54 protein-coding genes, 1 tRNA gene and 1 riboswitch (1 of these 56 running past the window's edge) are annotated in these 56,930 nt (G+C 49.4%); of the genes, 28 read left to right on the forward strand and 27 right to left on the reverse strand.

The window, feature by feature from the left end; genetic code table 11:
- The first annotated feature begins 283 nt into the window (after window positions 1–283).
- A riboswitch (TPP riboswitch) is annotated at window positions 284–376 on the forward strand.
- A 7-nt stretch (window positions 377–383) separates the two neighbouring features.
- Window positions 384–1,757 carry a phosphomethylpyrimidine synthase ThiC gene (thiC, locus tag ACKFKH_RS19715; RefSeq protein WP_446860046.1) on the forward strand — a complete coding sequence of 458 codons (1,374 nt, stop codon included), beginning with the start codon at window positions 384–386 and terminating at the stop codon, window positions 1,755–1,757.
- Between the two features lie 282 nt (window positions 1,758–2,039).
- Here the strand turns inward: thiC and ACKFKH_RS19720 are convergent, their stop codons facing one another.
- A complete protein-coding gene (locus tag ACKFKH_RS19720; RefSeq protein ID WP_446860047.1) occupies window positions 2,040–2,588 on the reverse strand; it encodes a hypothetical protein in 549 nt (182 codons plus the stop codon).
- A gap of 187 nt (window positions 2,589–2,775) precedes the next feature.
- Here ACKFKH_RS19720 and ACKFKH_RS19725 point away from each other — a divergent pair, with 187 nt between their 5' ends.
- On the forward strand, window positions 2,776–3,108 hold the full coding sequence (locus tag ACKFKH_RS19725; protein WP_446860048.1) for a DUF565 domain-containing protein: 333 nt from the start codon (window positions 2,776–2,778) through the stop codon (window positions 3,106–3,108).
- A 73-nt stretch (window positions 3,109–3,181) separates the two neighbouring features.
- Here the strand turns inward: ACKFKH_RS19725 and ACKFKH_RS19730 are convergent, their stop codons facing one another.
- The gene (locus ACKFKH_RS19730) at window positions 3,182–3,808 is read right to left on the reverse strand and encodes a chromophore lyase CpcT/CpeT (protein WP_446860049.1); all 627 of its coding nucleotides are present in this window, start codon (window positions 3,806–3,808) and stop codon (window positions 3,182–3,184) included.
- A 216-nt stretch (window positions 3,809–4,024) separates the two neighbouring features.
- Here ACKFKH_RS19730 and ACKFKH_RS19735 point away from each other — a divergent pair, with 216 nt between their 5' ends.
- A complete protein-coding gene (locus tag ACKFKH_RS19735) occupies window positions 4,025–4,216 on the forward strand; it encodes a hypothetical protein (protein ID WP_446860050.1) in 192 nt (63 codons plus the stop codon).
- A gap of 6 nt (window positions 4,217–4,222) precedes the next feature.
- Here the strand turns inward: ACKFKH_RS19735 and ACKFKH_RS19740 are convergent, their stop codons facing one another.
- The 3 genes from ACKFKH_RS19740 to pyrE all read right to left on the reverse strand — a co-directional run bounded on the left by ACKFKH_RS19740 (window position 4,223) and on the right by pyrE (window position 8,600).
- Window positions 4,223–5,206, reverse strand: a complete 984-nt coding sequence (locus ACKFKH_RS19740) for a DnaJ C-terminal domain-containing protein (RefSeq protein WP_446860051.1) — start codon at window positions 5,204–5,206, stop codon at window positions 4,223–4,225.
- A 112-nt stretch (window positions 5,207–5,318) separates the two neighbouring features.
- Window positions 5,319–7,775, reverse strand: coding sequence for a molecular chaperone DnaK (dnaK, locus tag ACKFKH_RS19745; RefSeq protein ID WP_446860052.1), 2,457 nt, complete (start codon window positions 7,773–7,775; stop codon window positions 5,319–5,321).
- A 219-nt stretch (window positions 7,776–7,994) separates the two neighbouring features.
- Window positions 7,995–8,600, reverse strand: coding sequence for an orotate phosphoribosyltransferase (pyrE, locus tag ACKFKH_RS19750; protein ID WP_446860053.1), 606 nt, complete (start codon window positions 8,598–8,600; stop codon window positions 7,995–7,997).
- Window positions 8,601–8,801: 201 nt separating this feature from the next.
- Between pyrE and ACKFKH_RS19755 the strand changes: the two genes are divergently transcribed.
- Entirely contained in the window at window positions 8,802–9,218 is a 417-nt protein-coding gene (locus ACKFKH_RS19755) for a hypothetical protein (RefSeq protein WP_446860054.1), read from the forward strand.
- A 204-nt stretch (window positions 9,219–9,422) separates the two neighbouring features.
- Here the strand turns inward: ACKFKH_RS19755 and ACKFKH_RS19760 are convergent.
- Window positions 9,423–9,495, reverse strand: a tRNA-Ile gene (locus ACKFKH_RS19760).
- On the opposite strand from ACKFKH_RS19760, the gene ACKFKH_RS19765 reads away from it, so the two are divergent.
- The 4 genes from ACKFKH_RS19765 (at window position 9,461) to ACKFKH_RS19780 (ending at window position 13,520) form a co-directional block, all read left to right on the forward strand.
- Entirely contained in the window at window positions 9,461–9,598 is a 138-nt protein-coding gene (locus ACKFKH_RS19765; protein WP_446860055.1) for a hypothetical protein, read from the forward strand. The two genes, ACKFKH_RS19760 and ACKFKH_RS19765, sit on opposite strands and share 35 nt — an antisense overlap.
- A gap of 76 nt (window positions 9,599–9,674) precedes the next feature.
- Complete coding sequence (locus ACKFKH_RS19770; RefSeq protein WP_446860056.1) at window positions 9,675–10,334, forward strand: hypothetical protein; 660 nt, start codon at window positions 9,675–9,677, stop codon at window positions 10,332–10,334.
- A gap of 447 nt (window positions 10,335–10,781) precedes the next feature.
- Window positions 10,782–12,218: a hemolysin family protein gene (locus ACKFKH_RS19775; RefSeq protein ID WP_446860057.1), complete on the forward strand. Its 1,437-nt coding sequence runs from the start codon at window positions 10,782–10,784 to the stop codon at window positions 12,216–12,218.
- Between the two features lie 222 nt (window positions 12,219–12,440).
- Window positions 12,441–13,520, forward strand: coding sequence for a Gfo/Idh/MocA family oxidoreductase (locus tag ACKFKH_RS19780; protein WP_446860058.1), 1,080 nt, complete (start codon window positions 12,441–12,443; stop codon window positions 13,518–13,520).
- 173 nt (window positions 13,521–13,693) lie between these two features.
- On the opposite strand, the gene ACKFKH_RS19785 is transcribed toward ACKFKH_RS19780, so the two are convergent.
- Window positions 13,694–14,674: a histone deacetylase family protein gene (locus ACKFKH_RS19785; RefSeq protein ID WP_446860059.1), complete on the reverse strand. Its 981-nt coding sequence runs from the start codon at window positions 14,672–14,674 to the stop codon at window positions 13,694–13,696.
- A 72-nt stretch (window positions 14,675–14,746) separates the two neighbouring features.
- Here ACKFKH_RS19785 and ACKFKH_RS19790 point away from each other — a divergent pair, with 72 nt between their 5' ends.
- Window positions 14,747–14,983, forward strand: a complete 237-nt coding sequence (locus ACKFKH_RS19790) for a CDGSH iron-sulfur domain-containing protein (RefSeq protein ID WP_446860119.1) — start codon at window positions 14,747–14,749, stop codon at window positions 14,981–14,983.
- 32 nt (window positions 14,984–15,015) lie between these two features.
- A complete protein-coding gene (locus tag ACKFKH_RS19795; protein WP_446860060.1) occupies window positions 15,016–15,372 on the forward strand; it encodes a hypothetical protein in 357 nt (118 codons plus the stop codon).
- Between the two features lie 94 nt (window positions 15,373–15,466).
- Here ACKFKH_RS19795 and ACKFKH_RS19800 read toward each other — a convergent pair whose 3' ends face one another.
- Window positions 15,467–16,954, reverse strand: a complete 1,488-nt coding sequence (locus tag ACKFKH_RS19800) for an alpha-amylase (protein WP_446860061.1) — start codon at window positions 16,952–16,954, stop codon at window positions 15,467–15,469.
- 512 nt (window positions 16,955–17,466) lie between these two features.
- On the opposite strand from ACKFKH_RS19800, the gene ACKFKH_RS19805 reads away from it, so the two are divergent.
- The 3 genes from ACKFKH_RS19805 (at window position 17,467) to ACKFKH_RS19815 (ending at window position 20,592) form a co-directional block, all read left to right on the forward strand.
- Complete coding sequence (locus tag ACKFKH_RS19805) at window positions 17,467–18,828, forward strand: amidohydrolase family protein (protein ID WP_446860062.1); 1,362 nt, start codon at window positions 17,467–17,469, stop codon at window positions 18,826–18,828.
- Window positions 18,829–18,984: 156 nt separating this feature from the next.
- Window positions 18,985–19,722, forward strand: a complete 738-nt coding sequence (locus tag ACKFKH_RS19810; RefSeq protein ID WP_446860063.1) for a MotA/TolQ/ExbB proton channel family protein — start codon at window positions 18,985–18,987, stop codon at window positions 19,720–19,722.
- A gap of 99 nt (window positions 19,723–19,821) precedes the next feature.
- Entirely contained in the window at window positions 19,822–20,592 is a 771-nt protein-coding gene (locus ACKFKH_RS19815; protein WP_446860064.1) for a hypothetical protein, read from the forward strand.
- Window positions 20,593–20,702: 110 nt separating this feature from the next.
- Here ACKFKH_RS19815 and ACKFKH_RS19820 read toward each other — a convergent pair whose 3' ends face one another.
- Both ACKFKH_RS19820 and ACKFKH_RS19825 read right to left on the reverse strand, forming a co-directional pair.
- The gene (locus tag ACKFKH_RS19820) at window positions 20,703–21,404 is read right to left on the reverse strand and encodes a potassium channel family protein (RefSeq protein WP_446860065.1); all 702 of its coding nucleotides are present in this window, start codon (window positions 21,402–21,404) and stop codon (window positions 20,703–20,705) included.
- A 55-nt stretch (window positions 21,405–21,459) separates the two neighbouring features.
- Entirely contained in the window at window positions 21,460–22,794 is a 1,335-nt protein-coding gene (locus tag ACKFKH_RS19825; RefSeq protein WP_446860066.1) for a TrkH family potassium uptake protein, read from the reverse strand.
- A 229-nt stretch (window positions 22,795–23,023) separates the two neighbouring features.
- Between ACKFKH_RS19825 and ACKFKH_RS19830 the strand changes: the two genes are divergently transcribed.
- Window positions 23,024–23,665, forward strand: coding sequence for a Uma2 family endonuclease (locus ACKFKH_RS19830; protein WP_446860067.1), 642 nt, complete (start codon window positions 23,024–23,026; stop codon window positions 23,663–23,665).
- Between the two features lie 78 nt (window positions 23,666–23,743).
- A complete protein-coding gene (locus ACKFKH_RS19835; RefSeq protein ID WP_446860068.1) occupies window positions 23,744–24,235 on the forward strand; it encodes a hypothetical protein in 492 nt (163 codons plus the stop codon).
- A 516-nt stretch (window positions 24,236–24,751) separates the two neighbouring features.
- Here ACKFKH_RS19835 and ACKFKH_RS19840 read toward each other — a convergent pair.
- From ACKFKH_RS19840 to ACKFKH_RS19850, 3 genes are all read right to left on the reverse strand, one after another.
- The gene (locus tag ACKFKH_RS19840) at window positions 24,752–25,372 is read right to left on the reverse strand and encodes a TenA family protein (RefSeq protein ID WP_446860069.1); all 621 of its coding nucleotides are present in this window, start codon (window positions 25,370–25,372) and stop codon (window positions 24,752–24,754) included.
- Between the two features lie 385 nt (window positions 25,373–25,757).
- On the reverse strand, window positions 25,758–26,243 hold the full coding sequence (locus tag ACKFKH_RS19845) for a hypothetical protein (protein WP_446860070.1): 486 nt from the start codon (window positions 26,241–26,243) through the stop codon (window positions 25,758–25,760).
- Between the two features lie 5 nt (window positions 26,244–26,248).
- Entirely contained in the window at window positions 26,249–27,232 is a 984-nt protein-coding gene (locus tag ACKFKH_RS19850) for a hypothetical protein (RefSeq protein ID WP_446860071.1), read from the reverse strand.
- Between the two features lie 317 nt (window positions 27,233–27,549).
- Between ACKFKH_RS19850 and ACKFKH_RS19855 the strand changes: the two genes are divergently transcribed.
- The 4 genes from ACKFKH_RS19855 to ACKFKH_RS19870 all read left to right on the forward strand — a co-directional run bounded on the left by ACKFKH_RS19855 (window position 27,550) and on the right by ACKFKH_RS19870 (window position 31,764).
- Entirely contained in the window at window positions 27,550–28,713 is a 1,164-nt protein-coding gene (locus tag ACKFKH_RS19855; RefSeq protein ID WP_446860072.1) for an MFS transporter, read from the forward strand.
- A gap of 200 nt (window positions 28,714–28,913) precedes the next feature.
- Complete coding sequence (locus tag ACKFKH_RS19860; RefSeq protein WP_446860073.1) at window positions 28,914–30,575, forward strand: M48 family metalloprotease; 1,662 nt, start codon at window positions 28,914–28,916, stop codon at window positions 30,573–30,575.
- 248 nt (window positions 30,576–30,823) lie between these two features.
- Window positions 30,824–30,973, forward strand: a complete 150-nt coding sequence (locus ACKFKH_RS19865) for a hypothetical protein (RefSeq protein WP_446860074.1) — start codon at window positions 30,824–30,826, stop codon at window positions 30,971–30,973.
- Window positions 30,974–31,491: 518 nt separating this feature from the next.
- Complete coding sequence (locus ACKFKH_RS19870) at window positions 31,492–31,764, forward strand: DUF4351 domain-containing protein (protein WP_446860075.1); 273 nt, start codon at window positions 31,492–31,494, stop codon at window positions 31,762–31,764.
- 20 nt (window positions 31,765–31,784) lie between these two features.
- On the opposite strand, the gene ACKFKH_RS19875 is transcribed toward ACKFKH_RS19870, so the two are convergent.
- Entirely contained in the window at window positions 31,785–33,608 is a 1,824-nt protein-coding gene (locus tag ACKFKH_RS19875) for an aspartate kinase (protein ID WP_446860076.1), read from the reverse strand.
- Between the two features lie 220 nt (window positions 33,609–33,828).
- On the opposite strand from ACKFKH_RS19875, the gene ACKFKH_RS19880 reads away from it, so the two are divergent.
- Window positions 33,829–34,317: a plastocyanin/azurin family copper-binding protein gene (locus tag ACKFKH_RS19880; RefSeq protein ID WP_446860077.1), complete on the forward strand. Its 489-nt coding sequence runs from the start codon at window positions 33,829–33,831 to the stop codon at window positions 34,315–34,317.
- Window positions 34,318–34,431: 114 nt separating this feature from the next.
- On the opposite strand, the gene ACKFKH_RS19885 is transcribed toward ACKFKH_RS19880, so the two are convergent.
- From ACKFKH_RS19885 to ACKFKH_RS19900, 4 genes are all read right to left on the reverse strand, one after another.
- Window positions 34,432–36,021 carry a B12-binding domain-containing radical SAM protein gene (locus tag ACKFKH_RS19885; RefSeq protein ID WP_446860078.1) on the reverse strand — a complete coding sequence of 530 codons (1,590 nt, stop codon included), beginning with the start codon at window positions 36,019–36,021 and terminating at the stop codon, window positions 34,432–34,434.
- Window positions 36,022–36,398: 377 nt separating this feature from the next.
- Entirely contained in the window at window positions 36,399–36,971 is a 573-nt protein-coding gene (locus ACKFKH_RS19890) for a DUF3172 domain-containing protein (protein WP_446860079.1), read from the reverse strand.
- Between the two features lie 72 nt (window positions 36,972–37,043).
- Window positions 37,044–37,685 (reverse strand): zinc-ribbon domain-containing protein, encoded by a 642-nt coding sequence (locus tag ACKFKH_RS19895; protein ID WP_446860080.1) that lies wholly within the window; start codon window positions 37,683–37,685, stop codon window positions 37,044–37,046.
- 163 nt (window positions 37,686–37,848) lie between these two features.
- The gene (locus tag ACKFKH_RS19900) at window positions 37,849–38,334 is read right to left on the reverse strand and encodes a hypothetical protein (RefSeq protein ID WP_446860081.1); all 486 of its coding nucleotides are present in this window, start codon (window positions 38,332–38,334) and stop codon (window positions 37,849–37,851) included.
- A gap of 350 nt (window positions 38,335–38,684) precedes the next feature.
- Between ACKFKH_RS19900 and mgtE the strand changes: the two genes are divergently transcribed.
- On the forward strand, window positions 38,685–40,040 hold the full coding sequence (gene mgtE, locus ACKFKH_RS19905) for a magnesium transporter (protein WP_446860082.1): 1,356 nt from the start codon (window positions 38,685–38,687) through the stop codon (window positions 40,038–40,040).
- A gap of 53 nt (window positions 40,041–40,093) precedes the next feature.
- Here the strand turns inward: mgtE and ACKFKH_RS19910 are convergent, their stop codons facing one another.
- The 4 genes from ACKFKH_RS19910 to ACKFKH_RS19925 form a co-directional block, all read right to left on the reverse strand.
- Window positions 40,094–40,633: an HNH endonuclease gene (locus tag ACKFKH_RS19910; RefSeq protein ID WP_446860083.1), complete on the reverse strand. Its 540-nt coding sequence runs from the start codon at window positions 40,631–40,633 to the stop codon at window positions 40,094–40,096.
- The gene (locus ACKFKH_RS19915) at window positions 40,630–40,941 is read right to left on the reverse strand and encodes a hypothetical protein (protein ID WP_446860084.1); all 312 of its coding nucleotides are present in this window, start codon (window positions 40,939–40,941) and stop codon (window positions 40,630–40,632) included. The genes ACKFKH_RS19910 and ACKFKH_RS19915 overlap by 4 nt, the downstream gene beginning before the upstream one ends.
- Window positions 40,942–41,075: 134 nt before the next feature.
- On the reverse strand, window positions 41,076–42,893 hold the full coding sequence (locus tag ACKFKH_RS19920; RefSeq protein ID WP_446860085.1) for an ABC transporter ATP-binding protein: 1,818 nt from the start codon (window positions 42,891–42,893) through the stop codon (window positions 41,076–41,078).
- A gap of 235 nt (window positions 42,894–43,128) precedes the next feature.
- Window positions 43,129–44,598: an amidase gene (locus ACKFKH_RS19925; RefSeq protein WP_446860086.1), complete on the reverse strand. Its 1,470-nt coding sequence runs from the start codon at window positions 44,596–44,598 to the stop codon at window positions 43,129–43,131.
- 338 nt (window positions 44,599–44,936) lie between these two features.
- Between ACKFKH_RS19925 and ACKFKH_RS19930 the strand changes: the two genes are divergently transcribed.
- Window positions 44,937–45,989, forward strand: a complete 1,053-nt coding sequence (locus tag ACKFKH_RS19930; protein WP_446860087.1) for a diguanylate cyclase domain-containing protein — start codon at window positions 44,937–44,939, stop codon at window positions 45,987–45,989.
- 345 nt (window positions 45,990–46,334) lie between these two features.
- Here the strand turns inward: ACKFKH_RS19930 and ACKFKH_RS19935 are convergent, their stop codons facing one another.
- Window positions 46,335–46,739 (reverse strand): hypothetical protein, encoded by a 405-nt coding sequence (locus ACKFKH_RS19935; protein WP_446860088.1) that lies wholly within the window; start codon window positions 46,737–46,739, stop codon window positions 46,335–46,337.
- A 219-nt stretch (window positions 46,740–46,958) separates the two neighbouring features.
- Window positions 46,959–47,828, reverse strand: coding sequence for a hypothetical protein (locus ACKFKH_RS19940; RefSeq protein WP_446860089.1), 870 nt, complete (start codon window positions 47,826–47,828; stop codon window positions 46,959–46,961).
- Window positions 47,829–48,266: 438 nt separating this feature from the next.
- Here ACKFKH_RS19940 and hpsJ-B point away from each other — a divergent pair, with 438 nt between their 5' ends.
- The 5 genes from hpsJ-B to ftsY all read left to right on the forward strand — a co-directional run bounded on the left by hpsJ-B (window position 48,267) and on the right by ftsY (window position 53,747).
- The gene (gene hpsJ-B / locus ACKFKH_RS19945; protein WP_446860090.1) at window positions 48,267–49,064 is read left to right on the forward strand and encodes a hormogonium polysaccharide biosynthesis protein HpsJ; all 798 of its coding nucleotides are present in this window, start codon (window positions 48,267–48,269) and stop codon (window positions 49,062–49,064) included.
- Window positions 49,065–49,297: 233 nt separating this feature from the next.
- Window positions 49,298–50,206, forward strand: coding sequence for a glycosyltransferase family 2 protein (locus ACKFKH_RS19950; protein ID WP_446860091.1), 909 nt, complete (start codon window positions 49,298–49,300; stop codon window positions 50,204–50,206).
- Between the two features lie 390 nt (window positions 50,207–50,596).
- Entirely contained in the window at window positions 50,597–51,319 is a 723-nt protein-coding gene (locus ACKFKH_RS19955; RefSeq protein WP_446860092.1) for a DUF502 domain-containing protein, read from the forward strand.
- A gap of 190 nt (window positions 51,320–51,509) precedes the next feature.
- On the forward strand, window positions 51,510–52,136 hold the full coding sequence (gene nusB / locus ACKFKH_RS19960; RefSeq protein ID WP_446860093.1) for a transcription antitermination factor NusB: 627 nt from the start codon (window positions 51,510–51,512) through the stop codon (window positions 52,134–52,136).
- Between the two features lie 93 nt (window positions 52,137–52,229).
- Entirely contained in the window at window positions 52,230–53,747 is a 1,518-nt protein-coding gene (ftsY, locus tag ACKFKH_RS19965) for a signal recognition particle-docking protein FtsY (protein ID WP_446860094.1), read from the forward strand.
- Window positions 53,748–53,912: 165 nt separating this feature from the next.
- Here the strand turns inward: ftsY and ACKFKH_RS19970 are convergent, their stop codons facing one another.
- Entirely contained in the window at window positions 53,913–54,236 is a 324-nt protein-coding gene (locus tag ACKFKH_RS19970; RefSeq protein ID WP_446860095.1) for a winged helix-turn-helix transcriptional regulator, read from the reverse strand.
- 146 nt (window positions 54,237–54,382) lie between these two features.
- Here ACKFKH_RS19970 and ACKFKH_RS19975 point away from each other — a divergent pair, with 146 nt between their 5' ends.
- Window positions 54,383–55,159 (forward strand): SDR family NAD(P)-dependent oxidoreductase, encoded by a 777-nt coding sequence (locus ACKFKH_RS19975; RefSeq protein ID WP_446860096.1) that lies wholly within the window; start codon window positions 54,383–54,385, stop codon window positions 55,157–55,159.
- A 60-nt stretch (window positions 55,160–55,219) separates the two neighbouring features.
- On the opposite strand, the gene ACKFKH_RS19980 is transcribed toward ACKFKH_RS19975, so the two are convergent.
- Window positions 55,220–55,909: a Crp/Fnr family transcriptional regulator gene (locus ACKFKH_RS19980; RefSeq protein ID WP_446860097.1), complete on the reverse strand. Its 690-nt coding sequence runs from the start codon at window positions 55,907–55,909 to the stop codon at window positions 55,220–55,222.
- Between the two features lie 191 nt (window positions 55,910–56,100).
- Window positions 56,101–56,930 carry the 3' portion of a 3'(2'),5'-bisphosphate nucleotidase CysQ family protein gene (locus tag ACKFKH_RS19985; RefSeq protein WP_446860098.1) on the reverse strand. It continues 31 nt past the right edge of the window, so only the last 830 of its 861 coding nucleotides appear in the window; its start codon lies off the right edge, out of view — the gene reads right to left on this strand; it ends in the stop codon at window positions 56,101–56,103.

Here is a 56,930-nt window from a genome sequence, read left to right on the forward strand (position 1 = left end):
GCTCAGAAAAAATGGCTGTTCATACTCCGTCCGCTTGCGGCGGAGCCTTTGATTCTCAAAGTCCCCCATTCTGGGGGATTTAGGGGGCGAAGTAACTTGGCAATAAGCGATCTTATTTAATTCACGTAATTCACGATCCTAAGCGGATGATTGAAGAGTAAGGGAGATCTCCGAGACTCTATTCTTGCAGCCAAAGACTTTTCAAACATCCGATAAGAACCACAACAAACCATCAACTTTTTGCAACGTTCTATCACCAATTTGCGATGAGTGGTACGATTAGCTCTCAAGCTAGGGGTGCCCATTTGGGCTGAGAACAAACCCTTAGAACCTGAGACTGGGTAATGCCAGCGAAGGGAAGCTGTTTATCTGAGGAATCGAATATGCGGACAGATTGGATCGCCAAACGCAGCGGACATAGCAACGTGTCTCAGATGTACTATGCCCGCCAAGGGGTTGTGACCGAAGAAATGCAGTACGTGGCCACGCGGGAAAATTTACCCGTCGAGCTAATTCGCGCAGAAGTGGCCCGGGGACGAATGATCATTCCTGCCAACATCAACCACCCTAATTTAGAACCGATGGCGATCGGGATTGCTTCTAGATGCAAAGTCAACGCCAACATCGGCGCATCGCCCAACTCTTCTAACATGCAAGAAGAAGTCGATAAGCTGCATCTCGCGGTGAAATATGGGGCGGATACCGTCATGGATCTGTCTACGGGCGGCGGCAATCTAGATGAGATTCGGACGACGATCATCCAGGCTTCGACCGTTCCGATCGGGACAGTTCCCATTTATCAGGCGTTAGAAAGTGTCCACGGCAACATTGAGAATCTGACAGCTGACGACTTTTTGCACATCATCGAAAAGCACGCCCAGCAAGGAGTGGACTATCAAACGATTCACGCTGGAATTTTGATCGAACATTTGCCCCTGGTGCGCGATCGTTTGACTGGAATCGTCTCTCGTGGCGGCGGCATTCTGGCTCGTTGGATGCTGCATCACCACAAACAAAATCCGCTCTACACTCATTTCAGCGACATTATTGAGATCTTCAAAAAGTATGACGTGTCGTTTAGTTTGGGCGATTCCCTGCGTCCCGGCTGTCAACATGATGCTTCGGATGCCGCACAGTTGGCAGAATTGAAGACCCTCGGACAACTGACTCGCCGCGCCTGGGAAGATGACATTCAGGTGATGGTCGAAGGCCCCGGACATGTGCCAATGGATCAAATCGAATTCAACGTTCGCAAACAGATGGAAGAGTGTTCTGAAGCGCCGTTCTATGTGTTGGGGCCGTTGGTGACGGATATTGCACCGGGATATGACCACATTACATCGGCGATCGGGGCTGCAATGGCGGGCTGGTATGGCACTGCGATGCTCTGCTATGTTACGCCTAAAGAACATTTGGGCTTACCCGACGCAGAAGACGTTCGCAATGGGTTGATCGCCTACAAGATTGCGGCCCATGCAGCAGATATTGCGCGGCATCGTCCGGGGGCACGAGACAGAGATGATGAGCTTTCTCTCGCTCGTTATAACTTTGATTGGAATAAGCAGTTTGAGTTGTCGCTTGACCCCGATCGGGCGAAGGAATACCACGACGAAACGCTGCCTGCTGACATTTATAAAACGGCTGAGTTTTGCTCGATGTGTGGCCCCAAATTCTGCCCGATGCAAACCAAAGTTGATGCTGATGCACTGACCGAGCTTGAGAAGTTTTTGGCGAAGGAGCCTGTCGCCCAAAGCTAATTCAACCTAGTGCAGTGTCACAACTAGAAATTAGGGTAGATATCTCTTGGTAAAGTTTCATCGAATGAAGATTTCAGCGATCGCTAACTCTAATATCGTTGACGCTGCACTAGAGCCTGCACAAACCCCGTTTTCTCCGGAGAGCGGGGTATTTTAATTTCACTACGATTCTTCTTAGAAGTGTTAGAAGAACTAAAAGTCCATTTCTTAATCGTCGCGAGTATAATAGCTTCTCCGTTCTGCTCCTTGAGGATTAACTTACGCAAAGTTTCTGACTCATCATTACTGCTTCAAAATTAACTCCCATTCCTGACCATTCCAGATTGGTGAATTTGTCTCACCTACCACAAATGGGCCCCAATAGCGCTGAGAGCCATCTTGAGCAAAAGCCACGACGACATCGCCCTTTTTGAGAATAATTGAGCGATCGGGCAGTGAAACCACTAAACCCTTACCGCTCCCTTCGTTAGGTGCAAAATCCCAGTGGGCGGGCGGTTGATAGTCAGAGGCCTCGCTAGATTTGGGGGCTGACGATTTGCTCTTTGACAGTAGCGCAACTCGCAAGGGGTGATCCGATCGATTGCTAACTCTGAGCGCTCCTTGACGAGCCGCCACCATCGCAGGATTGAGCGTGGGAATCGGAGAAGCTCCCGGTTTCGGAGGCGTTTTTTGTATCTCGTTTTGAGACTCGTCGGTCTTAATGATGGGCACTGTCTCCGGGGATGTCACCTCAACCTGAATCTGAAAGCGTCTCAACACTAGCCATAGCCCCAATAAAAGTAGCGCTGTCGCTAAAGCTACTCTGGTCGCAGGGTTCAGCTTTATTTTCATCTTCATCACACCCCGCACTCTCGTTCTCGCCCATTTCTACTCTAGTGATAACAATCTGTGGCACGATCGTGGGAGAAATTTTTCGATAGTTTTTCCGATAAATTAAGGGATGGTATGAGAAGGTTGAATTCTAAGCAGACAACCTGATTTAGAATTCAAAACGCAAGATTCATCTCTCCCCTCGACCATGCAAAATACTCGTCTCAACAGTCTTGTAGGAGTTGTGACCGATCAGATCGGCCAATTGTTTCGCAATCCCTGGCGGCGCGTGTCTCTGATGTTGATCAGTCTGCTGTTTGGCTTTTTTTTGGGCAACGTCATCTCGACCACTGCCGGACAAAGAGCCGAATTAGATGTCGTGGCGGCCAGCTTTTTGGTGATTTTATTTGAAGTGACGAGTCGCATCATCTACACCAATCGGGAGGGGTTTCGGCGATCGCTCCCCGCTGAAATGATCAACACGCTCAAAATTGGCATGACTTATAGTTTTATTTTAGAAGCGTTTAAGTTAGGAAGTTAGATGAGGGATGAGGGAGAACTTCGATGATCTGTTCCCCCTTTGGGGGTAATCCGCTGCGCGAGAGGGATGAAGCTTAAAGGTCTTTGCGGCGAAATTGGTAGGACTGTGCTTTTGCGCCCCAGACTTGTTTGCCTTGAGCGTCGTAACCGCGATCCCAGGTGTCCATTCCGGTTTTGTGAAGCGTGATCTGGTTGGTAATGCGGACGGCTCCTCCAACGTTAGCGGAACACCCATCGATCGGCGTTCTGCCTACGTAGTTGTCGCCAGACTGTTTGAGAAAGACAGCGCAGACGGGAACCCCACGATCGCTCAAGGGCACAATTCGAGAAGCTTCGGGCTGGTTGCACAAACCAACGAGCGCTTCGGGTTTAACAGGACGAAAGGACAGCGATCGCACACTATGACTGTAGATTGTCGGTGAAATTTGTAGAATTCTCTGACGATAGGGCTTCGTCAAATCAGAAGAGAGGGCTTGTTCTTGATAAAGATAAACACCGTCGATCTGAGGTGATCCCTGAAGAAAAATTTTGCAGGTCGTCATTCTCACATCCGGTAGTTTTGGGTTGGCGATCGCTTGAGCAGACGTGTCCATGACCCCGACCAAACGCGCCACCACTTCATTGACCTGTTGCTCAAGCGGAATCGCGACCTGAGTGGGAACCGCCACAATCAGCGCAGCGGAGAACAGTTTTAAGCTCATATTTCAAAATTAGTAGACAAAAACTAGCGGCTCAAACTTCAGAGTAGAAATCAATCTAAAAGTCAACTATCTGGCTGTAGTTTTTTGCCCTTTCGATCGGTCAGTCAACACCATCAGGAGAACAGTTTAAGATAAATCAGTGGGCAGAGTCCTTTGTAGGCATCCCACGAGATGATTTGTTTGTATCGTCAAGCTTTGAGAACTAGAGGAGAGAACATGGAGATCAACTGTGCAGAAGCCTGCGTAAATGGCTGCGTTTTAGGAGATAAATGCCCCAATTTAGAATACAAAGATCAGGCTGCCAAATTCATTCAAGAAAAGTCGTTGGACGAAATGCTGGCGATCGCTGAAGAAGCCATTCGCAAAAAAATGAGCGCTCCGCCCCAGTGGGTGCTGCCTGAAGATTAGGACGCTTTAGATTGGGAGGTCGGTGCGGGGATCAAAGCTTTCTATCTGTCGGAGCTTTTCGTAAAGATCCCGTTCTTCAAGACTGATTTCTTTGGGGACGACAATTTGAATTTCGACAATCTGATCGCCTCGGTCATCCCCACTGATCAGATAGCCCTTATTCGCCAATCTCAGACGCTGCCCCGATCGTACCCCTCCCGGAATGGTCATCTTCACCAACCCGTCTAATGTGGGAACTTCGATCGCGCCTCCCAAGGCAGCTTCACTGGGCGTAATGGGCAATTGACACACCACATCGGAGCCTTCTAGCTTAAAAAACGGATGGGGAGAGACTTCGATTTTGAGGTATAGATCGCCCCCCGCAACGCCCTGACCTTTGAGACGAATTCGCTGCCCGGTCACCATCCCTGCGGGCATATTCACTTCGAGCGATCGCCCGTCCTCTAGTCGAATGCGCTCTCGTCCACCGGAGTAAGCTTTTTCTAAAGGTACGGTCAATCGCGCTTCAGCATCTCGACGATTGGAGCGAGGGGGCGGCGTACTAGAAACGGTATAGCTCGTTTTTGTCGTGCCAGGACGGTAGGGATCGGCAGCAGGCGGGGGTTGAGGAGGTCGGCTAGGCGTTGTCGTCGTGGTGCGTCGATTGAGCAATTGATCCACGAAGTCATTAAAATTACGGTATTCACCAAAATCCACCGACCCAGATGGATCATTTCCCTTTCCCCAGGGACGGCCGCCTTTTGCACCGCCTTGAAATCCTGGTCGCTTCCAAAAATTGCCAAACTGGTCGTACTGCGATCGCTTGGTTGTGTCTCCCAACACTTCATACGCTTCGCTCAGATCCTTGAATTTCTCCTCAGCGGCTTTGTTACCCGGATTGAGATCAGGATGATATTGACGCGCTAATCGACGGTAGGCCTTTTTGATCTCCTCGATCGACGCATCTTTGGCAACCCCCAAAATCTCATAATAATTGCGGAAATTCTGCATAGCGAAACGGTGAAAGGATGACGGGTGAGGGATAAAGACAAGTAAAAGAATAGATCAAATCGCTGACCCAAAAGAAATCGGTCGCCGTTTCACGTTGATCCCGCTTTCCTCTTTACAACCAATCGTCTTCGTCATCCCAATTATCCTGATTGTAGTCGGGTCGAGCAGGACGCTTTTTAGGAACATCACTGCGGTTGGGGCGACGGGTTCCGCCAGCATCGTTGCCGCTGTAAGGGCTGTTGTAGGGATCGCTGCGCGGTTCACGTTTGGGAGGATTGTAGTCGCGGTTTCCGTTAGCGGTGTCGTTGTTGCGGCTGTCTCGTCTGGGCGCGTCATATCCATCGCTGCGCGGCGATCTCTCCGAGTTACCCCCAAGGGGTCGAGGCGCTTGAGAGTCAGATCGTCTGGGCGCTTCATAAGGGCGGTTTCTCGGTTCTTCGGGGGAGCGATCGTCGTAAGGGTCGCGTCTGGGTGCCTCGTAGGGATCTCGATCGTCGTAAGGGTCGCGTCTGGGTGGGGTGTTGTAGTCGCGATCGTAGGGGTCTCGCTTGGGCGGATCGTAGTTGCGAGAAAATCCATAGTCATAGTTGTCGCGTCCGTTTAGACTGCCGCCTCGCTGGTTGTTCCAGTAGTCGTCGCGTCGGGCCCCATAGTCGTAGGGATCACGAGGAGCACCGTAGTAGTCGTAATCGTCTTCGTCGTCTAAGAAGAAGTTTTTGATCGATTCAAAGAATCCGCCTTCTTCGTCGCCCTGAGTCTGTTGGTAGACTTCTCGATTTAAATCGTACAGAGCATCCTTGAGGTCAGCTTCGGCAATATCTACGCTGCGATCGTCATTATTTGCCAATCCTTCTCTCAATCGCTGGACGAGAGGCTCAATTCGAGAACGATAGGAACCAACAAATTGCATTCCAAAGTCCAGTGTGGCTTCTCTAAGCTGCCGTTCTGCTTGAAAGGTTAGCGCTTCCGCTCGATTGCGTTTCTCGACTTTTTCTTTACGAAGGCGATCGACTTCTGCAAATTCTTCGGCGTTCCGCATCATCTGCCGCACTTCGTCCTCACTCAAGGTTGAGGCTCCCTGAACGGTGATGCTCTGTTCGCGTCCCGTCGTGCGATCCATTGCGGTGACTTGCAAAATGCCGTTTGCGTCGATGTCAAAGGAAACCTGCACTTGAGGAATGCCCCGTGGTGCGGGTGGAATGCCCATCAGCTTAAAGCGCCCCAGAGACTTATTGCCCGATGCCATGTCGCGCTCACCTTGCAGAACGTGAACCTCGACCATCGTCTGATTATCTTCGCCCGTCGAGAAAATATCCGATCGCCGCGTTGGAATGGTCGTATTGCGCGGAATCAGCTTTTTCATCACGCCGCCGATCGTCTCCAACCCAAAGGACAACGGTGTGACATCCAACAGCAAAATATCTTTGAGTTCACCTGCCAAAATGCCCGCCTGAATCGCCGCTCCGACAGCCACCACTTCATCCGGATTGACGTTTTGATTGGCTTCCCGATTGATCAGCGATCGCACCACCTGTTGCACCATCGGAATTCGCGTCGAACCGCCTACCAGCACGATGTCGTCAATATCATTCGGAGTCATTCCCGCATCCCGAAAGGCTTGCTTGAGCGGCCCACGCAGTCGAGACAGCAGATCGCCACACAGCCCTTCAAACTGCGATCGGGTCATCCGCGTTTCGATATGTTTGGGCCCATCTTCGGTCGCAGTGATAAAAGGCAAATTGATTTCGGTGACAGAGACCCCAGAAAGCTCAATTTTGGCTTTTTCGGCCGCTTCAGTCAGTCGTTGGAGGGCTTGGCGATCGCGTCTCAAATCAACTTTCTCAGTTTCTAAAAACTGCTCGGACAGAAAGTCCACAATTTTCTTATCGAAGTCATTGCCGCCTAGTTGAGTGTCGCCGCTCGTGGCTTTCACTTCAAAGACCCCATCGCCCACTTCCAAGATTGAGACATCAAAGGTGCCACCGCCGAGATCAAAAACGAGGATTGTTTCAGCTTGACCGCGATCGAGTCCATAGGCGAGAGATGCGGCCGTCGGCTCATTGAGAATGCGTTTGACATCCAATCCAGCGATGCGTCCAGCATCACGAGTTGCCTGTCGTTGAGAATCGTTGAAATAAGCGGGAACGGTAATCACTGCGCCAGTAATCGACTCTCCTAGATAGCGACTGGCCTCATCGGTCAGCTTTTTGAGAATCATGGCCGAAATTTCTTCGGGCGCAAAATCTCGCTCCAGTCGAGGACACTTGATTTTGATGTTGCTCGATTCGTCTTTGCGGATGGTGTAGGGCACCCGTTTTGACTCTGGACTGAGTTCTGAATACTTTCGACCGATAAAGCGCTTTACGCCAAAAAATGTATTCTGTGGGTCAAGCACCGATTGTCGTCGGGCCATTTGTCCGACCAGACGTTCGCCTTCTTTGCTGACTCCGACAACGGAGGGAGTAGTTCGCATTCCTTCGGCGTTGGCGATGACAACTGGCTTGCCGCCCTCCATGACTGCCACCACCGAGTTCGTAGTTCCCAGGTCTATTCCAACGACTCTTCCCATGCCCTGCGACGCTCCTCGCTTGTCTAAAACTAATGAATTTTGAGAGCTTTTGCTGGACTCATTCTATCTTGCTAATGGAGAAGTCAAGGGTCAAATCGGCGCGATGTTGAAATCCGGGTACTTAGACTGAAGACCGAAGATGTTAGACCGGAGACGTTGACATTATCCTTTTCAAAGTCCAGAGTCCAAAGTCCTGAATTCTACGATCGCTCCCCACCTTTAACTCTGCTGAAGTTTTTGAACGTGCTGCTGAAGGTCTTGAATCGTGAAGACTGCTTTGAATTTTAAGCCTTGCTGCTGATAAAACTCTGCGCCTCCTTGCTGACGATCGACCAGCGAAATCACTTCTTCAACCTGATAGCCTGCGTCCCGGAGGCGATCGACCGCCTTCATCGCCGATTGTCCCGTCGTCACCACGTCTTCTAGCACCACGACTGGACTGTTTTTGGGCAAGGCTGGGCCTTCGATATAGGCTTGGGTGCCGTGTCCTTTGGCTTCTTTGCGGACAATGAGTGCCGCCAGCGATCGCCCTTCATACGCTGCAACCACACTGGTCGCGGTGACGATCGGATCAGCCCCCAACGTCAGACCCGCCACAGCCACCGTTTCAGAAGGAATCAAAGGTAAAAGAATCCGTCCCGTCGCCAAGCCGCCCTGGGGATGAAGCGTAATCTGTTTGCCGTTGATGTAATAGGTGCTGCGTTGTCCAGACGAGAGCAAAAAGTCGCCTTCTCGATAAGCCACCTCACAGAACAGATCCAAAAGTCGTTCTCGTAAGTCGGTCAATTCAACCGTTGCCCAAGAAAAGTTTGTTTGAGATTCCATCAAATTTTGCGTCCGATCGCTCATAGGTAGGGCAGACTAGTGTTATTAACTGTCAAAAGAAAGGGGTGAGAACGTTTTGAGTTTTGAATTTTTAAAGTTGAAGAAGATCCTCAATTCAAATCTCAAACCGCAAAACTTTTCCCTGATCTTAGACTCAAATCGTAAGCTAACATTGAGCGCAATACGGAGGAACTGAATCTTATGGGCGTGAGGTTAAAGAATTTGATTGGTGCAGGGGTAATGGCTGCTTCTACCCTATTTGCGATCGCCGCACAAGCACAAGACAGACCCGCTGTGTTTAGACCGAGAGAAGCGGTGCCAGATGCAGTCGATCGGGCGTTTGACGTGAATGTTTCTGACTATCGCGGCCCCAAGTTCTCAGTTCAGACTCTAATTGGGACGGGTGCCTTTCCTGAGAATGCGATCGCTCGTAATGGCGAGCATATTCATCGTCTATACCGAGATTTGCTGACCCAGCAGGTTTCTAACGACCCTATCATTCGCACGACTGACCTACCTAACCCTTACAACACGTCGATTTTGACGCTGCCGACCGCTAATGTGAGCAATCGAGTCGTGGGCGGTGAGTTGGTGTTTGAAGGCGCGACTGGGCGCTGAGGATTGTAAGGTAAGTCCAATCCATCCGAAGATCAGCCCGAAGAGCAGCGAAACGCATCAATTTTAGGTTGGTGGTTTTTAGGTTGGTGGTGCGTTTCGCATGGCTCAATACACCCTACAGATTACGTTTTTTTGCAAATTCAGCGAATTGGCAGCCATTACGTCTGTGTGCTAAAGCTTTGGTTTGTCGTATTTGGTTTGTCATGCGCCGTGCTGGAATCGAACCAGCCTGAAGGCGAATTATGAGTTCGCTACCTCCCCAATCGGTCAACGGCGCTAGTAGAAAGACACGATCGCAATCCCTGCCGTATTTTAGCTTGAGAAATGGGTTTGCAGCGATTGCCGCCGTGATGTTTTTTAAAGAGATCGTCTCTACGTAAACTTAGCGAATACAATTGGTCAGCCATTTGGGTCTCACGGCTCAACGCTCTCAAACAACACTCTCTCAAATCTGCAATGCGAATTAATCCGACCGTCGCCCTCACGCTCATTTTGCTCACGTTTATGTTTGGAGCAGGGATTGTGAGTGGCGCTTGGGGATTTGCGATCGGGCGAGAAGCTCTCAAAGGAATCACTCAACCCGATGCCCGTCCGACGAATAAGGTCAACAAAAAAAACACATCGGGGCGCGGGGAAGACCTCGTGATTCTCAAAGAAGACGACATTCTCAAAAAGGTAAAAGACCGCATCGAGGGCGGCACTCCCAAATCGACAATGCCTCCCAGTCCCAGTCCTTCGCCCAAGGCGGAAGATAAGCAGACCAGTCTTCCTGGCAAGTTTCCGTTTGTGAGTCGAGATAAGGGAGTGACGATCGAGCTAACCGCTGTCCGGCAGCAGGCGGATTTTGTGGTCTACGATGTTGCTCTCAAAAATGAAGGAACTCAGCCCGTCAAGTTTCTCTACAGCTTTCTCAATATCGCCGATGAGCAAGGCCGGGCTTTGACCGCAGATACGATGGGTCTCCCGACCGATTTGCCTGTAGGTAGCCAAAAATTTACAGGGACATTCAGCATCTCAACGGCTCTTTTAGACAAGGCTCAAAAGCTTTCAGTGCAGTTGACGGACTACCCCGACCAAAAGCTGCAACTCAAATTGTCAGATGTTCCAGTCCGATAAAGCTGGTAGGGTTGATTCATTCTGGTAAAAAGAAATTTAGAACCCTGATTCTTCCCTTTAAACAGGTTACGGCAACTAACGGGAGAATCAGCCCTTCATTATTTTCTCAGCAGAATGAATCAACCCTACGATAAAGCTGGGGGCACAGGGACTCATCTAATAGACATCTAGGCGTTGCTGATTGGAGGGATGACTCTGTGGGAAGTGTCCATCTTTTCGCCCCCTAAATCCCCCAAAAATGGGGGACTTTGAACCTTGGGGTTCCCGCCGTTTCGGGGCAATTCATCCCCTGATTCAGCAACGCCGACATTGAATAGACGTTAATTAATAACGTGGGGAAGAGGAGACTCAGAAACGAGCGGAGTATGATCAGCCAATTCCCTGGTTTGCTTTTCTAAGATCTGCTTCCCTAATCTGCTTCTCTAAATTGTTATTCTTGATTCGCAAATGATTGCCCCTTTTGCGGTTGTCCTGCAAAACTCAAGCTGGACAGATATCTTGCTAAAATTCTTGTCGGTGCTGCTGCTGATTACGATTAATGCGTTCTTTGTAACAGCAGAGTTTTCGATCGTCTCGGTGCGGCGATCGCGGATCAATCAGTTGGTTGACGCAGGAGATATTCAAGCGAGAACGGTTCAGGATTTGCAGCGGAGCATCGATCGTCTACTTTCGACGACTCAGTTGGGAATCACGCTGTCGAGTTTGGCGCTGGGCTGGATCGGGGAAAGCACAATGGCCGTCTTGGTTGCAGCCTGGATTGCTCAGTTGCCACTGTCGGCTTCTACTGTCCAAACGCTGTCTCACTCGCTGGCGATTCCGATCGCCTTCCTGTTGATTGCTTATCTGCAAATTGTTTTGGGCGAATTGTGCCCCAAGTCGGTGGCGATGCTCTACTCCGAAGAGATTGCGCGATTTTTGGGGCCGTTTAGTTTGGCGATCGCTCGATTTTTTAATCCCTTTATCTGGGTTCTCAATCAGTCTACGCGCCTCTTGCTGCGGCTGGTGGGCATTCAGTACGCGGGGCAGGGCTGGTACAACCAGGTCACCCCAGAAGAATTGCAGCTAATTATCGCCACCTCCAGCGAATCGACGGGACTGGAGGCCGAAGAACGAGAACTGTTGAGTAATGTGTTTGAGTTTGGCGACGTTCCGGCGAGTGAGGTGATGGTACGCCGACCGAATATGACTGCGCTCTCGATCGATGCAACGGTGCGAAATTTGCTTGAAGAAGTGGCTCAATCAGGGCATTCTCACTATCCGGTGACCGGGGAATCGCTGGATGATATCTGCGGCATGGTTCACTTTAAAGAACTGGCAGAGCCGCTCGTTCAGGGCACACTAAATTTGGAAAGTCCGATTAAACCGTGGGTGAGTCCAGCCCGATTTGTTCCTGAGTACACGCCTCTGGGAGAATTGCTGTCTTTGATGCAGCGATCGCGTCAGCACATGGTGATTGTCGTGGATGAGTTTGGCGGCACTGCGGGGCTGGTCAGTTTGCAGGACATCGTGACGCAGATTATCGGAGACTCACCCGAACCGGAAAGCGAAGAGACGCGATCGATTCAGGTTTTGGACGAAAACACCTTTCTCGTTCAGGCTCAGATGAATTTGGAAGAAGTGAATGAGCAGTTGCGGTTGGATCTACCGCTTACCGATGAATACCAGACGCTGGGCGGCTTTTTGTTCTACCAGTGGCAGCGCATTCCCAGTTCTGGCGAGGCTTTGCAGTATGGCAACTATGAACTGACGGTCGTCTCTGCGGAAGGGCCGCGACTGCATCAGATTCAAGTCCACCGCATTGAGCCTGGAGCGGGCGACTCCCTGCGCGTATCTCGACCAGATCATCAACAAAGTCTGTCGAGTGGTGAAGACTTCAAGCATTGAGGGGCAGACCTGGACTGGTTTATCTACTAAATCTGTGACCAGCGCTAAAAAACTACATCCAAAGGCATAAAAACATCGAAACCGAAAAACATATCGTTTAAGGGAACTTCGATAATGCTTTGAAATTCTTCATAATTAATGTTGCTGTGTTAGTATCTGGATGTTTGAGGAGAATTTACGGCTGATCATCAGCTTATTTTCGGTGGTGGAGGAGTAACACGAGTGAAAGGTAGTATACCGATCGGGTATTCAAGTCTCTACGTGCAGCGAAATCAGCTAGAACCTATTCGCATCGGTGTGATTGGGGTCGGCAATATGGGGCAGCACCATACCAGAGTCTTGAGTATGCTCAAGGATGTTGAATTAGTTGGCGTTTCAGATATTAATGTAGAACGAGGGTTGGACACGGCAAGCAAATATCGTGTCCGATTTTTTGAGGATTATCACGATTTACTGAAACATGTGGATGCCGTTTGTATTGCGGTTCCGACTCGTCTGCATCATTCAGTGGGGATGGCTGCTTTGAATGCGGGGGTGCATGTGTTGATCGAGAAACCGATCGCCGCCAGCATTGCTGAAGCTGAGTCTTTGGTAAACGCTGCCGCAGAGTGTCAGTGTATTCTGCAAGTTGGGCATATCGAGCGATTTAACCCGGCTTTTCAAGAACTCAGCAAGGTGTTGAAGACTGAAGAACTGCTGGCGATCGAGGCCCATCGGATGAGTCCTTATTCCGATCGAGCCAATGATGTATCGGTCGTGTTGGATCTGATGATTCACGACATCGATCTGATGCTAGAACTGGCCGCTTCTCCGGTTGTGAAGTTAACTGCAAGTGGCAGTCGCGCTTCGGACTCTGGCTACTTGGACTATGTAACCGCAACGCTGGGTTTTGCAAACGGCATTGTTGCAACGCTGACCTCTAGCAAAGTGACGCACCGCAAGATTCGCCGCATTGCTGCTCACTGCAAAAACTCTCTGACAGAAGCTGACTTTCTCAACAATGAAATTCTAATTCACCGTCAAACGACTGCTAACTACATGACGGATTATGGTCAGGTTTTGTATCGCCAAGATGGACTGATCGAGAAGGTTTACACCAGTAATATTGAGCCGCTTCATGCAGAGTTAGAACATTTTGTCGGGTGTGTGCGCGGGGGCAATCAGCCTTCTGTCGGAGGAGAACAGGCGCTAAAAGCCCTACGTCTCGCCAGTCAAATTGAACAAATGGCGCTAGACGGTAAGGTTTGGCAAGCAAAAGATAACAAGGTTGTCGAACTCGATACGCCTGCGATGGCGGTCTGAAAGACGATCTCTTCGAGTGACCCGTAAGGGGTCGCTTTGAGTTAGCCGCAAGAGATCGATTCAATCTAGTTTTAATTTCTACAGGGTGGACATGGAGTCTACCCTTTTTTTGTTTAAAGTCTTCTGCTTCTAAGATCTACAGATACGTCAATCAACGCTTTTTGATCTTGCATTTATCTTCTCAAACATTGAGCGATCGTCGCCACCACCGATTGAGACAGCGCACTCAAATCGTAGCCCCCTTCTAGCCCAAATACGACTTGTTTGGTTAGCTGCAAACAATAGTCTGTAAAGATTCCGTAGTCGTTGGGCTGTAGAGAAATTCCTGCTAACGGATCGTCCTGATTGGCATCGTAGCCCGCACTCACAATCAACAAATCGGGCCGAAAATTGGAGAGAAACGGCATGATCTTTTGTTCAAAAAGGGGTTGGTAATCTGCGATCGTACTCCCCGCTCTCATGGGCAAGTTTAATACATTTTGGTGAAAGCCCTGCTCACTCGCTCGGCCCGTTCCTGGATATTGAGGCGACTCATGTAATGAACAAAATGCAATGTTGGAATTGGTTTCGACGATCGCTTGAGTGCCATTGCCGTGATGGACATCCCAATCGAGAATAGCGACCCGGTTTGCCCCTTGTTTTAGAGCATGATGAGCGGCGATCGCGGCATTACTCAACAAGCAAAATCCCATTCCTGTATCTGCGATCGCGTGATGCCCTGGAGGACGCGCCAAAACAAAACTCGGCTCTCCTGTTTGCAGTGTGTAATTAACGCCATCCAACCAGGCATTTACCGCCAGCAGTGCCACTTCAAAACTGCGAGGAGACACGGGTGTATCGCCATCAATGTGACCGCCGCCCCGATTAGCGAGTTGCCGAACGGCTTCGACATACTGCGGATCGTGAATTTGCTGAATCAGGGAAAGCGGCGATCGCGCTTCTACGGTCGTTGGCTTGCGCCATTCAAGCTGATGCGCCCAGGATGCTGCCTGGAGTGCTTTACAAATCGCCGTTAATCGCGCTGGCTTTTCGGGGTGAAAGTGTCCCGTCTCGTGCAGCAAAAATTCGTCAGAGTAGAAGACAGGAAACATCGGCAGAGACTCGATTGCATTGCCTTTAGTATAGAAAACGATCGCGGTTTTCAGAAATTTCAAAACTCTTTCTGCTTAGACTGTTTGCTTTAGAACAATAATCATGCTATAAAGACTGTACGAACTCAAATAGTTCTGTATCTAACAAATCTTGTATCCAACAAATTAAGGTATCCTTCAATGTCCAAAGCCACAATTCAACTCGACCAGGGCACCCACTATCTCTGCACCTGTGGATGGTCAAAAAACTTACCTTTCTGCAATGGCGCTCACAAGGGTAGTTCGTTTCAGCCCAATGTTGTAGAACTCAAAGCCCCCGCAGCGATCGAGCTTCCCGACATCACAAATTCTCACTCTTCTCAATCCACTTAACCATCACTCGCTTCAACACTGGAGCCATCACTATGAAAACATCTTTGTTAACGCTGGCGGTCATCTCTACAGCAGTCGTTAATTTCAGTTTTGTGACCCACGCTTCTGCTGACGAAGCTCAAAAAGCGGCGATCGTACCCAGCACTTTAAGCCCCTCCAACAATACCCTCACCCCATTTGAACTGGTTTTTGGAGCTTATCAAGGGCACTTTCAGACTCAAGGAATTCCAGAAGGAACAACGCTGGTTTTTGCTTACCAAATGGGTCGCCTTTCTGCTCAAGAAGTCGTAGAACAAGCTATCAAAACCAACTTGATTTCTAGCCAACTCAACACAACAGGCTATGTCAATGCAGTTGATAGCTTACTGCGAGGTTTAAACGGTCGTTAGCCAGCGAGAAGCGATCGGGATGATTAAGTCTCGATCGCTCCATTTTGCAGAAGAACGCTCTCTACAGTCCATCCGCTTATTCTGCATTCACGCTCTACTTCACAGCATCTTTGGGAACCCAAACCGACACTGAGCCTGCTTCACAGCGAAAATCAGCCCAACCTTTTTCATCCGTTGTGATGGGTTCGTCGATGTGTTCGGTGATGTCGATGTAAGTGCGATTAGGCTGTCCGACTTCCATATATTTGCTGCCAGCGTCCCCATTACTCAAAACGACAGCCATGCCGCCCGGTTGCTCATCGGTGCCCAGTCGCGTCCAGCCGATCGTATTGGCATGGTCAAAATAATCGTACTGCTCTCCATAGGCAAATGTTTGACGGGCAAAAAGCATCTTGTCAATCAAGAATTGGTGGCTGTCTAACCAGATCTCATGCTCCTGTCCATCGTTTCCCGTATCTTTGTAGTTAGCGCCGTAATAATCCGCGTAAAAGATGCAGGGATAGCCTTCACTTCTGAGCAAAATTAACGCATAGGCAAGCGGCTTAAACCAGGGTTCGACAACCGATTCAAGAGACTGCAACGGCTGAGAGTCATGATTTTCGACCAGCGTTACGGCCAGCGTCGGCTGGTGTTGAACCATTGTCCCGTCAAAGATTTGGCGCATATTGTAGCTGTTGCCCGACTTGCTGGCGACGTGAAAATTGTAGTGAAGCGGTGCGTCAAATAGTGTGACCTTCCCATTCGTCATCTCGACGAAACTGTGTAGGGCTTCGACATCATAAGACCAATACTCACCGACCGCAAAAACTTCTCTTCCCACATAGTGACTAACGTGATCTAACCATTCTCGAAAGAAGTTAGCAGAAACATGTTTGACAGCATCAAATCTAAACCCATCGACATTGGTTGTATCAATGTACCATTCGCCCCAGTATTTGAGTTCTCCAACAACTTCGGGATGGCTCATGTCTAGATCACAGCCCATCAAGTAATCAAAGTTGCCTTTTTCTAAATCAACGTTGCGATCGAACTCTTTACCTTTAAGTAAATAGATAGCGTTCTCTTCGGTGTTGTAGGCGTTGTAGTCGATCGCATCAAAGTGCCACCAATGCCATTTCATTTTGGAGTATTTTTCACCTCGACCCGGAAAGGTGAAACCCGTCCAGGCTGTAATCTTCTGGTATTCGCCAACGGTGTCAAATCGATTATCAGGATTAAAGGGGGTGGCTTCTACTTCCTCTTCTTCATCGGCACCCAACTTGTGATTGAAAACGGCATCTGCGTAGATTTTGATTCCGACACTTTGCGCCTTCTTGATCGCATCAATATATTCTTGTTTGGTGCCGTACTTTGTCCGAACGGAGCCTTTTTGATCAAACTCGCCGAGGTCAAACATGTCGTAAACGCCATACCCCACGTCATAACCGCCCCCAGTGCCTTTATAAGCAGGAGGCAACCAAAGTGAGGTTACGCCAACTTTTGCCAGTTCTTCTGCCTTTTCTGCAACTTGTTTCCACAGGCTCCCATCGGCGGGATTGTACCAGTGGAAGTATTGCATCATAACCCCATTGAGTTCAGACATATTGCCTCGATTAGAAGATTGTAGTTAATGAATTTTTTGAGAATTGAGCAGGCGCAATCAGAAGATTTGAGCAGTTGTTTCCTCTTTGCTAAAGGATTTTACGAGGTTTATCAAGCTTTATCTATCTGCCTAGAGAGAAGTCTATGACAGAGTTTTGTACAACTATACACATTCATTAAGCGGCAACATCTAGCTATAGTTAGAGCTGATATCCTCCTTGTTGTAGAGGTTTTGTCCACTTTGTAAATATTAACAGTTTATTAAAGCGGCTCGATCGCTATCTCTTTCCAAAGGTGAACGTAAAGCAAAATTTCACTTGAATATACTCTACTGGGAGCAGTCATATCTCTTTTTTGGAGCGGTAAATGGTTAAAGTTTGGTGATAATCTGAACTGCAACAGGTGCGTAAAAAGGTAGCGATCGCGACGAGATCCTTTCCCTCACCTCGCTACTATGTAGGTCAATTCAAGTAGGTCAATTCAAGTAGGTCAATTCAAGAACTTATTATTTTTATGCCCTACACCGTTATTCAAAACGCGATCGTCTTTACCGTAGATGACACAGATACCATTCACGCTAACGGAACAATTATATTAGAAGGCAATCGCATTCATGCGGTTGGAAGTGATGATCTTCCCATTCCATCTGACGTGATACAAACGATTGATTGTCAGGGCAAAATGGCGGTGATTCCTGGCTTGATTGACGTTCATTCTCACTCTAGCTTTTTGCGAGGGGTGACCGAGAACTATCAGCTTTTGGAATGGCTACCTCGCTATCAGTTAGAGCATCGGGCCCTGACCGAAGATGACGCTTACTATGCAGCATTGCTCTGTTATCTAGAATCGCTTAAAGCGGGCACCACTTGCGTCATGGATATGTACCGCCATATGCACCGATGTGCGGACGCTGCGGGAGATTTGGGGCTGCGAGTTAATCTGGTTCCCTATGTGGCTGACATGCCTGGAAAAAACTTTTTTGAAACGTCGGACTCTAATCGCAAACTCATTGAAACGCATCACAATTCACAAAACGGTAAAATCCGAGTGTGGTTGGGACTAGAACACCTTTTTTACTGCTCAAAAGATGCTTTTGCGAAAGCGAAATTATATGCAGACGAGTATGGAGTTGGAATTCACACCCACAGCAGCGAACAGATCGAAGAAGTTGAAGCCGTGGTTAAACACTTTGGTAAGCGCCCGATCGCGCTCTTTCAAGAGTACGGAATTTTAGGAGAGAAGACAGCGATCGCACACTGCGTCTGGCTCAACGAGGACGAGATCAAAGTTCTGGCAGACACGGGCACTTCAGTTGCTCACTGTCCCACAAGTAACGCAAAACTGGCGGGGGGAATTGCTCCAATTCTGGAAATGAAGCAGGCAGGCATCACCGTCGGACTGGGCACCGATGGCAACATTTCTAACAACAGTTTAGATATGTTTGAGGAGATGAAATTTGCATCACTTTTGCAAAAAGTCAAACGCTACGATGCGGCCGCCTTACCCGCTCCAGAAACGCTGAGAATGGCAACGATCGACGGCGCAAAGTTGCTCAAATTGGATCATGAAATTGGCTCAATCGAAGCAGGCAAAAAAGCTGATCTGGTACTGGTTAATTTATGGGAACCGAACCTGATGCCGATCGTGTGGGATGAACAAGACACAAACGTTTTGTGGAATCTAGTATACGCAGCGCGGGGATCAAACGTTCATACGGTGTTTGTGGATGGTGAAATCGTGGTGCAATCAGGAAAAAGTACGAAGATTAACGAGTCTGATGCACTTCAGGCGATCCAAAAGCAAACACTCGATCATATGCAGCGCAGAAAACCATTTAAGTCAACGCTAACGCCTGTGGTAGTGGGAGCAAGCTAACTCTTTAATGTGTTTTAGATTACATACACAACGTGTTGTGGAATACATTAAACTCAATGATCACTTCACTTCAGTGATTCGTTTAGAAGTTTTGCTTTACCTATGTTACAAATAGTTTAAGTGAAATTGTAAACGGGTTGTTGAGCAAAATCGATCATGTCCACACTATACGAAATGCTGGTTAAGGGCGGGCCGGTGATGATCCCTCTGGGTGGATTGTCGATCGCAACGGTTGCCTGTACATTAGAGCGTGGACTCTTCTGGTTTAGAGTACTGCGAGGCGAAGATAAGACAGCCCATCAGGTGCTAGATGCGGCCCGCTATGACTGGGACAAAGCCAGAGAGATCGCTGAAAAGTCTCAGCACTTAGCGATCGCTCGATTTATGGTGGCCCCGCTCAAACTCAACCGACCCAGCCCCGAAACGCTGCACTTGGCGCTGGAGGCGGCGGCTGACCGCGAATTCATTCAGATGCGAAAAGGCGACAAACTGCTCGAAACGGTGGTGGGCATGGCACCCCTGTTTGGGCTGCTCGGAACGGTCACCGGGCTGATCGTCACCTTTCTGAATCTGAAGATCGGCGGTGGCGCAAATATCGACACGACAAAGGCAGCCTTGGGGATTGCAGAAGCGCTTTTGACCACGGCGGCTGGGATGGTGGTAGCACTGATGGCGTTAGCGTCGTTTCGGATGTGTGTCACCCTGCAAGCTAGACAGGTCGATTATTTTTCAGAAATTGGCAGCGAGTTAGAACTGATTTATCGTCAAGTTTGGTATGAGCCGAGTGTGGATGATTACGCGATCGTCACCAACGGACATTCACAAGGGACGATCGACAGTCAACTCGTTGAGCAGTTAGCGACGCTAATCCACCAGATTGCTCGAAAGAATTGACGAACTAATTTCGACCAGTTGAGTTAGCGTCCTCAAAACTTACTCAGAAGTCAGGAAGACAGCCCACGATCGACTCAATACCCGTAGGAGACGATCGACATGTATTCCAGCTATTTGAGCTTTGCGTTTGGGATGGTGGTTTTGTTGTTGATGGCGTTTGCGGGATTGCAGTGGTTACAGATCCCGACAGGCAGTTTTTTGGATTGGGCGATCGGGGCGACGAGTTTTGGCTGGCTTTTGACGATCGTCACGGTGCCGTGGAATATTCACTTTGATGCCAAAGAAGCGCTGGCTGAGGCGACCCTTTCTACAGAAAATGGGATTGCGGTGGATGGTCGTCAGGTGGACTACATTCGACTGGTGGCGCAGCGATCGCTTTGGGTCGTGATTGGTCTACATCTGCTGTCGGCGGCGGGATTGTATGGATTGGCGATCGCGGGCATCAGTTCGATTGGCTACGTTGCTTCGGGGGCGGCTCTGTTGCTGACGGTATTGCGTCCCGCTGTACGAACGTATCGATATTTTGTGACTCGCATTGCGATGCTACGCCAACAGTTTCAATATCCTCGCGAAGATGTGGTGGAGCTGCGCGGCCGATTTGTCCAACTTGAGGAAGCGGTCAGACGACTGGAAGCGGAACTGGATCGCGAAGATCCCCGCTCTTGGGCCACCGCGCAACAATCCCAATGGGAAGCCCTGCGACAAAATCTAACCACCGTCGCCGCCAATCAAGAAGGCTTGAGAGCCACCAATCAAGCAGATCACGATCGTCTTTCTCGTGAGGCCAGACAAGCGATCGCCCAACTCAGCACCGATGGACTGTTTCTGGAACATGTAAGGGAGATTATTCGATTTTTTAAGGCAGCGTGAGCAGGGGTAGGGGTGTGGGGTGTGGGGTGTGGGGTTGGGAGGCAGAAGACCCAATAACGAAGCCAAAAAATTCATCACTCAACGCTACCCCCTACCCCCTACCCCCTTCCTTAGATGGGTAACCGATCGATGTCTTTGTTTGCGCCGATGACGACGATCGCCGTTCCTTTGATAAGGGGGGTGCCGGGGTCGGGATTGATGACAAACTTGCTGTCTTGACTGAAGGCTAACACGCTTAGACCGTAGTGAGAACGGAGTCTGAGTTGGGAGATCGTCTTGCCGTCAAAGGTTTCGGGGACGATGACTTCGACGATGCTATTGTCGGGGTCAAGCTCAAATCGTTCTAAAATGCCGGGTTTGGTGAGCGATCGGGCCAAGTTGTAGCCCGCTTCGTGTTCTGGAAAAATGACATGATCGGCACCGACTTTTTTGAGTAGCTTTTCATGAATCTCGGAGGAGGCTTTGGCGACCACATGGGGAACGCCACCTTCTTTAACGTTGAGCGTGGTGATGATGCTTTCTTGCACATAGTTGCCGATCGCCACAATCACCGTGTCTTGCTCAAAAATTCCGGCTTCTCGGAGGGCGGCAGGTTGGGTGGAGTCGATCTGTCGAGCGTGGGCAACGATGCGATCGCACAAAGCTTGGTCAACTCTTTCGCGATCGGTATCGACTGCCAGCACTTCGTAGCCTTGATTGTGGAGTGTGGCACAGACCGCTCGCCCAAATCGCCCCAACCCAATGACGGCAAACTGTTTACTTTTGTGACCTGTCCGTAAGCTGTGAAAAAAGTTTAGCGAAGATAAGTTCACGAATCTGTTCCGTTAACACCTTGTTTTAACTTACCCGATCGCTGTCCCCATCTCTTCAACCGACCAACAGATTTTCTTCAGGGTAATGAACGAAACTGGGTTTTGGATCGCCCAATAAAGCACTCATCAAGAGCAAAATACCAACCCGCCCGATGTACATGGTGGCAATCAAAACGAGCCGACCTCCGATGGAGATATTGAGGGTGCCGACGGCTGATAATCCTACGGTGGCGAACGCAGAAACCACCTCAAACAAAATGTTGATAAAGTCTAACTTGGGATCGGTTAGGGCAAGCAAAATCGTGGCTCCGATGACGGTTAGGGCAGACCCAATCAGAACGCCCACTGCCTTAAGAATGAGAACGATCGGGATCTGACGATGATAAGAAAGCACTTCTTCTTTGCCTTGTAAAACGGCTTTTGTGCTGTCTACTAAGACTCGAAGGGTGGTGGTTTTGATACCGCCTCCGGTACTTCCGGGACTTGCGCCAACAAACATGAGCGCGATCGTAATAAAGAGACCAGCCGTGGTCATTTTGGTGGTGTCGATCGTGTTGAAACCTGCCGTCCGGGGGGTGACTGACTGAAACCAGCTTGCCATGACTTTAGAACCCAAACTTAGTCCGCCCAGGGTTTGTGGATTACTGAACTCGGTAATAAAGAAAGCTAATGTGCCAGTTGCTAGTAAGACCAGCGTGGTGCTAGTAACAATTTTGAAGTTGAGCGAAAAGCTGTGGGCTTTGATACTTCCAGAGAGGCGATCGCGCAGCCAAAAGTAGAGTTCCATGATGACCTGGTAGCCGATGCCACCAAAGATGATCAAGGTCGTGATGATGAGTCCCATGAAGGGAACGTTGACGTACTGAATCAAGTTATCTGAAAACAAGCTAAATCCAGCATTATTAAATGCATTAACACTGTGAAAGATTGAGAGCCAAAGCCCTTGATTAAATCCATATTGAGGCGCGAAGATCGTCAGTAGCAAAAAGACACCCGTCAGTTCAAAAATGAGGGTGGTGGCAATAATCGATCGTACTAGCATGGCCAGTCCTGACAAGCCCGGAATGTCTAAGGATTGTTGAATTGCTATTTTGTCTCGCAGTCCCAACCGCTTTCTAATCAGCAAAAGCAGGACGGTGGTAGCGGTCATGTAGCCCAGCCCCCCGACTTGCACCAGCAATACGATAAACAACTGCCCCCAAAAGCTGTAGTATTTGCCGACATCAACGACCGAAAGCCCCGTGACGCAAACGGCCGAGGTTGAGGTAAATAGAGCGGTGACTGGGGTACTCCAAGTGCCGCTGGTTAGGGAAAACGGCATCATCAACAAGAGTGCTCCCACGGTGATGACGGTCAGGAAGCCTAAACAAATGGTGCGCGAGACGGTCATAGAAGGGATGAGGGATGAGGGATAAGGGATGAACGAATGAAGTTAGAAATTGAGCGTTTGGCTAGGTGGGCCCTTGGGTTGGTCTTTAAAGGGTATCTGTGTGGGTTGCTAATTTGTATTGTCTCTGTAAATGAGCATCGTGAAGCGATCAAGCGGAAAAAGTGCGGTTTCAAAATATTTCTCAGCAGTCAAATCGGCTATCGTTTGAGTAGTTGCGATCGCCGCTCTTATGGTTCAACTTCAGCCCAAACTTTCTACTGACACCTGGACGACTGCAACGTGGGAGCAGTTTCTTGCCATCGTTGAAGACCCTGATTATGCAAAAGCGAAGGGGTATTATTTTAATGGTCAGATGAGGGTAGAAACTGTGGGAGTTGGGCCAGACCATGCGGGTGACAACGGCATCATCCACGTTGCAGTCACTCTTTTCTGCGCCCTCAAAGGAATTGCTCTCAAAGGACTGATCAATTGTAGCTATCGCAAAACAAAAGTTCGTGAAGCGCAACCGGATAGCTCTTATTACGTGGCAGATAGAACCGCGTTTGCACCCCAGGGAGGCTCGATCGTCAGTCTTGATCAAACGCCGCCGCCAGACTTAGCCATTGAGATTGCAGACTCTTCTCTGAGCGATGATTTGGGCAAAAAGCGGTTACTCTATGAAGATCTGGGCGTTGCTGAATATTGGGTGGTTGATGTCGAAAATACTCAAATCATCGCGTTTCAAATTGTGGACAATGGGAGCCATCGCATCACTCAGTCTCAAGTTCTTCCAGGTCTAAAGATTTCGGTCTTGTCGGAAGGGTTGAGCTTGAGTCGGCAACTGGATGATAGCCAGATTGTTGCCTGGTTGATGACAAACTTTCAGGCATAAACGGATTAAGAACGATCGCTGATAGCGCATGAAATTGGGGCACCTTAGAGGCAAACAAATTCTATCCAGAACCTCAATATGCCAGTCAAAGAAGTCAACGCAACCCTCTCTGATGCCGATCTACAGGAGATCAAACGAGCGATCGACACCATTCAAAATAAGCTGCCTTTCTTGATGACACTGAGTGCAGAAGAGCGCAAACAGCTTTACAAACTGGGTGATAAGCGTCTGTCGTTTGTGCAAAATAGTCTCAACGCCGCCCAAAACAATCGCAACATTTTGCCTGCCAGCTTTGACTACGACGGTTTTGCCAACGACTATCGCCTTGCTACTAATCTCACAGACCTGCGAATGAGACTGCGCCAACTCACTGAGCAGGTAGACGATACGCTCTTAGCCGTGGGCAGTGAAGCCATGATCAGCAGCTTGACGGTCTACGACTATGTAAAGACAGCCTCCAAAAAGACCCCCGGACTCAAAGCGATCGCCGAGCAATTGGGGAATTTGTTCAAAGCAACCAGGGCGCGATCGACTAAACCTGCCAGTGAGCAGTCTCTAGACAAAAACTAAGACGGGCATGTTCTGAGGTGGAGAGCCGATGTGAAAACAATCCCGCTTGAACCTCAGAGTATCCTCGCTGATTCTCAAAGCTTCATCGTCCCAGCCCAGAGAATCACGCTCTCACCTCAAAGCATCGTCGTTTCACCTTAAAGCATCGCGCTCCCACCTCAGAGTATCGTCGTTTCACCTCAAAGCATCGCGCTCCCACCTCAGAGCATCGTCGTTTCACCTCAAAGCATCCCGCTCCCACCTCAGAGTATCAATCGTGAATGATGGACGGTGGGAGTCGAATTATTTTTCTCGCTGCGGTATGCAAATTTTCTACCCCTCAAGCTGCCGATGCTGGGTAGTTTTCAGACAAAATTCCCGGTTCAAAGTCCTTCACTCGTGAGAGATTTAGAGGGCTGCTGGATTCAGCATCGACGCGCGAAAGAACTATCGCACACTGTCACTGATGTAATCTCTTTAAGTCACCCGAAAGCGATCGCTCTTCTCTACTCGTCTTCTCAGTTCGTCAACCCTTGCTCAAACGTTCCAAGCTGCCTCAAAAAAATCGCGTTCGCAAAGCATAGCGTAGCGGTAAGTAGACTCAGCAACCGGGGTGAATGTGGCATAGCGATCGACCAGGCTTTCTAAGGTCTGGGCCAACGGCTCAAAGTCAGCGCTGCTATAGGTGCGAATCCAGTCAGCGTAGGGATGATCAGGAATACCCCCCCGCGCAAGTTCTTGACCCAAAAAGGCATAAAGGCGCATACAGGGAGACATGGCGATCGCCGTCAATCCGATCTCCTGGCTCCAGGCGGTTGCGGAAAGAAAGTCGGTATAGCGGCGGGTGGCGGCTCCTGGTTTAACTTGCGTCAGGTCAACATCCCACTGGGCTGCATAGCGTTGATGAAGCTGCAACTCTTGAAGGACACCGTTCGCCAGCATATGAAACGCCTCAAATCCTGACCAATCGGGCGCTTTGGCAGCAGCGAGACTGTAAGCCCGCGCAAAGGCTTCGAGAAAAAAGGCATCCTGCCCGACGTAGTAAGCAAACTTGGCTTTGGGCAACGTGCCATCGGCAATCCCCCGCACAAACGCACCCTCAAGAGAAGCGATCGCGAGGTCTTGATTAGCTTGCCAGAGGTCGATCGAGCGCGTCATGAGCATTCACCTGATCACTAAGGAGATTTCCAGATAAGGATATACCTACGTTACCCCACCGCCTACGGCTCCTCCCCTTGCTAAGGCTACCGTGTATACACAAGTCGTTGTCGCTTCGTTTCAGTCGGCTTCAGACCCCTAAATCCCCCAGAATGGGGGACTTTGACAAAGGAAAGATTTCCAAGGTTCAAAGCCATGACGACGGCTCAAAGTCCCCCATTTTTGGGGGATTTAGGGGGCGAAGGATCTCAGCAATGACAGATTGATCAACTTATGTGTACACGGCAGCCTTGCTAAGGGGAGGTTGGGAGGGGTCAGAGAGGTCAACTTGGGTAAAAATATTTCTGGAAATCTCTAAGATGACCAAACTATCACGGGATGCCGCCTACGAAACCCGCTTTAAGATCAGATCTAGCAGGCTCAAAGCTTGATTGACATCAATTTGCAACGCCTTTAGATCGCCTTCCATCTTGTCTAGTCGTTGAGAAACTGAAATTTCATCCGGCTTGATCTCTGGAAGCGCCTTCTGCCCATTGAGCTTGTCTACCAGCGTTACCCAGGTTCTAGTTTTGAGGTTGAAATGTGCTTTTGCCTCGGCCAGCGTCTTAAACTGTCGCTTTAATTGCTCAACGGTGACCCATTCGACCGCTTGCGATCGAGAAGCCTGCTCTAAATCCTCCTTTACCATTTCGACTACTTCATTAACCAGACGATCGTGATTCTGCGAAATCTGAGCCGCCGCGCCCAAGATGCGAGACGTTGCCTTAATTTGTAGATTCGTCTCCTGGTTGAGTTGGTCTGCAAGGGTGCGAATGCGATCGCCCAATGTTTCTCTAACCACGGCTTTGATCAGTGAGACATCATCACTCATTCTGTTTACTCCGCTAAAATTTCTTTGACAGTCTGCCAGATTCGCTGAAACTTTTGAATCATTCCCATCGGACTCGTCGTAGAAGTCTCATCGACTGAATCCACAAGCTGTTGAATCCGATCCATCCGTTCCGCCAAAACGTACAGATTGCTCACGGCTGCGTCTTTACGCTCAAACGAGTCTCGTAACAAAACGGTCATTTCTGAAATTTCTTGTTTTAACCGTTGATTTTCCTTCTTGCGGCGAGTTTCCCATCCTTTGATGCCTGCCTTCGATCGTCGCTCAAACTTAAGCTGATCCTGAGACTCGTTATACAACGTCAAGTAGCGATCGCGTTCCCCCTGTACTGCCTTAAACTTGATCACTAACTCATCGCCTCTCACTTTCTCAGCCTGATATAACCCCAAATAGGACTGTGCTTGTGATTCGGCTTCTTGATACTGCATGAAGTAGGACTTTGCTTGAGTCTGAGCCTCTTCATATTGCAGGAGATACGATCGCGACTGAGTTTGAGCTTCCTGAACCTGCGTTAAGGCTGTCGTGTATTTCTGTTGTTCCGCTTGGTATAAAGTCAGCGTTCTAGTATATTTCTGTTGTTCTTCTTGATACTGCGTTAAGGCTGTGCTGTACTTCTGATGTTCTTCTTGATATAAAGTCAGGGCTGTCTGATGTTTTTGTTGTTCTTCTTGATATAAAGTCAGCGTTGTCGCGTATTTTTGCTGTTCCTCTTGATAGAGAGTCAGGGCTGTCTGATGCTTTTGCTGCTCTTCTTGATACAGATGATCAGTCTGCTCTACTTGCTGCTGTTTCGCTTCAACAACTTTCTGCAATTCGTCTCGTTTTGCTTCCGCTTCTATTCGGGAGGCTCGTGCTGATGCATGAAGCTGCTTAAGTTCGTGATAAGAGATGGGTTCTGATTGCCGAGAAGTTGGGTGATTGAGTGCATTGTCATTAGAATTATTTCCGCGATCGGCTCTCCGCATTGCCATATAAGATCTCTCCAAAACTGTAATTTCACTCGGTCAAAATAAGATTCTATACATTCTAAAATACTGACTTTTGCCAGCAGTCAATGTTCCATCTCCCCGCACTTCATCGCAACGTCATCGATTTTCAGAGAGGCTCATACCAAATTAATTTGCAAATGCGACAGATCAGCGACCTGCCCCACCACTCGGCAAAGCCGGCCGCCGAAAATCACCTTTATCAGGGGGAACCCCAAAATATCTGCTGCTAAAGGATGCTGTGAAGCTAGAACGACTCTGATACTCTGCTCAAAAGATATAACCTTCTGAGTTCTCTACACATGCCTTCCTATCTTGTTTGGGTCATGGCGATCGCCAGTGGTGCAACGGTCGCCAATTTGTATTACAACCAGCCTTTGTTAGCGACGATCGCTCAAGGGTTTCAGGCATCATCTCAGGCGGTTGGTTTGATTCCGATGTTGACTCAGATTGGCTATGCAGTTGGAATTTTATTGTTTGTGCCGTTAGGTGATTTGTTAGAGCGACGGCGATTAATCGTCACGACAGTGATCGCAACAGCATTCGCATTAGTGTTAGCGGCGATCGCACCCAGTCTTCCGTTTTTGATTGCAGCAAGTTTTGGAATCGGCATGACGGCGATCGCGGCTCAGATCATTGTTCCATTTGCGACTCAGCTAACTGCTCCACAAAACAGAGGCAACGTCGTCGGGATCGTCATGGGCGGATTGTTTGTCGGCATTCTTCTCGCCCGGACGGTGAGCGGATTTGTGGGAGCAATCTGGGGCTGGAGGGCGATGTATTGGCTGGCAAGCGGCTTGATGGGAGCGATCGCAGTCATGTTAGCGATCGCCCTGCCCAAAAGCCAACCGTCTCTCAAAGTTTCCTATCCTCGCCTGATGAAAAGTCTGTGGCAATTGATGGTTCAACAACCTGTGCTGCAAGAGTCGTCGTTGATTGGGGCGATGTCGTCTGGGGCGTTTAGTGCCTTTTGGAGTACGCTGGTTTTTTTGCTCAGAGAGCCACCTTATCAATATGGCAGCGAGGTCACGGGATTGTTTGGGCTGGTGGGCGTGGCGGGTGCGGTGGTGGCCCCGATCGTAGGTAGAGTCGCCGATCGTCGCAGTCCAACGCTCACGATCGGATTAGGTCTCACCGCAACAGCACTTTCGTTTTTAGTTTTTTGGTCATTGGGACATCAGATTTGGGGACTGATTTTTGGAGTAATTTTGCTCGATTTGGGAGTTCAGAGTACCCAGATTTCCAACCAGTCCAGAATTTACAGTTTGCCACCAGAGATCCACAGCCGATTGAATGCGCTTTACATCATGCTCTACTTTGTGGGCGGCGCGGTCGGATCTTTTTTGGGCGCATACGGCTGGAATCACTGGCAATGGAATGGAGTGTGTGCTGTCAGTTTAGTGTTGATGATGATTGCGATCGCCACGTTTCTAACCGGAAAAAGTCGTCGCGTTTCTGCTCTGTAGAATAGAGTCACCAACTAGATTGTGAATACGAGCGGAAACAGATGGTCAAACTTACAAAACCACTCGCTTGACAAAATTGAAACCACAACGAGTTCAACAGTCAGACTCCAAAGATTGAGATGCTGAAGTGTGCATTTTCGATTAACGATTGCAGGACTGATTTAAAGAATCTGGTGCCGTTGTACAACTTCTGGTATTAGATGGTTAGAACCCCGATCGCCGCACAGGAGTCAGCCATGCGTTTAAGAGCCTGGAAACGATTGCAGAAGGCTACTTCTAAGATTCTATTAGTCAGTTTTGCGATAGTGCTGCTGCTCCATCCAATGCTGGTGGCGATGCGTGCAGTTGCAACGACTCCCACGGTCGAAAAGCCTGCCGAAAAGCCCGCCGAAACAAAGCCGACTCCCGAAGCTTCTCCCCAACCTGCTGACAAGAAACGCGATGACCCGATCGTTCCGATCAAAACGTCAGAAGAAACTGCACGGCTCAACAAGTTAGCGGAGGGCGATCGGCTCTATCAAGCGGGTGACAAAGCGGCCGCTGAGAAGCTCTACCGGGAAGCAAAACCCCCCTTTGCAGGCACATCAGACACTAAAGCGAACGTAGACCCGATCACCGATCCCACTCAACTATCTCCCGGCGGACAGGTCTATTGGCGCGAGTCAGGCATCGGATTAGAGCAAAAGCTAGAAAGTCGAATTTTCGTCCCGCTCAAACTGCTCACCGACAACTACCCACAATTTGTCCCCGGCTACTTGCGATACGCTGAAGCGTTGGAGGCTTACGATCGCCCCGAAGAGTCCCTAGCCATTCTCGAAAAAGCGGCCACACTTTACCCCAATCAGCCCGATCTAGCCAAAGCCAGAATTACCGCACTAGAAAAAAACGAGAAATGGATCGAAGCGTCGATCGCCGCCCGACAGTTTGCGCTACTCAATCCCACCGATCCCAACGCTCCAACCTTCACCACCCTGGCAGACACTAATCTCAAACGCTATCAAGGTCGTCTCCGCAGCAGGCTTCGAGGCAATCTCGTGGGCAACATTCTCACCGGGGCGTTGGGCTATGCGCTGACGGGTAATCTGTTTGGGCCATTGTCTGCCGTCCAAAACACAGTTTTATTGTTGAGAGGTGAGTCAGCAGTGGGTGAGCGAGTGACTCGACAAGCCAAGCGCCAATTAGATCTGGTAGACGATAAAGCTGTTCTCAGCTATGTCGATCAGTTGGGTCAAAAGTTAGCCGATGCTGCCGGACGCAAAGAATTTAAGTATGAATTTTATGTCGTGATGGACGATCGCTTAAATGCCTTCGCGCTCCCCGGTGGAAAAGTGTTTGTCAATGCGGGAGCGATCGCCAAAACCAATTCAGAAGCCGAACTCGCCGGACTGCTGGGCCACGAATTGTCTCACACCGTCCTTTCCCACGGATTCCAATTAGTCAGTGAAGGCACGTTGACCGCTAATTTGACTCAATTTATTCCCTATGTGGGCGGCTTGTTGAGTAATTTATCGACTCTTAGCTACAGTCGCGACATGGAGCGTCAGGCAGACATTTTGGGCACTCGTCTTCTAGTTTCGACAGGCTTTGCAGCAGATGGCTTACACAATCTCATGGTGACCCTCAAACAGCAAGAAGCCAAAAAAAATCGACCATCTCCCCCTGCCTGGTTTGCTACCCATCCCCTGACAAAAGACCGAATTAAATACATCGAAGCCTTGATTAAAAACACTGGCTACAATCGCTACGCCTACGAGGGAGTAGAACGCCACGCAATGCTACAAACTAAAGTTGAGACACTGCTTAAGGAATACAAAGCGCAACAGGAAAAGAAAGGGAGAAGAGAGCGATCGCAAGATGAATAAAAACCTAACTCAACATCGCTTCTTCGGTGATTTGAGCTAATAGAATCCATTTGATATCTTTAATGAACTTGAACTGGGCTGAGAGCAAGTGCTTCAATCTAATTGCCATGTCCTACTCTAAAATGCTCTAAAATGGCTCGGAAAAATTAGGCAGTGATTATGCCGTAAGAGCGCAAGTTCTGGTAGTTAGAATGGGATTTAATCACCGTCGGGCATAGCCCTAACTTTGAAATAAAGGTATCCAGCAGATGGTCGTTGAGCGCCCGTCGCTTCGCACTCGCCATCGAGAAGACAAAGGGCTGATTGTCCAATTGCTGCGGATGCACCTCCAGTTTGGCAAGATTGAGATACGTGGTATTAAAGCATCTGTTAGGCTATCCGAAAGTGCGAGTGTATGAAGGCACTTGGACAGAATACAGCACGACTGATCTTCCGATTGCGACAGGTGCCGAGAAAACCACTAGCAAAAGCGGATATAGATAGGCGTTGTATGGAACATAGCCTCATCTCTGATACTAAACGTTAGGGATCACATAACATTTAGTATCAAGGATGAGCAAGTCCTGGAGCCAAAACTCGTAACCTACATTTCTAAAACAGTAGCTATGACAATTGAAGAAGCGCGCACTTTTGAATTTGAGGTCGCAACGATCGAGAAAGCCAAGGGAAATTCAAGTTTCTCGATCGTTGGCGTTGCTGATTGGGATGAATCTGTGAGAAGTGTTAATCTTTTTGCCCCTAAATCCCCTGGGGGATTCAAAAATCCTCACTATTTTTTTCTTGTATGAAACCACCCTGCTCCTTGGGGAGAGGGCTAGGGTGGGGGTGAAATTTCGGAGTTATTTAATCCACGATCCTAAACTGGAAAATCAGCCTGGAACTCAACGCACAACTGGAGCGAGAGGAGGTAAATCTGATGGTCGTTTTATCTCAGGCCTATCAAGAATGGGAGCAAGCTACCCCACAGCGAGGCATCGAACAAGGCATCGAACAGGGGGAACGATCGCTCGTTTTTAGACAACTGACTCGACGAATGGGCGCGTTGCCGGAAGCGGTACGATCGCAGATTGAGACTCTATCGATCGCTGATCTGGAGTCATTAGGAGAAGCGTTACTGGATTTTGAGAATCTGTCCGATCTAGAAACCTGGTTAGCAATTAACGTTCAGGGCGATCGAGATATCAGTTGAACTTTTGACCAGACGCTACCTCAAGCAGATACCTGAATTTTCTGGCTTCCTGCTAACCCAAACGCTGCATGAATCGCCCGAAGTGCCGTTACACCCTGATCTTCTGTGACGACACAACTGACTTTGATCTCCGAAGTGGCGATCATTTGAATGTTGATTTTGTGCTGGTAAAGGGCATCAAACATTTGAGCCGCGATTCCGGGTTGGCCGACCATATTGGAGCCGACAATGCTGACTTTGGCGATCGCTGCGTCCACCACAATTTCGCCACACCCCAGTTCAGAGGCCGCTTTCTCCAGCACCGTTCTGGCAGATTCTCCATCCATTTGAGCGACCGTGAAGGCAATGTCTCGCGTCCGGATGCCTTCGACGACTCGACAGCGCTGAGATTGGATAATCATGTCTACGCTGATGTTGTTTTGCGCCAACAGTTGAAAGATTCTCGCGGCCATGCCAGGACGATCGGGCACATGTCTGACGGCAACTTGAGCCTGCTTGAGATCCAGAGCGACTCCTCGGACAGCGGTTTGAGGCTCAAGGGTTGAGGATTGGCTTTCCTGTCCAGTTTTGACGCTCGATTGGTGAATGTCGAAAGATTGACAGAGGGTAGCGATCGCTCGGTCACAGTCGGCTTGCTCAATCACACAGCTAACTTTGACCTCGGAAGTCGAAATCATCTGAATGTTGACACCTGCCTCCGCCAGACTAGAAAACATTTGTGCGGCGATGCCAGGACGGCCAATCATACCAGCCCCGGCGATCGTCACTTTGGCAATCTTCTGCTCTACCAACACTTCGGGCGCTTTTTCTAAACTAGAAGGCTGTCCCGCTGTCAAGGTTGGAATGATCGCATTGGCAACCGCTTCGGCTCGATTCAGCGAATTTTTGACCACGGTGAACGCAATGTCGTTACTGTTGCCTTCGTGAATGGATTGGATGATCAGATCGACATCTAAACTTTGGGTGGCAATTTCACCAAACAGACGGGCCGCCACACCGGGACGATCGGGCACTCGCAGCAGGGCAACCTTCGCTTGATCAGTGTCAAACTCAACAGCATCCACTGGACGGGCAATCTCTAACCCTTCAAGCGGACGTGGCTGAGGGGTGGGAGCCGTTACCCAGGTGCCGGGGTCATCTGTCCAACTCGATCGCACCACGAGCGGAATGCCATAGTTGCGAGCAATCTCGACAGCGCGGGGATGGAGAACTTTTGCGCCCAGACTGGCTAACTCCAACATCTCGTCACAGGTGATTTCGCTCATCAGTTGGGCATCTTCGACCAGACGCGGATCGGCGGTGAGAATGCCCGGAACATCGGTGTAGATTTCGCAAAAGTCAGCTTTGAGGGCAGCGGCCAGGGCGACGGCTGAGGTATCTGATCCGCCTCTTCCAAGCGTTGTAATTTCTAAAATTTCTGCATTACTGATGCCCTGAAATCCAGCGACAACGACCACTTCTCCTTGAGTGAGATGATGCTGCAAGCGATCGGTTTCAATTTTGAGAATTCGCGCGCGGGTGTGAGCCGTTTCGGTAATAATCCCGACCTGTGCGCCTGTGAGTGAGACGGCGGGCTGTCCAGCCTCTTGAAGCGCCATACTGAGAAGGGCGATCGTCACCTGTTCGCCAGTAGACAGCAGCATATCCATCTCGCGCCGACTGGGATTTACGGAAATTTCGTTGGCCAGTTTGACCAGCCCATCGGTCGTTTTACCCATCGCAGACACGACCACGACAACAGAATTTCCCGCTTGAACCGTTTTGATCACCCGTTGAGTCACGGCTTGAATGCGATCGACCGACCCAACCGACGTGCCCCCATATTTCTGAACAATTAGCGCCATGACTGATTCCCCGCCTTCAAGGAGTTGCCCTCGAAGATCCCATACTTAAGGTTTTGATTTTATCGCGCTTAAGACACGAATACATAGATAATACTGACCGACAGCCGTCTATGAAACTTGATTTAGAAAGTTTGCGGGTTTTGAGAAGTTTTTCTGAATAGGTCAGGGCGTGGTAAAACAAATCAACTCTAAATTGTGCGAACACAAAAGGAAATTGCCCGTGAAAAAGTCTATCTTGCTGGTGATGTTGGCTGCGTTGGCGGTGGGGGCGATCGCCTGTAAAAAAGAGCAAGCCAGCAAGCCAGAAGCGTCTCCTGCTGTGAGTGCGGTTCCTCAAGGTGCAACGGCTAAAAAGTCAGCGCTGACTAAAGTGACCGTGACCGAGACAGAAATGGCAATCAAGCTTTCACAGGCTACTGTCCCCGCTGGCCCAGTAGAGTTTGTGGTTAGCAACAAAGGCAAAATTCCCCATGAGTTTGTGTTGCTTAGAACAGATTTACCGTTGGATAAGCTACCCACAAAAATAGGTGGTGAACTCGACGAAAAAAATAAGAAGCTCAAAATGATTGCTGAAGTCGAGGAAGGTGACCTCAAAAAGGGAGCGACAAAGCCGCTTAAAGTCGTGCTAAGTAAGGGGCGCTATGTCGTAATCTGCAATGTTGGCAATCACTTTGAGAAGGGAATGAAAGCCGCCCTTACGGTTCAATAACTCAAAGTAAACATGCAGAATGACCCTCTAGAAGCCGTTCTTCGCAAATCGGGTCAGAGATCTCATTCTGCAACATTCGGCTAACCAGGGTAGGCACTCTATGGGAGAGCCATTCTAAGCAGCGATCGAGTCCCTGACTTCAGCAGTAACTTTCTCCACAGACTGCTGGGCCAGATATTCCTCAAGCTGGGCTTCGATTTGGGTTCGTACTTCCTGACGGTATTCAAGAAAATGTTCGTTGAGGGCGCAGACAGAGAGGTAGTGTTCGGCGACGCTGGGGTTGTGCTTGAGAATGCTGACTAGATGGTGCCAAAATTTCCAGCGAGTTTCTCGCACGACTCCTTGTCGCCAGGTGATGATCAAAAAAGCGCGAATCACTTTCCAGGTGACTTTTCTCAGTTTGGCTTTGTGTCTGGGTGCGCCTAGTTTGAGGAAATGGCGGTAGGTTCTATCCAGGTAGTTAATCGGATCGTAGAGCGCCCAAAAGCCCTGAATATATTCGCGGGTGACTTCTTCGAGCGGGCGGGTGGGCACAAAGTTCATCAGCGTGGTCTGGTTGATGTTGGCAGCGTCATCGTTTTCGATCAGACGGCCTTCTCGCTTGAGTCGGTGCCATAGAGCTGTGTCGGGCAACGCCTGCAACATGCTAAAAATCGCGATCGGAATCGTTGTCTGCTCCACAAATCGGACAATGCGATCGCCCGCTCCAGACTTTTCGCCATCAAAGCCAATGATAAAGCCTGCCATGACTCGTAAGCCTGTTTTGGCGATCGCATCGACGGCATCGCTGAGAGAATCTCGCGTATTTTGGTGTTTGTTGGTCAGCGTCAGACTGGCTTCGTCGGGAGTCTCAATGCCCAAAAACACGGCGTTAAAATTGCATTCGACCATCAGATCCATGAGTTCTTGATCTTTTGCCAGGTCAACCGATGCCTCGGTGCTGAGATGGAAGGGAAACTTGTGGTCTACCATCCAGGTTTTGAGTTCTTTGAGCAAGAGTTTGACGTTGCGCTTGTTGCCGATGAAGTTGTCATCCACCATAAAAATGCTGCGTCGCCACCCTAGGTTGTAGAGATACTCCAGTTCGGCTAGTAGCTGTTCGGGGTTTTTGGTGCGAGGCTTGCGCCCATACAGCACGATGATGTCGCAAAATTCACACTGAAACGGGCAGCCTCTAGAAAACTGAACCGACATATTATCGTAAGCTTCCATATCGAGAAGCTCAAACCGGGGAATCGGCGTGATCGTAATGTCAGGTCGATCGCCGTTGGGTGCCCGAATGATTCCCTGCGTTTCGCCTCGCTGAATCGCCTCCACAAAGAGCGGTAGCGTGATTTCTCCCTCGTCCAAAATCAGAAAGTCAACGCCCGCAGCTTGCGCTTCGTGGGGTAACGCCGTGGCATAAGGGCCACCTACGGCGATCGTTTTGCCGCGTCGTTTGGCTTCGCGAATCTGACCTAGAAAATCTTCTTTTTGGACAATCATCGCCGACATGATCACCAGATCTGCCCAGTCCCAATCGGCATCGGTGAGCGTGCTGACGTTGCGATCGACCAGACGAAACTCCCAGTCTTGGGGCAAAATCGCAGCGACGGTAATCAGCCCCAAAGGAGGCAACATCGCTTTGCGGTCTAGGAGTTGTAGTGCTTTCTCAAACGACCAAAAACTTTGGGGAAAAATGGGATAAATCAGCAAAACTCGCATTTAGAAACCCTCACAGCACTGGCTCTACGTCAGGTGAATTTTCCAAGCTTATCGTGTTCTCCAAGTTGTGGATGATTTGTAATTGATATTTTGCAATTGGGGAAGGGGCGCGGATTCAACAATGGATTGATGAGGGCTTTGATTCGCTACTTTCAGCAATTTTGGTTGCACAGAAATCTTGTCTAAAAGTTCCTCAAAATTGACAGATTGGAGGGCAGCAGCTTGATAACGAAGCAAAAAAATTCATCAAACAAACGCCAAATCCCCCAGCCGTGACAGACTTTGAAACCAAACTTGGCTTAGAGTCTCCCATTGTGGGGGATTTAAAAAGTATTCCTGAATTAAGCGTGACGAAGAATTTGCTTTGGGCAGCCTTCCTAAAACTTCTCTTCTCCAGGTGGGGGTGCCCCGGCTCCAGGTGTCGTCAGGAAGAGGTTTTTGGCGTTCTCACTTTGATAGAGACAGTCGATCTGAGGATTGCTTTCTAGCGTCCCAGTATAGCCAAACGTGTTCATTCTTTGGCGACACTCGCGAGACTGGTCGGCGGTGACGAGTTTGCGTTGTTCTAACACGGCCCAGTTGGCACTTCGCAAGACGCAGGCAGGTTTGGTGCTGGCTTGAGCGACGTAGACTTTGAAGGGATTGAGCGTCACAAAAAAGCGAGTTTCCATCGCGATCGCACTCGCCCCGTTTTGAATACAAATTTCAGGGTTGGGAGCCGACTGATCGATCTGAACGTTGGAGACGATCGCATTCGGACTCGAACTGACTGAGGAGCTAAACGCCACACCGACCCCAATTCCCAAAATAAAAATGCCTGCAATAATCGCCAGAGACGTGTAGTTAAACAACGAATTTCCCTTGCTCTTGGCTGGTTTTTCGGGAGTCATATAGTCGTCATCTCTGGGGCGATCGTAGTTAGAAGACAGGTTTCTGGGTCTGCGTTTCATAATGAGTTTGACAAATTGAGCGTCTCAAGAGCGGGTAACTCTAGTCTACTCTCAGTATATTCCGCCCATTCCCTAATCGGTGGTCAATTGAGAGCCGCAGTGGGCACAGAAGCGATCGCTGACTCCGACTCGTTCGCCACATTGAGAACAAAATCGCTTGGTAGAAGGGATCGTGGAGGAGTTGCCCATCTTCATCTGCATGTTGCCCATTCGCATTTCCATTGGCGAGCTTTTCATCTGCATGTTGCCCATTTTCATCGGCTCCAGTGGCTTCATGGGTTCCATTGGTTTGAATGGCGTTGAGTCTGAGGTTTGTTGAAGCGGCAACACGTCTGCATTGACCATTGACGGTAAGCCCTTGAGCAAGCTGATCGAATTGGACTGCAAGCTGATAAACGTGTGACCCTGAGCAGCTTCGATGCGCAAGATCAAGCCCGTCGCCGTCCGAAATAGTGTAGGCGGGAGTTGCCACTCGCCTGTTTGTACGCTGCTTTGCTGACTTTGCTGTTGTCCGGTGCTGCTGCTCGTGAGGGTGACGATCGTTTGTGTTCCTTGATTCTCAACCCGTAGCTGTTGTCCCGTTCCTAGGTCGCATAGGTAAGCCATCGTTTTGAAGTCTTTATTTTTAATGTCAATTCGACAACGGTTTTTTGCTTCGATATCAAGCTGCTGCCCCCCATTTTGGGAGACTTTTAGACGAGATTCGCGGTTCAAAGTCTTTTATCGAATCCACGTATTTTTAGTCTAATCACTCTCGCTAACAGACGAAGGATCAATGGCTCAGAAGACGGTCGATCGCCACATTTCTTAAAGTGAATCTGTTGAAGTTCTTTCGCCCGGTCGTTCTCTCCGCCTGGTTCCAAAACGAATTCGTGCCTCACAGCCTGATCGCTTTTCCGCGATCGGTAAACTTGACGGTCTTGATCTTCCATTGCTTGTTGTTGGTTAGAGTTCGGCGCAGGCTGCCAAAGAGGGCGAGTTGTTCGCAGTTAGAAAGTGAGTTGAACCGACGCTTTGAATTGGCAGGAAGACGCAGATCGATCGTAGCCACACCCGACGCAACATTCACCCGATAACCTGCCAAACTAAAGTCGCCGCTGTCGGTATTTTCCAAAACTTTAGCGATCGCTTTCGTAATCGGTTGATCGGCTGGAACGTCAACTTTTTCTGATAGAAACCCTTTGCATTGATTGTCTAACTTGTAGACAGCGATCGAGACCGTTTTAGGAGTCTTTGCTTTCGATCGAGTGGCTTGGGCGTTCTGCTTTTGGGAGGCTACCTTAGCTGGAGACGGCGCAGGGGCTTTCTGAGAAGCCGCAGGTGAACCAGCCGCCGGATCAGAACTGGGGATCGCACTACTCAAACTCGTTGATTGGTTGCTACAACTGCTCAAAGAAAGAAAAAGTAGACACAAAAGTTTGGTCAAAATTCCTGTTTTCAATTTATTTACTAGGAGAGAGGGGAAATATTGCTGAGGAGGGTTCATGACTTTAGCGGCCCTTAACAAAAGTGAGATCTTTTTGGGAGAGTGTCTTGTTTAACATTGTGGAATTGCATCTTCAGGGTTAGCATAGACTTAGCAACATTCCGTAATGAGTGTTGATGTCGAATTTTGTGAACTTCATGGACAAAAGTCCATTACCCCACAGTATTAAGCTCCTCTAATCTGGGAAACCATCGGTCTTCCAGCGAGGGGGAGATCGAGGAGGTTTTATGCTCACCCAGGAAAGCCGGACTTCCCTGACAGAAATTGCTGATCTCAATCAGCTTAAGTATGAATTAAACGAAATGCCTGCGATCGACGTAGGCGACTATATCACCGAATTACCTCCCGAACGGCAGGCGATCGCGTTCCGATTGCTCAACAAAACCCAGGCAACGGACGTTTTTGAGTATCTGCCTCAAGAAGTCCAGGAAGAACTGATTGGGCTACTGCACGACGCTCAGATCTGTCACATTGTCGAATCGATGCGACCGGACGATCGCGCCGAGCTTTTTGACGAACTCCCCGCAGGCATCGCCAAACGACTCGTCCAACAACTCAGCCCCGAAGAGCGACAGGCTACGGCGACGATTCTCGGATACGCCGAGGGGACTGCGGGCCGCGTCATGACAACCGAGTATGTGCGACTGCGGCAGGGTTTGACGGTGGGCGAAGCGTTGAGCAAAATCCGGTTAGCTGACCGAGATAAGGAGACGGTCTATTACGCCTATGTGACGGACAACAACCGCAAACTCAAGCAGGTGGTTTCGCTGCGGCAGCTATTGTTCTCGATTCCCGATGCGCGGATTGAAGACATTGCCAGCGATCGTGTGATCAAAGCCAAGACCGACACGCCTCAAGAAGAAGTGGCTCAGTTGATGAAGCGCTACGACTTGATCGCGGTGCCTGTGGTCGATCGAGAAGATCGTCTAGTGGGAATCATCACCGTTGACGATGTGGTGGATATTCTCGAACAAGAAGCCACCGAAGATATTCAAAAACTCGCCGGGGTCAGCGGGGGCGATGAGTCGTCGCTCTCCAGTCCTCTACAAAAGCTCAAAAATCGTCTGCCCTGGCTCATGGGAATTATGGCGCTTTATATTGGGGCATCGAGCGCGATCGCACCCTTTCAAACCACGATTTCGGCGGTGCCTGTGTTGGCGGTGATTATGCCGCTGTTCTCAAATACGGGCGGGACAGTGGGCATTCAAGCGTTGACGGTGACGATTCGATCGCTCGGTGTCGGAGAAGTCACGTCTCAAGATACACTCAAGATTCTCAAAAAAGAATTGATGGCGGGATTGGGGACGGCGCTGGCGTTGGGCATGACGATGGTTTTACTCTCGCTAATCTGGACAAAACCGGAAGAACGCTGGGTGTCGATCGTGGCAGGTTCGGTAATGGCCACCAACTCGATCGTCGCTGTGACGTTGGGGACTCTATTGCCAATGGGTTTGAAGCGGTTGAAGCTCGATCCGGCGCTGGTCAGCGGGCCACTTGTGACGACCATGTTGGATACGATCGGCTTTATTCTATTCCTGTCTCTGATCACCTTCAGCCTCAACGTTCTGCATCTGCCGTCTTGAGTTGAGTCAAAGTGTAGGATCAGATAGGCGGTGTGAACGACGATCGCTTCAACCTAAATTTGATCTTGCACGTCTAATAGAAGTTTGAGGATGGTTCGTTGTTCCTTTAGCAAAATTTGATGTTCTTCCAGCAAGGCGGCTTGTTGTTGACGAAGTTGTTCTAGCAAAGCCAACACCTCTTGTAACCGCGCTAATAACCGCAGCCTCTCACTTTGACTTTGTTTCTGTAGGCGATAGGCAACCAAAGGAGAACGATTTAACCGCAACCGCTCTAGTGTAAATCGTCCAATTTCTGTAATTGGGTACAGTTGACCATCAGCCAGCATCAGCAAATGAGTTGTAACGGACTCCTGGCGAGGATTCCACAAAGCTGGGACGTTAGAACTCGCTGAATAATAATCCGCCTTGTATTGATTACAGCGATTGCAGCAGTATAATATGTTACTCAAGTCGTCACTGCCGCCCTTGGATCGTGGATGGAAGTGATCGATCGTGAGTTCTCCGCCTGTATCGGTTTCGGCAACCCCACAATACTCACAGGAAAAGTCTGCTCGTTGACGAACTTGTTCACGAATTTTTGAAGAGATCGTCATGCAGAGCGAATGATCGAAAATTGAGTTAGCTGCTGTTTTAAGGCTCTAACATCCTGCCTTAGCGTTTCATTTTCAGCAGAAAGCGTTTGAATCTTCTGAGTGATTGTTAGTAAGTGATCGATCGTGGTGTCAACTTGAGTTTGTAATGCTTGAATGTTTTGAGAATCTTGGTTTTTAGAAAGTGTTACATTTTCCATTCCATCTTGCGCTGCGTACCACTGCGTTAGCTGAGTCTGTTCTTGCTCAGAAAGCGTCACTCCGCGCGTCAATTGATCGTGTAGCTGAATCGCAAAATCATCGCTAATCATAACGTTCAGTTCTTGCAAAAGATGTCTTGATCATATTTTATCCCGATCGCTCCTCCCGCCCAGTCAATCTCTTCTAAGCTGATACAGCAGAAAAAGGGGCAGACGAGAAATCTACCCCACCCGAATTTTAGTGATTAAGCCAGCAGTTCTCCGGTTTCTTGCAGGGAGTGTAATCGTTGATAGATACCACCGTGCTGCAATAGCTGATCGTGACTGCCGATTTCGACAATGCTGCCTTTGTCTAAGACGATGATTTTGTCCGCTTCTCGAACGGTACTGAGACGGTGAGCAATGATGATCAAGGTGCGCGTACCGAGAATCGATCGCATCGCCAATTGAATCGATCGCTCCGACTCATAATCTAAACTAGAAGTCGCTTCGTCAAAAATCAGCACATCCGGGTCAACAATCAGCGCACGAGCAATGCCAATTCGCTGACGCTGACCCCCCGATAATCGAACGCCACGTTCACCCACGACGGTTGAATACTTTGCGGGTAGCTGCTGGATAAATTCGTCTGCCTGAGCAATGTGACAGGCTTCGCGTACCTGGCTCATCGTGGCTTTGGGGTTGCCGTAGGTGAGATTGTCCAATAGGGTGCCGTTGAAAATATCTACCTCCTGGTGAACGATCGCTAACCGTTTTCGATAGCCTGTTACATCCAATCGGCGAATGTCTTGACCATCGATCAATACCGCTCCTTGATTGGGTTCAAAGTAGCGAAATAGCAGTTTGACCAACGTAGATTTACCAGAACCACTGCGACCGACAAGCGCGATCGTTTGATAGGGTTCGATCAGCAAGTTTACATCTTTGAGAACGGGGCGATCGACACTATAACCAAACGTCAGATGAGAGAATTCGACCTTTCCGGTGAATTGGTAAGTCGGGACTGCTGCCGGATCTTCAGCAAGACTGCTGGCATCGATACCGACGGGCGTTTGCATGAATTCGTGAAAGCGAGTCATCGGGGCGTAGCGGCGGGCAAACACTTCGGCAAGCTGGCTGATCGGCTCCACTTCGGCATACGCCATACTCGAAACTGTCAGCGTTGTAATGAAGTGACCCAGCGAAATTTTGCCTTGAACGGTGGCAAGCACTGTAATTGCCAGAACCAAAAAGACACAAGTTTGGACGATCGTGCGCTCAACCATGCCCAGTTTTACGTAGCCGAGGTGAATGCGATAATCCAGAACTTTGAACTCCCGATCGAGGCGTTGTTGTTGACGTTTTAACTCGGTGGTCTCGGTGGCGAAGGCTTTCACCGTTTTGATGTTGGTGATGATTTCAGACGTGCGACTCTCGGTGTTTTCGATGTACTTATCGAGTTTTTCTTCCTGGTCTGACAGTTTTTTTAACCCCGAAAGGCTATAGCAAAGAATGCCAATAAACGACATCAGCAACAGGAGCGCGATTCGCCATTCGATAAACCAGATCACGACAAAGATACCGATCACTCGAAAGAACTTGGGCAATAGCTGACTGGTGACTTCTGGATAAGTCCAGGTATGATTTGACAACCCTTTGGCCACTCTAGCGGCAATGCGACCGGAGTTGTTTTCGTCATAAAACTCGATCGGCAGCGTCAACACTTTTTTCAACGCTTTTTCAGCATGTTCTCGACGGGCCCGAAAGGCCGTATCCCAGGCAAACCAGGGGCCAAGCCAGGGCTGAATGGGCGCACGTCCTACTGAGACAAGACACACGAGAACAAGTAAAACCCCCAAAGCTAGATTTTTGTCTACAGGCAGGCTAGTAACTTGTGCTGTCCAGGCAACTAACCTTTGAACGGGACGATCGAGCGCCTGTCCCGAAAGCACATTGAGAATCTGACCGATCGCATAGGGAACAAACAGATCAATCACCTCAAACACGCTCATCATCGCAACACTAAACAGTGACACTCGCCAATAGTTGCGAAAGTAGTAGATGATTTCTAGAAACTTAGCCATAAAATCCCCCTGAGTGCGGCTGAGGTAGATGGGTTGTGTGACGTTTGGCAGACTGTCCCAACTACATATACTACACTATGCTACAAACAATTCCACAGAGGTTGAGTAAAATTGCCTCGATCAGGCAATCTGTCCGATCTCCTTTCACCGCTCAAAACAAAATCCTCATCCACATCGTTCGTAGATACTAGGTAGACTTGAATTTGAATTAGATTTTTGTTTGACGACTCAGTGCTTAATGGCTGTCGATCGCTAATCCAGGTCGATGCTGAATCCAGGGTTGAGCGGCTTCGATTTGGGCGGCGAGAGAGAGGAGTGTGAATTCATCCGCAGGACGGCCGACTAACTGAATGCCGATCGGGAGTCCATTTGGATCAAATCCCCCCGGCAGTGAGATCGCAGGTTGACCACTGACATTAAAAGCAGGGCAGGGCGCGATCCAGTGAATGATTTTCTCCAACGTTCTCAAAGGACTCAGCTTTGCCCACTCGCCCACTCGAATCGTAGGATGCATGTAGGTTGGCGAAAGCAAAATGTCGAAAGTATCCGTCAAAGCAACGACCTGACGCGCAAACTTTTGGAGCTTATGCAGCGATCGCACATACTGACTAGCCGGAGTAAATCGAGCCTTCCACCAGAGCCAGCGATTGACTTTCTCTAAAAAGAACGGCGGAATTCCTACATCAGTTTGGGTGCGCCAAATCACCGTGAAGGGATCTACTAAGTCGCCAAAATCAGGGGCGATCGGTTCGACTTCGTGACCCAGGTTCTCAAGCAATTGCGCCATTTTTTGCACGGCGGACTGACAGATCGGATCGGCCTCGCCTAAGGGTGAAATTGACGTAATGTATCCAATTCTCAATTTGCCAGGAGATTGCTGAGTCGCTGACAAAAACGAAGCATCAGGAGTGGGCAACCAGTAAGGATCGCCCGTCACATAGCCTGCGGTCACATCTAAAAACGCCGCCACATCTGCAACCGTACGCCCGATCGGCCCATTCACCGCACAGCCGCCCATATGGTCGCCAACAGGCGCATTAGAGATTCGGCCTCGTGAAGGTTTGAGTCCGACTAGCCCACAGCAAGCCGCCGGGCCTCTCACCGATCCGCCCCCATCTGACCCTTGTGCGATCGCACACAACCCCGCTGCCACGGCCGCTGCCGATCCACCACTTGACCCGCCAGGTGTATAGTCCAGATTCCAGGGATTGCGAGCAGGCGGAAAGCCCGGAGGCTCTGTGTAAGGAAACGATCCCAACTGCGACGTGGTGGTTTTGCCCAAAATGATGAAGCCTGCCTGTTTAAGTTTTGTCACCACCCAATCGTCGCGATCGGCAACACGCTTGCGAATCAGCTTTACTCCATAGGAACAGGGCACCTCTGCCACCGGATTGAGATCTTTGATGGCGATCGGGACACCAAAAAACGGCGGCAATTCTGCATCACTGACTAAATCGGTTAGCTGCTCAGTTTTGGTTTTGGCTTCTTGTAGGGCGCGATCGTCCATCATCGTGCAGTAACTTCCTAACTGAGGATTAAGCTGCTGAATACGTTGGAGATAAGCCTCAACCAGATCGACGGGTGAAACTTCTTTGCGGCGGATCAGTCGAGCCTGTTCTAATGCCGAAGTAAACGCTAAATCAACTGAATCCATGCCCACCCATCCCTTAAGCAACCTGTCGCCGATCGTACTCGCTGTTGCCATTTTTTGAAGCTCAGAGGTCAAATTCACTTTCTTGTAACCCCCTTGCTAAAACCATTTGCAAAGTAATCGTCAGCGTTAACTAGAAGCTCTTTGTTATTAGAGAGTTATTAGAGAAAGTTGGAGAAATTGGGCTTGTGCGATTGCCCTTAACCCTAACAAGGTTTGAGTCGAGAAATAGGCAATGCTACTGTTCGTAGTAAAGAACATTCTGGTTTCGCGCCTGACTCTATGGGTATTCTGCATAATAAGCTTTTTAAAATTTTCAGAATTTGCCTTTCGACTAGTGCTTCTATGACAGAGCATGGCAAAATCTGAATTGCCCCATCAGGAGTGCGTTGATGACTTCGGATTCCGCTAACATCTTGCTCGTGGATGACCACCTCAATAGTCTGCAAGCGCTCAGTCTTCTTCTCACTCGTCAAGGCTACCGAATTCGTAAAGCCACCAGTGGGGCGATCGCCCTACAGACCATTAGAGTCGAGCTTCCAGACCTGATATTGCTTGACATTCAGATGCCCCAGATGGATGGGTACGAAGTTTGTACAACCCTGAAGGCTGACCCGCTAACCTGCGACATTCCCGTAATTTTTTTGACGGCGCTCGATGATGTCGCTGACAAAGTAGCTGCTTTTAGCGCGGGTGGTGTGGACTATATTACCAAGCCGTTTCAAGCGTCAGAAGTGCTGGCACGAGTACAAAATCAACTGATGATCCAGCAGCAAAGAAGACAGTTGTTGGAGCAAAACCAGCGCTTGCAGCAAGAAATTCAAGAACGTCAGCGATTAGAATCGGCACTGATTCAGGCTAATTCAGATTTGCAGCGGTTGGCGTTGGTCGATAGTTTGACTCAAGTGGCAAATCGACGCTGCTTCGACGAACATCTCAACCACGAATGGCAGCGATTGCTTAGAGAACAGGCTCCGTTGTCGCTGATCTTATGTGACGTTGATTATTTCAAACTCTTTAACGACCACTATGGGCACCTGGCGGGAGATGCGTGTCTTTATCATGTGGCTCAGACCATCAATCGAGTGATCCGTCGGCCTGCGGATGAGGTGGCTCGCTATGGAGGCGAAGAATTTGTCATCATCTTGCCCAATACTGACGTGGCGGGAGCCGTCTTTGTCGCAGAGCAGATTCAAGCGGCGATCGCTCAACTTGCCATTCCCCACGCCAAATCGTTAGTCAATCCCTGTGTGACCCTGAGCTTAGGCATCACCAGTTTGACCCCGACCGCCGACAAGCTAACCCAGGATCTCATTGCTGCGGCCGATACTGCCCTCTACACCGCAAAATGTCAGGGGCGCGATCGCTGGCGAGTTCAGTGTGACCCAGCGCCCTCCCAAAACGACCCAAAGCCTTGTTTTAAACGATCGCACATCTCCGTCTGACCCTTTTCGATCCAGTTGATGCTGGAATTCTATGTCTAGGCGATGTGCAACTTTTTCTTAGCCCCCTTTTGAAGGTAGGGTTGATTCATTCTGATTGGAGAGAAATCGGTGAGACGTAAAGGCTTGCTCCACCCTCATCCCCGGCCCTTCTCCCATCAAGCAGGGTGGTTTCGTACACCAAAAGGAAAACCCGGAAGCCTGATTTTTCAGTCTCTGCGAACACTTTGTGGCGCGTAGCGTTCGTAACTTTGAGCGAACCTCAACGAAGGAATCAAAAATCTTCACTATTTTTTTCTTGTATGAAACCACCCTGCTTCAAAGAACTGCCCAAAAAGTAGATTCCGGTCAACCAGTTGGGGTGAGGCTGGGCGGCAAAGCCTGAGAGAAAGTCATCAGACGCGGAAGGAGCCAAAATCCAAAGTTGGGGCAAGTCGGCATCTGGGAGCGATGGTCGTCTCGTTTTGCCTGTCTCTGCAAGTCTGCTTGAGCTAAAAACAGCTTGAGCAAACAGTTTCTCACTTCTGTTGCAGAGGGTGGGTTGCGAAATGGCTCTAGCAAACAAGCGGTGGCGGCAATGTCACCGAGCAATCCTACAGGTTCACGATCGGTAGGCTCGCGAAAGGGCACAAACCGTACATCGACAAATCTTGACTCTCCAGGCACTTCTTGATTGAGGTAAACTTCGCCCAGCGAGACGAGAAAGGATTCTAAAAATTGCTTGCTGAAACTGTCGAATGGGGTACGGCTCATCAGAGTTTTGGGATGAGGGATGAGGGATGGCAGACTTTGGACTTTAGACAAAGAGGCATTTTGGTCTTCAGTCTTCAGTCTCTATGCGATGTGCAACTAATTCGCCCTCCTCACGAAGTGGGGCAAAGCCCTCCCAACCCTTCTCCCCAGGGAGAAAGACTTTCAAGGATTGTCCGGTTCCCTCTCCTGGGGGAGAGGGCTAGGGTGAGGGCAGTATTCTCAAGCGTTTGGAAAAAGTTGCACATCGCCTTTAGTCTTTAGTTTCTGGTCTTTAGTCTCTGGTCTATTACCAATTTTGAGCAGATAGCCGGAGTTGGTCGTCACAATCAGGTCGTTGCCGCTGCACCCGATTCCTGAAGGAATGCCATAGCGGGCTTTGAGAAGATCGACGATCGGCTTCACCTTCCCAGCGCGATCGACTTTTACCACCAGTCCCAAATTCGTCGTCACATACAAATCTTCGTTCTGCACTGCAATCATAAAGGGAATGCCAAATCCAGACGCTTTCAAATCGACGATGACAGAAAGTTTCCCGATCGGACTGACCCGCACCAACTGACCTTTGGATTGAGCCACTACAAAATCGCCGCCGCTCATCACAACTCCAAACGGATTGCCAAACTCAGTTAAGGTTGCGATCGGGGCGATCGTTCCTCCCGCGCTCACTCGCAAGAGCAGACCTGTCGATGCTGTGGTGTCTGTCGAGAGGGTGACGATGTACTCTGAGCCGTTAGCCACCACCCCAAACGGTGCCCCAAAGTCTCCAGCGATTTCTGAGAAGTCGGCGATTTTAGTATAAGTTCCGTCGCGCTTGACCCTGACGAGATAGTGCATGGGCAAATAGGCAGAGACGGTAACGATCCAATCTCCGGTTTGCTCAACGATCGCAAAGGGAATGCCCAAATCCACCTTGGCTAAATCGACTAGAGAACGAGTCGCCCCATCCGCCCCAATCAGCAACAGTTGACCATCCAGCGTCGGCACTCCAAACCCATCCCGGCTGATCGCAACGCCTTGCAGAGTATAGATATTTAAGCCTTGAGCGATCGGCTCGATCGTCACAGCTTTATTTACTACAGGTTCTTCCACCACCGTCCTCACTGATTTAGAGAAGTTTAGACAAGTATTGTGAAAAAGTCTCAGTTGGCCATTTTGTGTGTTTTCTGGCTTCTGATTTTGGTGAATCATTCACGACCCATTCATCCGCTCAGATGAAGTTGTCCCCAGATCCCAATTCTTGAATAAACAATTAATGTAGAATGACCAGGTTTCCGCAGAGGTTGCCCCCTCCGTTGTAGATCATTCTCGGTAAATGCACTCAGAAAACTTTTAGTGATTTTTCTGTAAACTTGCGGAACCATGAAGATGAACATTAGATAGGACAACGTACTTATCCGGATGTTTTAAGAAACTGACGCTGTAGAAACTAAAGGCGACCCCTTGCGGGTATCTCAAAAACCTGCTTTGCGGTCACTTAGCCATCAGCTTGTTTGAAATGAATCTAACCCTTACTCCAGTCTTAGTCGGATGAAAGCAACCAACTCTCTCCCTTCAGCCCCCATCGTTCTCAAGATTGTCGGAGTCATCCTGATTTTGTCTTCCCTAGTGGACTACATTTCGCTGCTGATTCCCTTCCGACTGTCTGACAAAGCTTGGCTTGCGGGTGCTGTCACTCAATTAGTCGATCGCGGCATTATCCCGATGGTGGGGCTTGCCTTTTTGTTTGTCGCGTATTTTCTCGAAACGGGTTCTTTTGTGGGCGATCGCGTCAAGCCGTTTTTGAGTCTTAGATTCTGGGCTTTGATTTTGGCCAGCATTTTGGGACTGATGTTTTTGGTCTTGGTGCCTCTGCATCTCAACAACACGCGGCAGGCTTCTGCTCAAGCGATTCAGCAAATCAATCAAGAAGCAACCGCCGCCGAAGGACAGGTCGATACTCAGGTGCTGCAACGTCAAGAACAGTTGAGTACTCTGCTCAAAGATGAAGCGCAGTTAAAGCGACTCAACGACACGATCGCCAGTGGTCAAGTCCAAGGTGATCAGCTAAAACAACTTCAAGAAGTGCAAAAACAACTAACCCAGCTAAAAGCCAATCCCGGTGCTTTAGAAGGTCAGGCCAAAGAAGCGCGAAACAAAGCCTTGATCCAGATTCGCGATCGCAAACAGCAACTTGAGCAGCAAGCCCGAACCGAATCCTGGAAAACAGGTCTGCGGGTTGGAGTCAGCAGCCTTCTCTTATCCCTGGGCTACTCGACGATCGCTTGGACAGGCCTGCGCGAACTGGGCATTTTTAGATCCCGTCGCAAAGCTCCCGCTCCCCGTTAATTTCATCCGTTGATCACAAGCGATCTTTTGGACTCCAAGGGTCGCTTTTTTGATGAAGATTTTTAATTCACTTTGAGGAAACTGCCAATTTCAAGGATCGTGAAGGGTACATTACAACAGCGCGATCGTTCTACCCATCTTCCCGAAACGCATCCGACCCTCTGAAAAGATTATCACCGCCCAAACTCTAAAACCACTCTAAAACCATCCCTCATCCCTTCTTCCCCCTCCGCATGTTCTCAATCTACATCCTCACCCACAACGAAGAAATCGATATCGCTGCCTGCATTGAGTCTGCTCTGCAATCAGATGATGTCGTAGTGGTGGATTCTTTGAGCAGCGATCGTACCGTTGAAATTGCCAGCCACTACCCTGTTCGCGTCGTGCAACATCGCTTTGAGAGTCATGGCAAACAGCGCACCTGGATGTTAAAAGAAGTTCCGGTGAAGCATGAGTGGGTTTACATTCTGGAAGCGGATGAGCGGATGACCCCCGATCTGTTTCAAGAATGTCTAAACACGATCGAGCAGGCTGAACATGTTGGCTATTACGCCGCAGAGCGCGTCATGTTTATGGGGAAATGGATTCGCCGCAGCACCCAATATCCTCGCTACCAACTCCGCCTCTTTCAGCGAGAAAAGGTCTGGTTTACTGACTACGGTCACACTGAGCGCGAAGTCGTTGAAGGCTCGACTGGCTTTTTGCAAGAGACTTATCCTCACTACACGTCAGGGAAAGGTCTGAGTCGTTGGATTGACAAACACAATATCTACTCGACGAATGAAGCGATCGAAACCGTGCGGCAACTCGATCAGGGTACGGTCAGATGGCGCAGTTTGTTTTTTGGAAAGTCAGAAGTCGAACGGCGACGAGCGCTAAAAGATCTGTCGTTGAGAATGCCTTTGCGTCCGATCGTTCGCTTCATCTACATGTACTTTTTTTTGGGCGGTCTATTAGATGGGCGTGCAGGATTTGCCTGGTGTACGCTGCAAGCCTTTTATGAGTATCTGATCTTGCTCAAAGTTTGGGAGATCAAAAATATGCCGCAGCACCAGCCTCATTCAGCAGACAAGATAGAATTGGCTCCTGGCAAATATCTCGAAGAGATCGCTCCTCCCATCTCAGAGGCGGATCACTGCTAGACTAAAACGGTTAGCCAGTCAAGATTTTGAATAGCCGTTTATCGAAACTAATCGGTTTCCCACGATCGTTGTGCATTGCTTTTACAAGGATGTTACGAATAATACCGATCGCGTTCGGATATTTCAGATTGGGGATCAATGATTAAATAAGAAAACTTCCCTGAGAAAGAGACCGAAACCTTGCAACATTCCTTTACAACCTTTACAAATAGTAATAGACGCTCCTAAAACTCTAGAAAGAAGGTTGAAAAACAGGCAAGACGAGGAGCACTTTAAACCTGCACATCCTCAAAATTTCATCGCTGCGCTCATCCATCTTTCTCATTGCCTTGATGAAAGGCAGCTTCTAACCGTGATACTTGCAGCCAGTTGAAGGAGAGTAAGCACCCTGTGATCCAACGCCTCAAACAAGACTTAAAAAATGACCTGATCGCAGGTCTGCTGGTGGTCATTCCGTTGGCCACTACGATTTGGTTGACGATTACGATCGCAAACTGGGTCATTAACTTTCTAACCCGCATTCCCAAACAACTTAACCCGTTTGATGGAATGCAGCCCATTTTGGTGAATCTGCTCAATTTTTTAGTGGGGCTGGCGGTGCCTCTGTCCTGCATTCTGCTGATCGGACTGATGGCCCGCAACATTGCTGGACGATGGCTGCTTGATGTAGGTGAACGAGTCCTACAAGCCATTCCTCTAGCAGGCGCAGTTTACAAAACTTTGAAGCAATTGCTAGAAACAGTTTTGCGAGACTCTAATGGTCGCTTTCGTCGCGTCGTTTTGGTCGAGTATCCCCGTGTGGGAGTCTGGTCAATTGGCTTTGTGACCGGAGCGATCGGTTCAGAGGTGCAATCACATTTTCCGGGAGAGATGCTGAGTGTGTTCATTCCCACGACCCCCAATCCAACGACAGGGTGGTATGCGGTCGTGCCAGAATCGGCTGTAATTACGTTGGCAATGCCGATCGAGGATGCCTTCAAGGTGGTGATTTCGGGGGGAATCGTCAGTCCTGATTCGGCAGCTTTGGCAACGTTAACCAACGTCAGCAGCAAACGAGAGCGCACGTTGGAACCTCTAATTGACACGACAAGACAAGCGATGCTCGAAGAATAATCACGTTTAGAACTGGGACGATTGAAGAATCCTGCTTTTGAATTTCAACGGGGGTCATCTTGACCTCTTATTTTTTGAGATGAAGGCTTCTGTCTAAAACCTGGGAAATCCCTTTGGTCTAAACCCCCGACCCGTCCTCAAACTTGCTAAGATAGCCAAGCGATACAGAACCTAGCCAACCCAAGCCGCCATGCAAGCCCGCCGAATTGCCCGTGAACTGGCTCTTTTGAGCATTAGTCAACTGCCTGCCAAGCCAGAGAAATTGACCACTCAAAAACTCCAGGATTTGGTCGTGGCATCCGTTCGCACCCTGGCTACCGAAGCAAGAGACGCGCTGGAAACCGCTTCTGCCGAATTGCAACGCAGCAACGCTCAACTGCTCAAAAGTGAAACTCGTACCAGCGATGTCGAGAGTGCAAGAGCCATTTTGAGAGAAACGATCGAACTCACTCAAACTGCTATCAACCGAGTCGGAAGCTCGATCGAAATTCCCGAATTCATTCAACTCACCAACCAATCAGACGTTCGCAACTACGCAGTCGAGATCATTACGCGACTAGTTTCAGAACGCTCAGAAATCGATGCCATCTTAGAAAATGCGCTGGTCGATTGGCAACTTAGCCGTCTAGCACGAATCGACCAAGATATTTTGAGAATGGCGATCGTCGATATGGTCTATCTGGGCATCGATCAACGTGTGGCGATTAATGAAGCGATCGAGCTTGCCAAACGTTACAGCGGCGAAGACGGACACCGATTTATCAATGGCGTTTTGCGTCGAGTCACTGAGCAGCAGCCCGCCGGATCAAAACCTTGAATCTGTGGGGAAATCTGTGAGGACTTAGCGCTGCAAACGACTCCCGCTTCCGCTTCTGTTCTACAGTAATGAGAGAAGATTCAGGTACAGGCAATGACGTTTAATTGGTTTAACCGGAAATTTGATCAAAAAGGCGAGGCGGCACCTGCTGAACCTGTCCAACCTGAACCTGACCCAACTCCGACCGAAGAAGCACCGCCAGCCGTTGCCGAAGATTATTTGAACTTCGCTAAGGCAGCCTATGAAAACATTAAAAAACGTCAGCAGCAGTCCGAAGAAGCGCCTGTAGAAAGTGCTGAACCGACTGAAGCGATCGTAGAATCCCCTTCAGACACCGTTGCTGAAGATATACCTGAACGGATCGCTGACCCAACTACGACTGCCGAAGTTCCAGAAACCGCCGCCCTGATAGAAGAAGCTATCCCTGAAACGGCCGTCTTTGCGGTTGATGAAACGCCTGCCGAAATTGCACCACTCCCTTTTTGGGCGCAGGCTGACGCAGAGCGAGAAGCCCGTTTAGAGAGACTTCGAGCAACGGCGATCGTAGAGGAGCCAGAGCCTGCCGTTCAAACGGCCCAACCTGAACTGGTAGTTCCTGATTTCACACTGGATGAAGGCTTTCTCTGGTCAACCGAAGTGCTGGCGGCTCAAGGTCGTCGCGCTGAAGATGTCACCCTCGAAGAAATTACCTGGCTCAAACGTCTGCGCCAAGGGTTGGATCGGACTCGTCGCAATCTGGTCAATCGTCTCAAGGCAATTGTCGGTCAAGGGCCGCTCAACCAGGATGCCGTCACAGAAATCGAGTCGCTGCTTTTGCAAGCTGATGCAGGCGTTGAAGCCACCGATAAGATTATCGACGCGCTGCAAGCCAGATTGCGAGAAGAAGTGCTGCCACCAGAGCAAGCGATCGCCTACCTCAAACAACTGCTGAGAGAATTACTCGATCGTCCGCTACAGTCTGCTCACACGCCTGTTTTTGTGCCCGAAAAAGACACGCTCAACATCTGGCTAATTACTGGAGTCAATGGGGCTGGCAAAACGACGACGATCGGCAAGCTGGCTCACATTGCTCAAAAGTCTGGCTACAAATGTCTGATTGCGGCTGCCGATACGTTTCGGGCTGCGGCGGTCGAGCAAGTGAAAGTTTGGGGTCAGAGAAGCGACGTGGAAGTAATTGCCAATCCGGGACAAAATACCGATCCGGCGGCAGTGGTATTTGATGCGATCGCGGCGGCCCAATCACGAGGTACAGAACTTCTCTTGGTAGATACGGCGGGGCGGCTGCAAAACAAAAAGAATTTGATGGATGAACTGAGCAAGATTCGTCGCATCATTGACAAAAAAGCGGTAAACGCAAAAGTTGAGTCGCTCTTAGTTCTTGATGCCACACTGGGACAAAATGGCTTGCGACAAGCGCAGGTATTTTCTCAAGCGGCTCAGTTAAGCGGCGTTGTGTTGACCAAACTGGATGGAACCGCAAAGGGAGGCGTGGCGCTGGCCGTCGTTGAAGAGTTGGGGTTACCGATTCGCTTTATCGGTGCAGGAGAAGGCATCGAAGATTTGCGCCCGTTTTCTAGCTACGAGTTTGTAGAAGCCTTGATTAGCGGTTAAGGATTGTGCGAATTGCGGTTCTGACTAATATGTAAGCGATCGCAGTATCAGTCTATCGAACCTACCGCAGTAGGTTTTGGATACAGTCATCTTCATCCATTATCCTGAGCAGAGATTGTCAACTCTAACCGATCGTTTTTCGTCGATTGGCTCCAATACCTCGTGCTACTGGTTGGCAGCATCTATTTCGTGCTGCAACTCCGAAACAGCATCCAAAATTGAGACGAAGCGTTGCCCAAAACTGGTTAGCTTGTACTCAACTCGCGGCGGAATTTCTCCGTAAGCAATCCTTTCTAAAATCCCGAAGCCTACCATTTTGTTCAGGCAGTCACCTTGGACTTTGGTCGTCAGTCCATCAATCGATCGCGTGATAGCTCCGGGACGATTCACTCCTTGGCGAATCAACGTCAAAATTCGGATTGACCATTTACAGCCAACGATGTATTCCAGCATTGCGGCTGAAGTTACTTCTGGTTTGCCTCTACTCATTTTGCATAACTCAAAAATTTTCTCCCGTCCTGCCTTAATTTCTACCAGAAAGTAAGTACCCCACCCAAAAGTGCTGACTTTTCTACTCGTACTCAGTTGCTTAAGATGCTGTAGTTACCATCTATTGCCTCGGAAAGGAAGTAATCATGTACTCAGAGTTTAGGCAAAAACAAGCACTCATCATCGGTGGGAGCAGTGGTATTGGACGAGCAGTTGCAGAAAGTCTTCTCAGCCAAGGAGCGATCGTCACCATTATCGGACGCAATCTTGCAAAACTTCAAGCAACGGCATCTGATCTCGAACCGTACGGGAACATCCAAATTTGGCAGGCAGACATCAGCGATCGCCGAGATACATTTCGGCTGGCTGATCAAATTGCTACCAAACTCACGAATGTTCACTACCTCGTAAATGCTGCGGGTGTTTTTCTGCCAAAGCCATTTCTCGAACACTCAGAGGCAGACTACGATCGCTATCTCAACCTCAATCACGGCACCTTCTTCACAACACAGCAGGTCGTTCGGAATATGGTACAGCAGAAACAAGGCGGTGCAATTGTCAACGTTGGCTCAATGTGGGCACATCAAGCGGTATTAGCAACCCCATCTTCTGCTTACTCAATGGCAAAGGCAGGCTTACATTCGCTCACACAACACTTAGCAATAGAACTCGGTCAGTACAAAATTCGGGTGAATGCGGTTGCGCCTGCTGTCGTAGAAACTCCGATCTATGGAGCGTTCATTAAGCCGGAAGACATTCATACAACGCTACAAGGGTTCAATGACTTTCATCCGATCGGGCGTGTCGGACAACCTATCGATGTTGCAGGGGTTATCACATTCTTAATGTCTAATCACTCCTCCTGGATCACGGGGGCGACCTGGAATGTGGATGGTGGAGTTATGGCGGGACGTAATTCTTGATCTTGAGGCTGGTGGATCAACTTCAAATTCCTGCTGTATCTGAAACATAAGCAGGACAACTTATCGTTTACCCGCCAGATTCATCAACTGTTTGAGGTTGACGAGGTGAATTACCTGCTTACTTGGATCGATTTTGATCCAGCCTTTGCTGTCGAGCTTCTCTAGAATTTTGGTCGTCTCGTCGGCGCTGATATCTGAGACATCCGCCAGGTCTTTCGCCGGAACGTTGAAAATATCCGTCCCGCTGCCCGACTCCTGTCCGTAATTTTCACCCAGTGCCACCAGCGTATTTACCAGCTTGATTGCAGGCGGTTGGTTGCGGAGTTGAAAGCGAAAATTGGTTTGGCGCAGTCGTCTGACCATCAATTGCAGCATCCGATGGTGTAGCTGCGGATCTTTGAAGAGGGTTTGGATAAATCGCTGTGCTGAAATGCTCAAGAGACGCACATTCGACAGGGCAATCACATCGGTCGATCGCGGCGACTCATCCAAGATCGCCATCTCACCAAAAAAGTCGCCCCGTCCCAAAATCGCCAGCGTCGCCACATCCTCACCCGTTCCAGAGTGCCGACGCACCTTGACCCAGCCATTCACCACAAAATAGACAGCATTTCCCCAAGCATCCTCCATCAAAACGGCTCTGCCAGACGGGTACTCATGCTCAGTTGCCACGGATAGGAGCCAGTCTAAGGTCTCTGGATTGGCCGCAGCCAGCAACGGAAATAGCTCACTGAAAACTTCAGTCTGCATGAAAATGATCTTCAGGGAATTTTGTAGTGGACAATCACACGAGAAAACGTATCAGATGAGACACATCTCTTTCTATCTTGGCAAGAATTGATAGCCTTGTCTCAGGGCAATTCTACGGATTCTTAAAGGTTGCCATGTAGAACAGTTGTGAATGCTCGATCGTTCTTCACCTTCAACCGTGAAGTCTACAGCTAAGAATTAACAACCGAGGCGATCGCTGTCCTCATTCTAGGCAATAGCGACTCTACATAGGGTGCCCATCCGATGACGATCGATTGCTGATGTGCCAAAGTTTCCAGGTTCATCGCGTCATCTGCATAGCTCAACTCGTTGCCGTTCAGGTCGCAGCAGACCAGTCCCGCGACTTTTGCTAGCGCCAGGGGTGCTACCGTATCCCAAACTTTCACTCGACCATTGAGATAAACATACAGCCCAGCCTGACCCATGATCACGTTCATCACCTTCAGCCCAAAGCTACCCAGCGAGTAGACAAATTCCACTTCAGGAATCGATCGAGAAATGGCCTCCCCAAAATTTTCTCGGTCTTTGTTACCAACAATCAAGCGAAAACGATCAGGCGAAGGCGGCTTGGGTTTAGAAGGTGATAGCTGCTGGGGTGTAAAGTCTGCGATCGCTTGCCACAATCCTTGGTCGCTCCCACCGTAGTACATCACATCCTGTTGGGGCGCATAGATCCAACCTGAGACAGGCTGATTTTTCTCTAAGAGTCCGACCATCACTGCATAGTCGGGTCGGCCGTGAATAAAGTCTTCCGTGCCGTCAATCGGATCAATGCACCAAAGCCGAGGGTTACCGGACTGAAACTGCGCTCTCGACTCTGAATTCTCTTCTGTGATCACGCCATCTTGAGGAAAGAAGTGAGCAAATCCCGCAGAAAGTTGGCGATCGAGCATTCGATCCACATTCGTCACAAAGTCAGCCGGAGCCTTTTCAAAGATTTCTAACCCCTGGGCTGCCATTTGGTTTGCTTGCTGCCCGCACGATCGAATCAGCGATCGTA

The organism is Phormidesmis sp. 146-20 (assembly GCF_052939475.1).

Bases quoted from the DNA above. Each gene is read 5' to 3' on its own strand.
- ACKFKH_RS19885 (WP_446860078.1), bottom strand. From the start codon at position 36,021: ATGCGAGTTTTGCTGATTTATCCCATTTTTCCCCAAAGTTTTTGGTCG.
- ACKFKH_RS19890 (WP_446860079.1), bottom strand. From the start codon at position 36,971: ATGAAACGCAGACCCAGAAACCTGTCTTCTAACTACGATCGCCCCAGA.
- ACKFKH_RS19865 (WP_446860074.1), top strand. From the start codon at position 30,824: ATGGTCGTTGAGCGCCCGTCGCTTCGCACTCGCCATCGAGAAGACAAA.
- ACKFKH_RS19830 (WP_446860067.1), top strand. From the start codon at position 23,024: ATGGTTCAACTTCAGCCCAAACTTTCTACTGACACCTGGACGACTGCA.
- ACKFKH_RS19870 (WP_446860075.1), top strand. From the start codon at position 31,492: ATGGTCGTTTTATCTCAGGCCTATCAAGAATGGGAGCAAGCTACCCCA.
- dnaK (WP_446860052.1), bottom strand. From the start codon at position 7,775: ATGGGAAGAGTCGTTGGAATAGACCTGGGAACTACGAACTCGGTGGTG.
- ACKFKH_RS19850 (WP_446860071.1), bottom strand. From the start codon at position 27,232: ATGGCAATGCGGAGAGCCGATCGCGGAAATAATTCTAATGACAATGCA.
- ACKFKH_RS19875 (WP_446860076.1), bottom strand. From the start codon at position 33,608: ATGGCGCTAATTGTTCAGAAATATGGGGGCACGTCGGTTGGGTCGGTC.
- ACKFKH_RS19855 (WP_446860072.1), top strand. From the start codon at position 27,550: ATGCCTTCCTATCTTGTTTGGGTCATGGCGATCGCCAGTGGTGCAACG.
- ACKFKH_RS19980 (WP_446860097.1), bottom strand. From the start codon at position 55,909: ATGCAGACTGAAGTTTTCAGTGAGCTATTTCCGTTGCTGGCTGCGGCC.
- ACKFKH_RS19975 (WP_446860096.1), top strand. From the start codon at position 54,383: ATGTACTCAGAGTTTAGGCAAAAACAAGCACTCATCATCGGTGGGAGC.
- ACKFKH_RS19770 (WP_446860056.1), top strand. From the start codon at position 9,675: ATGCGAATTAATCCGACCGTCGCCCTCACGCTCATTTTGCTCACGTTT.
- ACKFKH_RS19845 (WP_446860070.1), bottom strand. From the start codon at position 26,243: ATGAGTGATGATGTCTCACTGATCAAAGCCGTGGTTAGAGAAACATTG.
- ACKFKH_RS19935 (WP_446860088.1), bottom strand. From the start codon at position 46,739: ATGAGCCGTACCCCATTCGACAGTTTCAGCAAGCAATTTTTAGAATCC.
- mgtE (WP_446860082.1), top strand. From the start codon at position 38,685: ATGCTCACCCAGGAAAGCCGGACTTCCCTGACAGAAATTGCTGATCTC.
- hpsJ-B (WP_446860090.1), top strand. From the start codon at position 48,267: ATGAAAGCAACCAACTCTCTCCCTTCAGCCCCCATCGTTCTCAAGATT.
- ACKFKH_RS19755 (WP_446860054.1), top strand. From the start codon at position 8,802: ATGGGCGTGAGGTTAAAGAATTTGATTGGTGCAGGGGTAATGGCTGCT.
- ACKFKH_RS19815 (WP_446860064.1), top strand. From the start codon at position 19,822: ATGTATTCCAGCTATTTGAGCTTTGCGTTTGGGATGGTGGTTTTGTTG.
- ACKFKH_RS19910 (WP_446860083.1), bottom strand. From the start codon at position 40,633: ATGACGATCTCTTCAAAAATTCGTGAACAAGTTCGTCAACGAGCAGAC.
- ACKFKH_RS19730 (WP_446860049.1), bottom strand. From the start codon at position 3,808: ATGAGCTTAAAACTGTTCTCCGCTGCGCTGATTGTGGCGGTTCCCACT.
- ACKFKH_RS19720 (WP_446860047.1), bottom strand. From the start codon at position 2,588: ATGAAAATAAAGCTGAACCCTGCGACCAGAGTAGCTTTAGCGACAGCG.
- ACKFKH_RS19810 (WP_446860063.1), top strand. From the start codon at position 18,985: ATGTCCACACTATACGAAATGCTGGTTAAGGGCGGGCCGGTGATGATC.
- ACKFKH_RS19860 (WP_446860073.1), top strand. From the start codon at position 28,914: ATGGTTAGAACCCCGATCGCCGCACAGGAGTCAGCCATGCGTTTAAGA.
- ACKFKH_RS19765 (WP_446860055.1), top strand. From the start codon at position 9,461: ATGAGTTCGCTACCTCCCCAATCGGTCAACGGCGCTAGTAGAAAGACA.
- ftsY (WP_446860094.1), top strand. From the start codon at position 52,230: ATGACGTTTAATTGGTTTAACCGGAAATTTGATCAAAAAGGCGAGGCG.
- ACKFKH_RS19795 (WP_446860060.1), top strand. From the start codon at position 15,016: ATGAAAACATCTTTGTTAACGCTGGCGGTCATCTCTACAGCAGTCGTT.
- ACKFKH_RS19915 (WP_446860084.1), bottom strand. From the start codon at position 40,941: ATGATTAGCGATGATTTTGCGATTCAGCTACACGATCAATTGACGCGC.
- ACKFKH_RS19920 (WP_446860085.1), bottom strand. From the start codon at position 42,893: ATGGCTAAGTTTCTAGAAATCATCTACTACTTTCGCAACTATTGGCGA.
- nusB (WP_446860093.1), top strand. From the start codon at position 51,510: ATGCAAGCCCGCCGAATTGCCCGTGAACTGGCTCTTTTGAGCATTAGT.
- ACKFKH_RS19950 (WP_446860091.1), top strand. From the start codon at position 49,298: ATGTTCTCAATCTACATCCTCACCCACAACGAAGAAATCGATATCGCT.
- ACKFKH_RS19725 (WP_446860048.1), top strand. From the start codon at position 2,776: ATGCAAAATACTCGTCTCAACAGTCTTGTAGGAGTTGTGACCGATCAG.
- ACKFKH_RS19825 (WP_446860066.1), bottom strand. From the start codon at position 22,794: ATGACCGTCTCGCGCACCATTTGTTTAGGCTTCCTGACCGTCATCACC.
- thiC (WP_446860046.1), top strand. From the start codon at position 384: ATGCGGACAGATTGGATCGCCAAACGCAGCGGACATAGCAACGTGTCT.
- ACKFKH_RS19835 (WP_446860068.1), top strand. From the start codon at position 23,744: ATGCCAGTCAAAGAAGTCAACGCAACCCTCTCTGATGCCGATCTACAG.
- pyrE (WP_446860053.1), bottom strand. From the start codon at position 8,600: ATGGAATCTCAAACAAACTTTTCTTGGGCAACGGTTGAATTGACCGAC.
- ACKFKH_RS19775 (WP_446860057.1), top strand. From the start codon at position 10,782: ATGATTGCCCCTTTTGCGGTTGTCCTGCAAAACTCAAGCTGGACAGAT.
- ACKFKH_RS19740 (WP_446860051.1), bottom strand. From the start codon at position 5,206: ATGCAGAATTTCCGCAATTATTATGAGATTTTGGGGGTTGCCAAAGAT.
- ACKFKH_RS19930 (WP_446860087.1), top strand. From the start codon at position 44,937: ATGACTTCGGATTCCGCTAACATCTTGCTCGTGGATGACCACCTCAAT.
- ACKFKH_RS19840 (WP_446860069.1), bottom strand. From the start codon at position 25,372: ATGACGCGCTCGATCGACCTCTGGCAAGCTAATCAAGACCTCGCGATC.
- ACKFKH_RS19970 (WP_446860095.1), bottom strand. From the start codon at position 54,236: ATGAGTAGAGGCAAACCAGAAGTAACTTCAGCCGCAATGCTGGAATAC.
- ACKFKH_RS19735 (WP_446860050.1), top strand. From the start codon at position 4,025: ATGGAGATCAACTGTGCAGAAGCCTGCGTAAATGGCTGCGTTTTAGGA.
- ACKFKH_RS19805 (WP_446860062.1), top strand. From the start codon at position 17,467: ATGCCCTACACCGTTATTCAAAACGCGATCGTCTTTACCGTAGATGAC.
- ACKFKH_RS19925 (WP_446860086.1), bottom strand. From the start codon at position 44,598: ATGGCAACAGCGAGTACGATCGGCGACAGGTTGCTTAAGGGATGGGTG.
- ACKFKH_RS19800 (WP_446860061.1), bottom strand. From the start codon at position 16,954: ATGTCTGAACTCAATGGGGTTATGATGCAATACTTCCACTGGTACAAT.